This is a genomic window from Streptomyces sp. NPDC053367, from assembly GCF_044545925.1.
Lineage (GTDB): Bacteria > Actinomycetota > Actinomycetes > Streptomycetales > Streptomycetaceae > Streptomyces.
The window spans coordinates 1,177,393-1,234,202 of sequence record NZ_JBITYN010000001.1 but is presented as its reverse complement, the minus strand read 5'-3'; the positions used below and the strand labels follow the sequence as shown (position 1 = coordinate 1,234,202).

Below are 56,810 nucleotides of genomic sequence, written 5' to 3'. Positions count from 1 at the left end.
TGTCGGGGGCCGGCCCGCGAACCCGCTCGACCGGTGCCCTCGTCACTCGGGTACCCAGCAGACGCGGCGCAGCCCCCATCGTCACCCGGCGGACCGGCCGGGCCGGCGGGCCACGCCGCGCGTCCCCTCGTACGGGCCCGCCCCGGAAATAACCGGAGACCGTCTCCTGTTGACGCCTGAAGGACCGGGCGGCAGCGCACCTTCCTGCCCGAAGGACCGGCAGCAGCACACCCTCATGCCTGAACGACAGGCGGCAGCACTCAGGAGGCACCCCGTGGCGGCAGACGAGATCCGAGGCACGACCCGGGGCACGGCCCCCGTACCCCTCTCCGTACTGGATCTCGCGACGGTCGGCTCCGGCCGCACCGCCACCGACGCCCTGCGCACCAGCGTGCGGCTCGCCCGGCTCGCCGAGTCCCGCGGCTTCCACCGCTACTGGGTCGCCGAGCACCACTCCATGCCCGGTGTGGCCTCGTCCTCCCCGGCCGTGATCCTCGCCCACCTCGCCGCCCACACCGACCGCATCCGGCTCGGCTCGGGCGGCGTGATGCTCCCCAACCACGCCCCGCTCGTCATCGCCGAGCAGTTCGGCACCCTGGAGGCCATGGCCCCCGGCCGCATCGACCTCGGGCTCGGCCGCGCCCCCGGCACCGACGGCGCCACGGCCGCCGCCCTGCGCCGCTCCGACACCCTGGACGAGGGTGCCGACGACTTCCCGCAGCAGCTGTCCGAGCTGATCCGGTTCCTGGACGACGACTTCCCCGACGGCCACCCCTACCGCCGCGTCCACGCCGTCCCCGGGCCCGTCCAGGCGACCTCGCCGGGTGGCGTGCAGTCCCCGCACCGGCCGCCGGTCTGGCTGCTCGGCTCCTCCGGGTTCAGCGCCCGGCTGGCGGGCCTGCTCGGACTGCCGTTCGCCTTCGCCCACCACTTCTCGGCGCGCAACACCGTCCCGGCGCTGGACCTGTACCGGGAGTCCTTCAAGCCGTCCGCCGTGCTCGACGAGCCGTACGCGCTGATCGGCGTGTCCGCGCTCGCCGCCGACGAGGAGAAGGAAGCCCGCCGCCAGGTCAGGGCCGCCGCGCTGAGCATGGTCCGGCTGCGCACCGGCCGGCCGGGCCTGGTGCCGAGCCCGGAGGAGGCGGAGGCCCACCAGTTCAGCCCCCTGGAGGAGGAGTTCGTCGACTCCTGGAACGCCAACGTCGTCCACGGCACCCCCGACGAGGTCCGCTCGGGCCTGGACGACCTGCACAAGCGCACCGGCGCCGACGAGCTGATGATCACCGCCAACGCCCACAGCGGCGAGTTCCGGCTGCGCTCCTACGAACTGATCGCCGACGCCTACGATTTGCCGACGGCGTAGGAGGCCGCCGCGGTCCGCAGACCGGAGATACGATCCGGCGCGACGGGCCGCGAGTAGAGCCAGCCCTGCCCGGTGTCGCAGCCGATCCGCCGCAGCCGCTCGGCCTGCGCGGGCGTCTCCACGCACTCGGCGGTGACGGTCAGCCCGAGCCGGTGGGCGAGCTGGATCATCGCCTCCACGACGACCTCGTCGGCCGGGTTCGGCGGCGCGCCCTCCCCCTCGTACTGGAAGCCGCGGACGAAGGAGCCGTCCAGCTTCAGCACGTCCACCGGCAGCCGGGAGAGATAGGCGAGGTTGGAGTAGCCCGTGCCGAAGTCGTCGATGGCGATGCGCACGCCCATGGCACTCAGGGCCTGGAGCACCTGCAGGGGGCGGCCGGCCGAACCCATCACGGCCGACTCGGTCAGCTCGATCTGGAGGAGCCCGGGAGCCAGTCCCGTCTCGGCGAGCACCCGCTGCACGTCCGCCACCAGGTCGGAGTCCCACACCTGGCGCACGGCGACGTTGACGCTGACGAACAGGGGTTCCCCGGCGGGGTTTTCGAGCTGCCAGCGGCGGGCCTGGCGGCAGGCGGTGGCCAGCACCCACCGGCCGAGCGGCACGATCGCGCCGTCCTCCTCGGCCAGTCCGATGAACCGATTCGGCGTCAACATGCCGAACTGCGGGTGGTCCCAGCGCACCAGCGCCTCCACCCCGCGCAGCTGCCCGTCCGCCATGCCCACCAGCGGCTGGTACTCCAGCCGGAACTCGCCGCGTTCGATACCGGGCCGCAGGGTGGAGGCCAGGGCCTGGCGGGTCATGCGGTGGGCGTTGCGCTCCGGGTCGAACAGCGTCCAGCGGTCCTTGCCGTCGGCCTTCGCCCAGTAGAGCGTGGTGTCGGCGGCCTGCATCAGCCCGGTGGCGGTGGTGTCGGCGGCGAGCCGCTCCACCACACCGACGGACGCGGTCACCGAGATCCGCCGCCCGGACAGGTCGAAGGGCCGGCGCAGGGCGCGCAGCACGGACTCGGCGAGATCGGCGAGCTGTTCGGTGCCGGTGGAGTCCTCCACGAGCAGCGCGAACTCGTCGCCGCCGAGCCGTGCGACCAGCGGCACTCCGGCGCGGGCGTAACCGGCCTCGTCGGCGCACCGGGTGAGCCGTTCGGCGACGGCGGCGAGCAGCCGGTCGCCCACCCGATGGCCGAGGGTGTCGTTGATCGCCTTGAAGCCGTCCAGGTCCAGGTAGCACAGACCGATCCGGCCGGTGCTGCCGCGCTCCTCCGGCTCCGACTCCAGGGCGGCCGTCAGCCGTTCGAAGAACAGGGTGCGGTTGGGCAGCCGGGTCACCGGGTCGTGCATCTGCAGATGGTGCAGCCGCGCCTGGAGTTCACGGCGGGCGCTGATGTCGGCGACGGACAGCAGCACGCCCTCGAAGCCCTGGTCCAGCGGCGCCACGGTGATCTGCACCCACATCGCATGCCCGTCGGGATGCTTGACCCGGCGGGTGCAGCGCAGCCTGGCCCGCCGGCCGCGCAACACCTCGCGATAGGCGTGCCACGTACGGCCGTCGGAGGCCAGGTCGACCAGTTCGGCGGCGACCTGGCCGGCCGGCGGCCGCACGGCGGTGCCGAACAGCGCCGTGAAACCGTCGTTGGCGGTCACGATCAGTCCCTCGCGGTCGACGACGGCCATCGCCAGCGGCGCCGAGGCGAACGCGGACCGGAAGGAGGCCCCCGCGTCCATGGCCCGGTTGACCTCCGTGCCGGTACGACGAGACGCCTCGGGATCACTCTCTGTGACGGCCGGCCGGATGAGGTCTGCCGCGGGCGTCGGCCCTTCGGACGCTGCGCTCACCGCTCGCTCCCGCAGTGCACTCGATCTGCTGGGTCTCTGCTCGATCTCTGTCCGGGCAGGAAGTGTCAGGAAAGTGTGCCGATCATAGAGGCTGCCCTCCGGGCCTTCCAGCTGTTCTTCAGTGTCCCCCGTGCGCCGCGTGATGACCCGCCTTTCTGACGGATCGTTTCTGCCCGGGGCTGGACGGGTTTCTTCGCCGGCCGACCGATTGTGACGGACCGTGAGCGTTCGGGGGTGTCGGCGGTGTGTCGGCCGGGCGCTCACCCGTCCGGTGCAGGCGAACAGGGCATATGTCAATAAAGTCGCACAGGCTGGACGCGGTGTCCCCGTGTACCGCATCCGGAGGTTCCTGTGCCGCGTCGTCTTCCGCGCCCCCGACTGCGCAGCACCGCGGCCGTCCTCACGACGATGTCGGCGCTCGCCGCCACCTCCTTCATCGGCGCCCCCTCGGTCGCCGAACCCTTCTCGGCCTCCCCCTGCGCCCTCGCACGCACCGACGCCCACCACTCCGAGGGCGTCGACACCTGGAACGCCGCCTATCCGAGGCCGGTGCGCGAGCTGGACGCCGTCCTGGTGTTCCTGTCCTTCCCGGACGCCGAGCCGCGCACCACCCCGGAGCAGCTGACGGCCGATCACTTCCCCGAGACCAGCGCCTTCTTCGAACGCGCCTCCTACGGCCGCTTCACCCTGCGTCCCCGCCCGCTCGGGCAGTGGCTCACCATGCCCCGCCCCTCCACCGCGTACGCCATACAGCGCGACTGGAGCGCCGCCCACCGAGCCGCCTATCTGCGCGACGCTCTCGCCGTCGCCGACCCTCAGGTGGACTTCTCGGCCTACGACATCGTGTACTTCGTCGCCGACCCGGACGCGCCCGGTGTCGACTCCGACGCCACCAAGGTGGTGAACCTGGACGTGCCGCTGCGCGCCGACGGCACGGACATCCATCGGTTCGTCACCGTGTTCGAGCAGCATCCGCCGGACCGGCTCGTGCTCGCCCATGAGACCGGGCACGTCTTCGACCTGCCGGACCTCTACCACCGGCCGGCCGGGGGCTCGGGCGACTGGGACACCTACGTCGGCGACTGGGACCTGATGGGCAGCCAGTTCGGGCTCGCCCCGGACCTGTTCGGCTGGCACAAGTGGAAGCTGGGCTGGCTGGAGCCGCGCCAGGTGGTCTGCGTGCAGGACGGCGGGCCGACGTGGCTCACCCTGGAGCCGCTCGGCGCGGGCCCCGGTGTCCCGGCGGCCGGCGCCGCGGGTGCGCTCGCCTTCGGGCTGGGCCAGGGCACCAAGCTGGCCGTCGTGCGCACCGGGCCGGACAGCGTCCTCGCCTTCGAGGCGCGCGGCCCCGTCGGCAACGACGTCGGCACCTGCCGGTCGGGGGTCCTGGTGTACCGGGTGAGCAGCGACGCCGCCTCCGGGCACGGTCCGGTCGAGGTGATCGACGCCCACCCGGGGACCGAGGCCTGCTGGGACACCTCCGTCTATCCGCCCCTCGCGGACGCGCCCGTCGACGTCGGCGAGAGTTTCACCGTGCCCGGCGAGGGCGTGCGCGTGGAGGTGGAGGGGCGGACCCCGGCTGGGGCGTGGACGGTGAAGATCGCCCCGGCGTGAGATCCCGTACGGAGGACTCGGCGGGGTGTGCCTCACGCAGAACCCTGCGGGATGTTCCCTGCGGAGAACCCTGCGGGACATCCCCTGCGGAGAACCCTGGGGGCATCCTCTACGGAGAAACAGATGAGCGCCCTCGGAGAACCGAGGGCGCTCACCCAGGTCAGCGACCTTTTCGCTGTGCGCCGCCAGGGACTCGAACCCCGGACCCGCTGATTAAGAGTCAGCTGCTCTAACCAACTGAGCTAGCGGCGCCTGCTGACGTCGTAGACCTTAGCACCCTGATCCGCGGGAGGAAAAATCGATATGCGCACCGCCGCGCGGGCCGCCCGCACGGCCGCCCAGAGCAGTACTTCCGGTCCCGGCAGCCAGGGCTGACGGGTGTCCGGGGCGACGAGCCAGCGGGACTCGGGAGAGCCCTCGCCGGTGCCGCCTCCGGGCGCGGGGACGGTCACGGCGTCACCGGTGCCGTGGCACAGCAGGGGCGGGATCGCCGCCGTACGGCCGTCGGCGCCGTGGGAGCCGAACTCCTCCCACTCCAGCAGCGACGGCAGCCGCTGGGCCGTGCCCGGCGCGGCGAACAACAGCATGCGACCGCGATAGGCGGCCACCGGGCCGGAGCCCGGACCGTCGTCCCACAGCCGGTCCAGCATCCGCCGGCCGAAAACCGCCGGCGCGCTCACCACGTCGAAGACCGAGCCGCAGGGCAGCACCACCGGGGCGTCCGGGCGCTCCTCCCAGAACGCGAGCGTGTTGCGCGGATACGTTCCTGCCGAGGCGAGCCAGGCGGCTCCGTCCGGGGTGACTCCCGCGATGCCCTGGCCCTCGTCGAACAGGCCGGAGGTCGCGAACAGGCCGGAGGTCGGTTCGTTCCGATAGCTGCTCATGTCCACCAGATGTACCGGGTGTGAGCGCTCCGTTTCGCTGGGTTGCCGGAAACCGGGACAGGGGTGGAGGGGGAGGAGTATCGTGCCCGCCCGCCTGGCATATGCCGGACGGGCGGGCCGGGTCCGACGGCCGGACCGGCAGGGCGTGCGTGCGAGACCCCGCGGCGTCGGCACGAGCCGGACGCCAGGGCCTGGGTTCGCCATGATCAAGCGCCCACGCGTGTCAACAACGCTCGTGATCAATACACCTAGACCGGGTCGGCGTGACCCGCGCCGTTCTCGCCGCGCAGCAGGCCCTGGCCGAACTCCACCATCTTCTTGGCATAGTCCTCGGTCCACTCGGCCCGCTGCGCGATGTCCGCGGCCGTGAGCCGGTCGAAGCGCCGCGGATCGGCCAGCTGCGCCGCCGCGATCGCCTGGAACTCCATCGCCCGGTCGGCCGCCGCACGGAAGGCCTGTGTCAGCTCCGTCGCCCGCGCGAGCAGCGCCCGGGGGTCGTCGATCGACTCCAGGTCGAAGAAGTGCTCCGGGTCCCCGGCGGCCTCGGCGGGCTCGAAGAGCAGGGGCGCGGGGCGTAGCCGCGGCTCGTTCGGGCGCGGCGTGTGCTCCGCCATGTCATGTCCTCCTCGTACGTGTCCGATGGCGCGCCTGCGGGCGGACCACCCTCCATTGTCGCGCGGGGCGCAAGAGGGCCCCTGGGCGAGGACTTCACTCCCGCTCGGCGTTCCGCCCTGGGACATGCAGTCGGTCAGGGGCGCCAGCTCACCCGGTGTTCTGCCAGGCGGGCCAGGACCGCGTGGTTCGCCTCCCAGCCGTCCGGGAACTTCACGACCGTGCCCAGCTGGACCGGCTCCGTGGACGGGTAGTCGTCCAGCAGCTCCGTGACGCCCGCGCGGCAGATGACGATGCAGGCGTGGCGGTGGCGGGAGGCCAGGACGCACAGGCGGCCGGTCTCCAGGTGGAAGGCGGTGGCGTCGGGGCGGCCGGACAGCGGGTGGAGGACGACCGTGACGTCGAACTCGCGGCCCTGGAGACGGTTGGCCGTGTCGACCGTGACGTCCGCCGCGCCCAGCTCCGCCAGCGCCGCGCGGATCGCTGCCGCCTGGTCGCGGTGGGCCGTGCCGACCGCGATCCGGTCGGCCGTCAGCGCGGTGGGGTCCGCCGAGCGCTCCGAGAGCGCAGCGCCGCCCCGGTCCAGCAGCCGCCGTACCACCGCCGCGACCGCCCGTACGGCCTCCGGGTCCGTGCGGGGGGTGTGCCGTGCGGGCAGCTCCAGCAGGCCCCAGCCGGACTCCGCGGCCTCGTCGATCACCCGGTCGGGGCCCGAGCCGTCCGAGCGCACCGCGAAGGTGAGCCGCCGGTCGCCGTGGCCGGTGCCGCTGCGGAACGGCGTGTACGGGTAGAACGCGTCCGACACCAGGGGCGCCGCCGAGGCGGGCAGCCGCCAGGACACGGGCAGGCGGTGCTGCGGCAGGCCCGGGTTGTGCGCCAGCAGGGTCGTCACGGCCGAGGCGGACGGGTCGTACGACAGGCCCGCCCACTGCTCGCTGCCCACGATCGCGAACGGGTCCAGCTGCCCGGGGTCGCCCACGAACAGCGCCCGCTCGAACAGGCCGGCCACCGCCAGCAGCCCGTCCGAGCGCATCTGGTACGCCTCGTCGACGATCGCGTGCCGCCAGGGCTCGTCCACCTTCACATGCGCCCACTTGGCGGCCGTGGAGATCACCACCGGAAGCCCGGCCAGGTCCGCCGCCTTCGCCGACTTGCGTACGTTCGGCAGGTCGTCCAGCGCCTTGTCGTACGGGTCGGAGTCACTGCTGTGCAGACGGCCCACCGGCAGCTCGGGGCTCTTCTCGGCCAGCCGCAGCACCAGGTCGTCGACCTGGGCGTTGGTCTGCGCGACCACCATCAGCGGGCGGCCCGCGTCCGCCAGCTCCAGCGCCGCCCGCACCACCAGCGTGGACTTGCCGGCACCGGGCGGGGAGTCCACGACGACACCGCGGTCGGTGCCGTGCAGCGTGTCGTGCAGGATCGCCTCGGTGGCCCGGGCCGCGGCGGCGCCGGGGTCGAAAGCGGTCTGCGTGGTCACAGCAGGTCCTCCTCGGTGACGGGGTCGGCCGCGGGTGCCGGCGGCTCCTCGCCGGGCGGGCCGCCGTGGGTCCACGGGGTGTTCTCCGGGTCGGGCAGCTTCGCGCCGCCGCGCTGCTCGTGCTCGAAGGCGGTGAAGCAGAGCACATCGCCCTTCTCCGGCACCGAACCGGGCTCCGGCTCCTTGCCCCGGCCCATCTTGTCGAGGATGCGCAGCACCACGAACACGCCCTCGCCGCTGTCCTCGTACTCGACGCACTCCGCGGTCTGCGGCTTGCCGCCCAGCGAGCGGTACACCCGCGCCCGCTCGGCCAGGTGCGGGCGGTCGTCGGTGCGGACCGTGACCAGCGGGCGGGGGCTCGGCCGCTTGCCCTCGGAGTACGCCATCACCACGTCGACGACCTCCCCGGCGAACGCCTCCCCGGCCAGTCGCCGCCCGGCCATCACCAGCGGGTCGTCGAGCGCCTCCTGCGCCTCCAGGCGGGCCTGCTCGCGCTCGCGCGCGGCCAGCTTGTTCGCGGCCGTCACCGCGTCGTCGCGGCGCGGCTGCGGGGGCTCGCCCGCCAGGACACGGTCGCGGTGCCCGGTGAACGACCAGCGGTCGCGCGTCCACCGCTCCTCGACGTGCGCCGCTTCGGGCAGGGCCCGCAGCAGGTCCAGGCCCCGCCAGATCGCGTCCCAGGTGGGCCGGGTCCGGCTCAGGACGAGCTCGCGGAGGTGCTGTTCCGCAGCGGTCAGCTCGCCGAGGCGGTCGTCCGCCTGGAGGCCGTCCTCGGCGGCGGCGAGCGCCGACCGCGCCCTGTCGTAGCGCTCGATCGCCGGCGCGAGCAGCTTGTTGTCGAAGGCCGGGTCGGTGGCCGGGCCCGCCGGCGGCCACTCCAGCTGTCCCTCGGCGTCCCGCGCCAGCTCGGCCCGCAGCGCGGCCTCGGCGCCGGTCGAGCCCGCGGGCGGGTCGATCCAGGCGAGCAGCGCCCCCAGGTGCTGGTCCTCCAGGGTGGACTGGCCGGTCGCCCAGTGCCGGGCCAGCACATCGGTCAGGGCCAGCAGCAGCGAGGAGCCCGGCACCCGCGCCCGCTCCCCGAAGTGGGTGAGCCAGCGCCCCAGCAGCGGCACGCGCGGCGGTGCCGGATACGGGGTCTCCGGGTCCTGCTCGGCCGTACGCCGGAAGCGCATCGAGCGCCCCAGCAGCCGCACGTACTCCACGGCGGCCCGGCTCGGCACGATCAGCTGCGGCGCGTCCGCGCACAGGTCGACCTCGACCTTGACCCGCTTGCCGGTCTCCGGGTCGGTCTCGGTGCGCTCGGCGGCCTCGACGGTGTCGGCGTAGGACTCGACGTACGGCAGGACGACGGCCGCCAGGTCGGCGAGGAACGCGGACCTCAGGTCGCGGTCGCGCGGCTGCGGCACGACCAGCAGCCGGGGCGCCTCCCGGTCGGTCCCCACCAGCGCGCCCAGCGGGGCGCCCGCCTCACCGGCGGTGGTCAGCGGCACGCACACCAGAGGCCGCTCGGACAGATGCCGGTGCCGCACCGTGGCCAACGGCTGCGCGATCCCGGTCTCGACGGCCTCGAGGCGGGCGAGCGTGGCGGTCAGCGACATACGGCGGCCTCCCGTCCCAGGGCCTCGGCGCGCAGCCGGGCCGCGCGGCGCAGGGCCGCGACCGCCGGGTCCGCGGGGTCGCCGGCCTCGCCGCGGGCGGCCGCGAGGACGTCGGTGACGGTGGTCAGGGCGCCCAGTTCGGCCCGGACCGGCCGGCCCAGCGCGGTCACCACGTCGGCGGCGCGGGCCCGGTCGCGGCAGTGGAAGGCCAGCTCGCAGGCGGACAGGCACTCCGGCGCGTAGGCCGCGGGCACCGAGGCGACGGCCGCCGCCAGCTCCTCGGCCGGCAGCTCGGGGGAGAAGCACACCCCCTCCGGCAGGGCGTCCGCGATCTCCTCCAGGTGGGTGAGCCGGGCCAGCTGGCGGCGGGTGACCGCCCGCTGCTTGCGGACGTCGACGGCGGACGCGGTCGGCTGGTTGGAGAAGTCCTTGGGGCACACCAGCACGATGCGGTGGTGCACGCGCGGGGGCGTCTCCAGCCGCGCGGCGACCTCCTCCAGCGCCAGCACGTACACCGCGGCCTGCCGGGCGGCGGCGCCCACCTTCGCCGGGTCCGCGGAGCCGTCCAGCATCGGGAAGGACTTGATCTCCACCACCGACCAGGACCCGTCGGGATGCACCACGACCGCGTCCGGCTCCAGGAAGGCCGGCGAGCCCGCGACGTCCAGCGCGAGCATCGGATGGTCCAGCAGCGTCCAGGTGCCCGGCGCGGCGGCGGCCTCGCGCAGCGCCAGCGCGGTGCGCGCCGTACGGCCCTCGGGGCCGGTCGCCGACAGGTCGGGCACCGACGCCTCGTGCGGCGGCTCGGTGCCCGGGGCCAGCGCGCGGTGCACCAGGCGCAGCAGCTCGGCGCCGCCGTCCGCCTTGACCTTCGCCTCGAAGGCGTTGCCGCGGGTGAGCGCGAACTGGGACTGGCCGAAGGCCGAGGGGGAGCCCAGCGCGCTCGCCAGCGCCGCCTTGTTCACTCCCGCCCCGTCGAGGATCGCGCGCCGCCGGCACCCGGGGTTGGCGGCCAGCGCCGCGAGGGCGCGCGCGTCCAGCGCCCTCGCCGCCACCTCGGGTCCGCGCAGCTCAGCGAGCCGCTGCCGGAGCCCCGTCGCCCGTGTCCGCGGGGGAGGCGTCCGGCCCGGCTCCCGTGGGGAGGGCGGACTCACGCTGCCGTGGAAATCGCTCACCCGCCGAAGTCTGGCACCCGCCACTGACAATCGAGGCCCGTGGGCCCTTCGAGACCTGCGGGGAACGCACCGGCGACGCCTCCGGGGAACGCCCGGACCGCAGGGCGAACGAGCCGCGGACGCGGTCCGCGGCCCGCAGCATCAGCGGCGTCAGCAGCAGGCCCACGCCCATCACGGCGGCGCCCGCGGCCGCGTCGAGGAAGTAGTGGTTGGCGGTGCCCATCACCACGATCGTGGTCACCAGCGGGTAGACCACACCGGCCGTCTTCGCCAGGCGCGTCCCGCCGAACCGCCACAGCATCACCCCGCACCACAGCGCCCAGCCCACGTGCAGGCTCGGCATCGCCGCGTACTGGTTCGTGAGGTTGCCCATCCCGCGCGGCGCGCTCGCCTCGCCGCCCCACCAGCCGTACGCGCTGTACTGGGCCATGGTGTCCACGAAGCCGTGGCCCGCGTCGAGCAGCCGGGGCGGGCAGGTCGGCAGCAGCGTGAACCCGATCAGGCCGAGGAAGGTCGACGTCATCAGCCAGGTCCGGGCCGCCCGGTAGCGCACCGCCCGCGAGCGGAACAGCCACACCAGCAGCGCCGGGGTGATCAGGTAGTGCAGCGAGGCGTACCAGAAGTCGGCCGGCACGCCCAGCCAGGCCTCCTGGGTGAAGAGTCGGTTGAGCGGGTGCTCGGCGTTGAGGTGGAGGGACTTCTCGATGCGCAGGATCGCGAGGCCGTGGTCGACGGCCGTCGTGACGTCGTCGCGGGCGAGCAGCCGGCCCGCCGAGTAGCAGGCGTACACCAGCAGGATCAGGGGCAGCTCGGTCCACCAGCGCAGCCGCGGCGGTGCCGCCTGTGCGCGCAACGTCTCGGACTGCGGCATCCGATCGCCTCCCCCTGTACTCCTCGCGCGGCGCCGGACGGCCCGGTCGGCCACTTTACGCCGTACGCCACGCCTGCGCGGGGCTCCGGCCCTGATAGACGCAGCGCCCGCCCGAGGGGTTGCCCACCCCGCCCGCCGGGCTGCCTCCGACCGGGGTGAGCGATGATGGAGGGGCTCAGTCCCGGCTTCCCGTTCATCCCGGAAAGGTCCCCCATGGCACCGCGCATCCTGCTGGCCCGGCACGGACAGACCGAGTGGTCGCTGTCCGGAAAGCACACCGGCCGGACGGACGTACCGCTGCTGGAGGAGGGCCGCCGCGGCGCCAAGCTGCTCGGCGAGCGCCTGCACCGGGCCCCCTTCGACAGGCTGTCCGGCGTCGAGGTGCGCACCAGCCCGCTCTCCCGCGCGCGGGAGACCTGCGAGCTCGCCGGGTTCGGTGACCGGGCGGCCACCTGGGACACGCTCATGGAGTTCCACTACGGCGCCTACGAGGGCATGACCCCCGCCGAGATACAGGCGATACGCCCGGGCTGGCTGATCTGGCGCGACGGCGTCCCCGACGGTGAGACGCTCGCCGAGGTGAGCGCCCGCGCGGACGAGGTCGTCGCCTGGGCGCGGGAGGCCGACCGGGACGTCCTCGTCTTCGCCCACGGGCACATCCTGCGCACCATCGGCGCGCGCTGGCTGGGCCTGCCGATCGACTTCGCCGCCCGTCTCCGCCTCAACCCGACGTCCCTGTCGGTGCTGGGCTGGGCCTACGGCGAGCCGGCCGTCGAGAGCTGGAACGACCTGGGGCACCTGGCCGGCTGACGCGCGCCCGAGGTTCGCAGGCCCGGGCTCTCGTCCCTCGCCCCTCGTCCCTCTTCCCTCGTCCCTCTTCTCTGCGCTCACTCTCATCTCTCACGCACACGCGTGTGTCATGCCGTACGCGGCATGGAGGCGTGTCTCTCCAGGAACTGCGACACCCCGGACGCCCGCCGGTGCGGCAGCAGCACGCGCGCGGTGCCCGCGAGCATCGTCTGGATGCGAGAGGACTGCACCTCGCCCAGCAGGTCGAGCACCCGCAGCCCGGCCGCGGCCGCCTCGTCGGGGCGGCCCCCGCGCGCGAGGTCGTCCGCCAGCTCGGCGGTGTAGAGGGCGATGTTGCGGGTGAAGTGCGGGTCCTGCAGATGCGCGGCCCGTGCCGCGTGCCGGGCCGCGCGCGACCAGTCGCCCAGCGCGGACCAGACCTGCGCCTCCAGGCCCTCCAGTTCGGCCTCTCCGTAGAAGCTCATCCACTCGGGGTCGGCGTCCGAGGGCCCCCGCTCGTAGAGGGCCTGCGCCCGCGCGAGGACCTGTTCGCAGCCGGTGCGGTCGGCGAGCCCCGCCCAGCCGCCGGCCTCGCGCAGCGCCAGCAGCGACATCAGCCGGGGCGAGCCGAGGGGCCGGGCGATGCGCTGGGCGGCCTGCGCGGCCCGCACCGCCTCGCGCGGGCGTCCTGCGTCCCGCGCGAGGAACGCGGTGTTGCAGAAGGCGTGCGCCTCCAGCGCCGCGTCCCCGTTCATCCGCGCGGTCGCGAGTGCCTCCGCGTAGTGCGAGCGCGCGTCGTCGAAGCGGCCCGAGTCGTGCGCCAGCCAGCCCACCGAGATCGCGAGCTCGCCGGCGCCGGAGTGCAGCCGGTCGGCGGTCGTCTGCCGGGTCGTCCCGGCGTCCAGCAGCGCGTACGCGGCGCGCAGCGGGGCCGCGGCGCGCCGGTAGAGGCCGTCGGCGCCGTGCCGGTCGTCGAGCAGCCGGATCCTGCGGACGGCTTCCTCCAGGGCACCCGCCTCGGCCGTGCCGACGCGGTGGCCGGGGCGGGGCGCGGCCGTGGCGTCGAGGGCGAGACCGAAGGGTCCCAGTGAGGCGGCGGCCACCGTTGCGCCTCCGCCGGTCATGAATGCGCGACGCAGCACGTCGCTCTCCTCGTAGTCGTCGTACGTCTCGTAGGGGTCCTGCGGGTCATACGGATCGTGGGCCCCCCGAGTCTCACTCGTGGCGTGTGCGGGGCCCCCGAAGCCGGCGGGGCCGTCGGCCGGGACGGCGGGGCGCGCGGCGCGGCCGCGGACCGCCGAGCGCGGCGTGAAGCCCAGGTCGGTGAGCGTGCGGCCGGGGAACATGTGCAGGAACACCCGTTCATACGCGTAGTTGGGGCAGCGGATCTCGCCCGCCTCCACCCGGCCGATGTAGCGCGCGTCACAGCTGACCTGCTCGCCGATCTCGCGGGCGGCCCGCCGTACCTCCGCGGCGAACTCGGCCGGGGAACGCCGGCCGCGCAGCCGGCGGAAGGCGAGGTTCGGCCGGGGTGGCCGATGGGGCTGGGACGAGGTCACCGTGGACGACGTCATGGCCGGGTTCCTCTCGTGCGAACCGTCGAACCATGCCGGAAGGCGGGCGACTTGACGGATGCGGCCGTTGGCGGCCCGTTGTCGGATCTGTCCGCTGTGACGCCCGGATTCCGGCGGGGAAGAACGTACCTGCTGCGAATGGGCCGCCACGCGGTGTTTGGCTACAAACCGGATATCTCATCCAGGATCTGCCATGAACTGCCATCCTTTGCGGCTGACTTCCGCCGTAGCCGTTGACGCGGCCCCGCGTTGAACCCTGTGGACCGGGAGCCGCCCGACTCCCGACCCGCACGAACGAGGAGGTTCGTAGTGGAGGCCGGGATGCAAGCCACAACGCCGTCGCCCGCGTGGGACCTCGTCACCGTGCCGGCGCGGCAGGGGCTCGAGGCGGTCGACATCCTGCGGCGGGGCGCCGCCGCCGACGGGGTCGGACCGGTGCTGCACGACGACGGCTGCGGGACGCTGGGCTTCCTCGTGCCGTCCGGCACGGCGGCGGCCTGGGACGTGCCGGGCAGCACCTGCGTGGAGACCGAGGGACGGGGCATGAGCCTGGTCGTCCCCGAGCCGCCCGTGGAGGGTTCCGACTGGCTCCTGCCGCCCGGGGAGGCGGATCTGGCCACCGACCCGGCCGTGCTGCGGGCCGCGCTGGGGGAGGCGGCCCGGCTGATCGAGGCCGCGGACAGCTGCCGGTGAGGTTCCCGGCGCGCCCCTCGGGGCCGTGTGCTGGGACAATCGTTCCATGGGAAAGTCCAGGAGTCCCCGGCGTGCGCGGGGTGCCGCCGAGTCCGTCGTCGAGGCTGTCGACGGCGGGCTCGCCGAGCTCATACCCGACCGGGACCGGGCGCGGGCCTGGACCCTGCTGATCGACGGGGCGCCGCAGTCGCACGTCGACCTGGACGATCCCGGGTTCCTGTCCTTCGAGTACCAGCGCCGCCTCGGGCACGTCGTCGATCTCGCCGCGCCCGCCGGGCGGCCCGTCCAGGCGGTGCACCTCGGCGGCGGTGCCCTCACCCTGGCCCGCTATGTGGCCGCGACCCGGCCCCGCTCCACCCAGCAGGTCGTGGAGTTCGACGCACGGCTGGTGCAACTGGTGCGGCGGGAGCTGCCGTTGGACCCGGGGGCGCGGATCCGGGTGCGTTCGGTGGACGCCCGTGAGGGGCTCGCGAAGGTGCCGGACGGCTGGGCCGACCTCGTCGTCACCGACGTCTTCAGCGGGGCCCGCACTCCCGCGCACCTGACCTCCACCGAGTTCCTCGACGAGGTCCGCCGGGCGCTGAAGCCGGGCGGACTGTACGCCGCCAACCTCGCCGACGGGCCGCCCCTCACGCATCTGCGGGGCCAGATCGCCACGGCCGCGGCCCGGTTCGCCGAGCTGGCGCTGATCGCCGACCCGACCGTCCTGCGGGGCCGCCGCTTCGGCAACGCCGTGCTGGTCGCGGGCGACCGCCCGCTGCCGCTCGCCGAGCTGACCCGCCGTACGGCCTCCGACCCGCACCCGGGCCGGGTGGAGCACGGGCGGCCGCTCACCGACTTCGCGGGGGGCGCCGTACCGGTGACGGACGCGGCGGCGGTGGCCTCGCCCGCACCACCGGCGTCGGTGTTCCGCTGACCTGTCCGGCAGCGGCGCGGGGGCGTCGGCGGCCGGTGCGGCCCGGGTTCAGTAGGTGCCGACCTCGACCCTCGGCGGGCCGTCGTGCCACGTGCAGAACACCGACACCCGGTCCGCGCCGGAGCTGAACTCCACCCGGATCCACGCCTGCGTCTTCCACACCTGCATCGACCAGCCCGTCTCGGGCGTCGCCGTCACCAGCGTCGCGTAGGAGTCGCGCAGATCGAACACGGCCCGCCCGCCCTCGGTCGCGTAGCTCTTGACCTCGCCGGCGGACGCGGGGGCCGTGGCCGACGTCGGGGAGGGCGGCGCTGTGCTCGGCTTCGGGGACTCCGTCGCGGACGCCGATGCCGACGGAGTCGCCGGCGCCGACGCCGCCGGCGATGCCGGGGGGCTGGGCGACGGGGCCGGCCGGTGGGTGCTCGCCGAGGTGGCGAGCGGCTTCGACTCCTGTGTCGTCGCGTCCGCCGTGACCGGCAGGGCGCGGGGCGGGTCGTACGCCGTGGAGTCCAGGACCGTGCGCACACCCCACCACGACAGCGTGACCGCCGCGCCCGTGGCGAGCGACCAGGCCAGTGTGTGTACGAGTCCTCTGCGCATCACCGCATACTGCCTCACCGGCCTCGCCGTGTGCACAGAAGGAGAGTTGTCCACAGGCTCCGGTCCGGCCGGCCGGCATGGCGTACGGTGCGGCGCATGGCAAGTGTGCTCGTGGTCGAGGACGACCAGTTCGTACGCTCGGCGCTCATCCGGCATCTGACCGACGCGGCCCACCTGGTGCGCAGCGTCGGCACCGCGCTGGAGGCGCTGCGCGAGGTCGCCCATCACCGTTTCGACGTGGTCATCCTGGACCTCGGCCTGCCCGACCTGGACGGGTCCGAGGCGCTGAAGATGCTGCGCGGCATCACCGACGTACCGGTGATCATCGCCACCGCGCGGGACGACGAGACGGAGGTCGTGCGGCTGCTCAACGCGGGCGCGGACGACTATCTGACCAAGCCGTTCTCGGTCGAGCACCTCTCCGCCCGCATCGCCGCCGTCCTGCGCCGCTCCCGCGCCGCCTCCGGCGAGGCCGCGCCCCCGTCGGTGCTGCGGGTGGGCGGGCTGACCGTGGACCCGCTGCGCCGCCAGGCCGAGCTGGACGGCGTCCGGCTCGACCTCACCCGCCGCGAGTTCGACCTCCTCGCCTTCCTCGCGGCCCGCCCCGGTGTCGTCGTGCCGCGCCGCGAGCTGCTCGCCGAGGTGTGGCAGCAGTCGTACGGCGACGACCAGACCATCGACGTCCATCTGTCCTGGCTGCGCCGCAAGCTGGGCGAGACGGCCGCCGACCCGCGCTATCTGCACACTCTCAGGGGCGTCGGGGTCAAGCTCGAACCGCCGGGGTCCGTGCGATGAGGTGGGCACTGGTCAAGGTCTCGCTCGCGGTCACCGTCATGGTCGTGGTGGCCTTCGCCGTGCCCCTGGGTCTCGTGATCCGTGAGATCGCCCGCGACCGGGCCTTCTCCAACGCCGAGCGGGACGCGGCGGAGATCGCCCCCGCGCTGTCCATCACCACCGACCGCGAGCAGCTGGAGCGGTTCGTCGCCTCCGCCGGCTCGGACTCCTCGGGCACCGCCCTGCACATACCCGGGGCCGAGGGCGCCCCGGCCGTGGAGATCGGCCGCCGGCGGGCCGCAGCCGAGGACGTCGAGGCCACCCGCAGGATGGGCCGCGCCTCCACCGCCGAGGCACCCGGCGGCTCGGTCCTGCTGCAGCCGGTCGCGCTCAGCTCCGGCCAGATCGCGGTGGTCGAGGTGTACGTCCCCGACTCGGCCGTCGGCAAGGGCGTCGGCACCGCCTGGGCCGTGCTCGCCGGGGTCGGACTGGCCCTGGTCGTCGGCTCGGTGGCGGTCGCCGACCGGCTCGGGGTGCGCATGGTGCAGCCCGCCCAGCGGCTCGTCGAGGGCGCCCGCGAGCTGGGCGAGGGCAAGCTCGGCGCCCGGGTGCCGGAGGAGGGGCCGACCGAACTGCGGCTCGCGGCGGTCGCGTTCAACTCCATGGCCGACCAGGTCGTGCAGCTCCTCGCCAACGAGCGGGAGCTCGCCGCCGATCTGTCCCACCGGCTGCGCACCCCGCTGACCGTGCTGCGGCTCAACGCCGCCTCGCTGGGCGACGGGCCGGCCGCCGAGCAGACCCGGGCCGCGGTGGCCCAGCTGGAGCGGGAGGTCGACACCATCATCCGTACGGCCCGGGAGGCCAAGCCCCAGACCGCCGCCGCCGGGCCCGGCGCGGGCTGCGACGCCGCCGAAGTGGTGCGCGAGCGCATGGAGTTCTGGTCGGCGCTCGCCGAGGACGAGGGCCGCAAGTGGCGGGTGGCCGGTGTGGACCGGCCGGTGCGGATACCCGTGGCCCGCGCCGACCTGGCCGCCGCGCTCGACGCCCTGCTCGGCAACGTCTTCCGGCACACCCCCGAGGGCACGGCCTTCGCGGTCGACGTCCACAACGGCGAGGACGCGGTGATCGTCCTGGTCTCCGACGCGGGCCCCGGCATACCCGACCCGGCCGCGGCGATGGCCCGCGGCCGCGGCTCCGGCACCGACGGCTCGACCGGTCTCGGCCTGGACATCGTCCGCCGCCTGGCCGAGTCCACGGGCGGCGACGTACGCATCGGCGCCTCCGTCCTGGGCGGCACGGAGATCCGCGTGTGGATACAGCTCGACGCACGGGCGGCCGAGCCCCGGCGGCGGGGGCACCGCGGCGCGGTACGCCGCCGCGGAGTCGGCCTGCCCCGCGGGCCGCGCCGCGCGCGGGCCGAGAGACCGGAGAGGGCGTGACGGCCGGGACGGGTGCGTGTGACCGCCGGTCGAGGGGGCGGACTGGTCTCGACCTTTAACCGGCCCCGATGCCTTCCTTAAGCCAGTCCTAAGATCCCGAACTGCCGCCCGGATCAGGCGGATTGCCCGATTCCGGGTCGCTAGCGTGCTGCCTCACCTCACCCCCGAGGAAGCTCCGAACGGCAGAAGGCAGGCACGCGATGAGTACGCACCGGCGCAGGATCGGCGGCAGGACCAAGGCGATCGGCGGGCTGGTCGCCGCGGCGGTGGTGGGCGGCGGGGCGTTCCTGTTCACCGGCACCGCGCAGGCCGCGGGCGTCGGGGCCGCGTACACCAGGACCAGCGACTGGTCGACCGGCTATACCGCGCAGTACGTCGTGACGAACAACAGCGGCGGTCAGAAGACCGACTGGAAGCTGGAGTTCGACCTGCCGGCCGGGACCAGGCTGGGCTCGCTGTGGAACGCGGAGTCGAGTGTCGCCGGACAGCACATCACCGTGACGCCGCCCAAGTGGGACACGGACGGACTGAGCGCCGGCGAATCCGTCACCGTCGGGTTCGTCGTCAACGGCACGGCGGACCCCACGGGCTGTCGGGTCGACGGCGGGACCTGTTCCACCGACGGCGGCGCCACCCCCGAGCCGACCGGCCGCCCGACCCAGTCCCCGACCCCCACACCGACCCGGACTCCCACACCGACCGCGACGCCCTCGCAGACGGCGACCCCGACCGCGACCCCCACGGCGTCCCCCTCGGAGAGCGGCGGCACCGGCACGCCCGCCGCCGCGGGCTTCGCGCCCTACGTCGACACCAGCCTCTACCCCGCCTTCGACCTGTTGGCGAACGCCCAGGCGACCGGCGTGAAGCAGTACAACCTCGCCTTCGTCACCGACGGCGGCGGCTGCACCCCCAAGTGGGGTGGCGTCACCGACCTGGCGAGCGACGCGGTCGCCGCGCAGATCGGCTCCCTGCGCGCCAAGGGCGGCGACGTCCGGGTCTCCTTCGGCGGCGCCGCGGGCAGCGAGCTGGCCACCGCCTGCTCCTCCGCGGACGCCCTCGCGGCGGCCTACGGCAAGGTCGTCGACACCTACAAGCTCACCAAGGTCGACTTCGACGTCGAGGGCGGCGCGCTGCCGAACACGTCCGCCAACACCCGCCGCGCCCAGGCGATAGCCAGGCTCCAGCAGCAGCACCCGGGCCTGGACGTCTCCTTCACCCTGCCGGTCATGCCCGAGGGCCTCACCCAGGACGGCGTGAACCTGCTGGCGGACGCGAAGAAGAACAACGTCAGGATCAGCGCGGTCAACATCATGGCCATGGACTACGGCCCCGCCTACAGCGGCGACATGGGCACCTACGCCGAGCAGGCCGCCACCGCGACCCAGGCGCAGATCAAGGGCGTCCTCGGCCTCTCCGACGCGGCCGCCTGGAAGACCGTCGCCGTCACACCGATGATCGGTGTCAACGACGTCACCTCCGAGATCTTCAAGGTCGACGACGCCACCCAGCTGGTGAACTTCGCCCGTTCCAAGGGCCTCGGCTGGCTCTCCATGTGGTCCGCCACCCGCGACCAGCAGTGCGCGGGAGGCGTCAAGAACTTCGCCGACCCCACCTGCAGCTCGATCCTCCAGGACAAGCACGCCTTCACCAAGGCGTTCGCGGCCTACAACTGACCACCACCGAACACGGGGGCGTGCGCCCCGGCCGGTCTTCCCCCCATCCGGCCGGGGCGCGTGGGCGTCCGCAGGGGTACGGCCGCCTTGTAGCATCGGGGAATCGCAGCTGGGCGAGGGGGAGCCGTGATCGAACTGTCCGACCTGATCCGTGAGGTGCGCCGACAGCTCACCGCCGCCGCGGCCGACGGCGCAGACGAGACGGTGCGGTTCGAGGTCGGACCGGTCGAGATCGAGGCGAGCGTCGCCGTCACCCACGAGGCCGGCGCCGACGCCAAAGTCCGGCTGTGGGTCGTCGACACGGGAGCCAACGGCAAGTACACCCAGGCCCAGACCCAGCGGGTCACCGTCACCCTGACCCCCGGCACCGTGGCCGCCCCGGACGCCCCACCGCGGCCGGTGCTGATCGCGGGCGGCGAGGTTGACGGCGAACGCTGACCGGGGCGTGCGGCCGGAACGGGCCGCAGAGATCATCGCGGCGACGGCGGACGGCCGCACGCGCCGTCGGGGCTCCGGCTATCTGGTCGCACCCGGCCGCGTCCTGACCGCTGCCCATGTGGTCGAGGGAACCGACAACGCCCAGGTCCGCTTCGACGCCGACCGGCCGGGCGAGCGCACGGCCGAGGCCACCGTCACCTGGCGGCACGCGGGCATCGACGTAGCGGTCCTCACCCTTCCCGGCGCCCCTGACACACCGGCGGTCCCCTTCGGCCGCGTCGGCGAGCAGGACACCGTGCTGCGCTGCACCGCGCTCGGCTTCCCCCGCTTCAAACTGCGCACGGACGCCGACGGTTCACGCTTCCGCGACGCCGAACACATCCACGCCGCGTGCGCCGCCCTCTCCAACCGTCGTGAGGGCACCCTCGACCTTGCCGTGTCCGCCCCGCCCGTCGACGACCCGGAGCCCGGGCGCGACCCGTGGGAGGGCATGTCGGGCGCGGCGGTCTTCTCCGGCGGCCACCTGATCGGTCTCGTCACCAGCCACCACCGCACCGACGGCCCGGGCCGGATCACCGCGACCCGCGTGGATCGCTGGGCGGAGCACATCGGCGACAGCGCACTCAGCGCCCTGCAGGAGCACGCGGGCGTCCGCCTCACCGCCCTGCCCGACGTCGTACGACCTGACGGCCCCGACCACGTCCGGCGGATGCACCGCGCGCGGCTGGAGGACGACTTCGCCCCCAAGCAGCTCGACGGCCGGCAGGCCGAGCTCAGGGAACTCACCGCGTTCTGCGGCGGCAGCGCACCGTACCTGTGGATCCAGGGACGCCCCTGGGCGGGCAAGACAGCCCTCGTCGCGTGGTTCGCGCTGCACCCGCCGCGCGGCGTGGTGCCCGTCTGGTTCTTCGTCACCGCCCGCGACGCCCGCCAGTCCGACGCCGAAGCCTGCACCGGCGCGCTCGTCGAGCAGCTGGCCGCTGTCGCGGGCCGCGAACCCTCACGCACCGGCACACACGCCGCCCGGGACGGTGAACGCAGGCTTCTCCTGCGCGAGGCTGCCGAACGCGTCGGGCACGACGGCAAGACGCTGCTGCTCCTCGTCGACGGCCTCGACGAGGACGAGTTCCTGACACCCGGCGCCCCCGGCCCGAGCATCGCCTCGCTGCTTCCCGAACGCCTGCCGCCGAACGTCCGCGTCCTCGTCACCAGCCGCCCCGGCCCCGGACTCCCCGCCGACGTGCGGGGCACGCACCCGCTGCGGCACTGCCGGGTGATGCCCCTGTCCTCCACCATGGCCGCCCGGCACCTGGAGGCCGACGCCCGGTTCGAGCTCGACCGGATCCTCGCGGGCGACGACGACCTCCAGCGCGACCTGGTCGGCCTCCTCACCGCCGCCCGCGGCACCCTCCGCCGCGACGACCTGCGCGCCCTCACCGGCGCACCCGGCCACGCCGTCGGCCGGCGCCTCGGCAGCACCTTCGGCCGCATCCTGCGCGAACGCGGCGCCGGCGGCGACGACAGCGACGGTGACGCCACCCTCTACGTGTCCCCACGCGGCTACCTCTTCGCCCACGAGACCCTGCTGGCCGCCGCCCAGGACGCCCTCGGTGCGGACCTGACGGTGTACTGGGAGCGGCTGCACGCGTGGGCGAAGGCGTACGAGGAGCGCGGCTGGCCCGCGGACACGCCGCCCTACCTCCTCCAGCCGTACGGCCGTCTGCTCGCACTCCTTCACGACACCGGCCGCGCCACCACCCTGGCCACCGATCCCCGGCGACGGGACCGGCTCCGGGAAGCCACCGGCAGCGATGCGGCCTGCCTCGCCGAGATCACGGCCGCACGGGACGTCGTACGACGGACGTCCCCGCACGACCTGGCGGCGCTCGCGGCCCTCGCGATGACGGAGGACCTGGTGGCCCGCCGCAACGCGGCGCTGCACCCCGACATCCCTGCCGTCCACGCACGGCTGGGGCGGGTCCGGCAGTCGATCGGTCTCGCGCACAGCGTGCTGAGGCCGCTGGAACGGGCTTGGGCGCTGTCCGCCGTGGCGCTGGTGCTCGCCGAGGCCGGCGACGAGCGGGCCATCGGGCCGGCCGAGGAAGCCGTACGGCTGTGCCGGCTGGCCGTCGTCGAGGAAGGCGTCCACCTCGATGTGCAGGTGCCCGCCGCACAGGGACGCCTGGCCACGGTGCTCGCCCTGCTGGGCCGGGAGGACGAGGCCACGAAGCTGATCGCCGAGCTGTCCGGGTTCGACTTCCTCGCGGACGTCGGGGTGCTGATCGAGGCACTCCTTTCGACGGCGGCCGCGCTCGGCGGTCCCTCGGCGGCCGGCCTGGTGAGACAGGCGGAGGACGCCGCCGGGACCCTGATGGAGCTGTCCGAGCGCCTGCGGGCTCTCGCCTCCGTCGCCGCGTGCTGGACAGCCCTCGGCGAGCCGGGGGAGGCGGCTCGCGTCCTCGACTCGGTGGTCATGCTGGTCCACTTCGACCATGAGGGCTCGGTGCACGGCTGTCTGAGCGCCGCCGAGGCGCTGCGCCCGACCCGGCCGCGCGAGGCCGACCACCTGACCAGGACGGCCTACGCACGGGCCACGGAGCGTCTGGGGCCGCCCGACTCGCTGGAGGACGGGTACGAGTGGTACACGGCGGCGGATCTGGCGCTCGCGCTGGCGGTGGACAGCCCGGCCGAGGCACAGAGCTGCGCGGAGTCGGTCGAGAACACGGCGGGGTTCCGGCCCGGGAGCCACTGGCGAGAGGTCTGGCGGGCCGTCGCCGAGGGCCACGCCCGCCGGGGCCGGGTGAGGCGGGCATGGGCCGCGGCCGAGAAGGCCTGGCCGGCCGATGACGCAGAGGAACTGACGGGCCGCTGGCCGGCGCACCTGTGCGGGCTGCTCGTACGGACCGCGGGTGCCGACGAGGTGGAGGCGTTCCTCCTGACGCAGGACGTCTCCCGACGACCGGTCACGCAGGTGCTCGCCGCGCTCGCCGCGCGGGTGGCGCAGCAGCAGCCCGAGCGTGCGCACCGGCTGCTGCGCGCAGTGGAGCAGGCGCAGGCCTCCGCGCGCGTTCCGCAACTCCGCCACGACCGGGTCACCGCCCTGGCCGTCGCACTGGCCTCCGTGGGACGGACCGACGACGTCGAACGGCTTCTCGCCCTGCCCGCCCCCGGCGGCACACGCCTCCACCGCCTCGCCCTCGTGGCCTCAGCCATGGCGCGAACCGACCGCCCTGGTGCGCTGTCGCTCGCCGAACGGGCGGCCGCGGAGATGGCCTCCGACCCCGACGGCGCACCCTTGATGCTGCCGACCGTCGTCTCGGCACTGGCCCGAACCGGAGCGACCGGACGCGTCCTGGAACTGGTCGGTCCCGGGCGGCAGGGAACAGCTGTGGAACGTGCCCGGCCGGCGGCCGTGGCCGGCCTGCAGCCGCACGACCCGGCCTCGGCCGGACTCCTCGCCGATCTGGTGCCGGCGGACAGCGGCCGGCCCGAGGTGCTCGCCGAACTGCTCGCCGCGCTGGGGCCCGACGACGCACGCGGTGCCGCACTTCGCAGCCGCCTGGAAGGCGGACTCCGCAAGCCCACCTTCCACGACGAACTGCTGATCGCGCTCGTCACCTGCAACGGCGACCGGGCGCGGATCCGGCGCAGCTACAGCCGGGCCGTCGCCCGGCACAGCGAGTGGTGGCCCGTCCGGCCGGGCACCGTCGAGGCCCTCGTGCTGGCCGTGGCAGGCGACCTGGACGAGGCTCGTGCGGTCGCCGCCCGCAGCAGTGCGCGCGAGGAGGAACGAGCCGAGGCCCACTCCCGTCTCGCCGCGTACGTCGCCCGAGTCCCCGGCCCCCCGGTGGACCTGGCGTTCACCGGTCTCTCCCTCGACAACCTGCCGGCCGTCCAGCAGATCGCCTCCACCCTCCTCCCGCCGCCCGACGGCCCCGACCTCCCCTTGGCCCGCACCCTGCTGGCAGAAGCGCTCGGAGGACCGGCGGGCGTTCACCACGCCCTGCCGGTCCTCGCCGCCCTCGACCCGGACGCCGTCACCCGGGTCCGGGGCATCGTCTTCGCCCACCTCGGCCTGGTCGGCCCACGGTGAGGAACGGGGCGCGGCACCCGGGGAGGAGGGTGCCGCGCCCCGCTGCCGTCAGAGCGTCTCCACCTCGGGCAGCACGCCGGACTTGGCCGCCCGCCCGTACCAGAGGGCGCTGGACTTCGGGGTGCGGGCGAGGGTGGCGTAGTCGACGTAGACCGCGCCGAAGCGCTTGCCGTAGCCGTAGGCCCACTCGAAGTTGTCCATCAGGGACCACAGGTAGTAGCCGCGCACGTCGGCGCCGTCGGTGATGGCGCGGCGTACGGCGGCCAGGTGGCTGTGCAGATAGGCGATGCGCTCGGGGTCGTGGACGCGGCCGTCGCCGTCGGGCTTGTCGTCGTAGGCCGCGCCGTTCTCCGTGATGTACAGCGGGACACCCGGGGCCTCACGGCTGAAGCGCATGATCAGCTCGTGCAGACCGGTCGGGTCGATGGTCCAGCCCATCTCGGTGCGCTCGCCGGGCGTCTGGTGGAACGCCACGTCCTCCGAACCCGGCCAGGGGGAGTGGTCGCTGACGCCGTGGCCGTCGGAGCGCGGGCCCCTCGGGGCGCGCTCCGGGCCCGAGACGAGGGCCGGTGTGTAGTAGTTGATGCCGAGCGCGTCCAGCGGCTGGTGCGCGGTGCGCAGGTCGCCGTCCTGGACGAAGGACCAGTCGGTGACCTTCGCGGTCGCCGACAGCAGCGTCTCCGGGTAGGCGCCGCGCAGCATCGGGCCGTGGAAGACGCCGTTGGCCAGGTCGTCGATGCGGCGCACGGCGGCCAGGTCCGCCGGGTCCTCCGACAGCGGGCGTACGACGGAGGAGTTGAGGCTCACCGCGACGGAGTTGCGGCTCGGCATCACCGAACGCAGCGCCACCGTGCCGAGGCCGTGCGCCAGGTTGAGGTGGTGCGCCGCCCGCAGCGCGGCCGCGCCGTCGGTGCGGCCCGGGGCGTGCACGCCCGAGCCGTAGCCCAGGAAGGCGCTGCACCAGGGCTCGTTCAGGGTGATCCACTGCTCCACGCGGTCACCGAGGGCCTCGCCGACGATCTGCGCGTACTCGGCGAACCGGTACGCCGTGTCGCGCGCGGGCCAGCCGCCCGCGTCCTCCAGCTCCTGCGGCAGGTCCCAGTGGTAGAGCGTGACCGCCGGCTTGATGCCCTTCGCCAGGAGCTCGTCGACCAGCGAGCGGTAGAAGTCCAGGCCGCGCTGCACCGCCGGGCCCCGGCCGGTGGGCTGCACCCGCGACCAGGAGATCGAGAAGCGGTACGCGTTCAGGCCCAGGTCGGCCATCAGCGCCACGTCGTCGCGGTAGCGGTGGTAGTGGTCGACAGCGATGTCACCGGTGTCGCCGCCGGCCGTCTTGCCCGGGGTATGGCTGAAGGTGTCCCAGATCGAGGGCGTGCGGCCGTCCTCCCGCACCGCCCCCTCGATCTGGTACGCGGATGTCGCCGCGCCCCAGAGGAAGGCGGGAGGAAAGGTCACCGGGGTCACCGGCGATTCGGACTCAAGCATGGAAGCGCTCCCATCGAGGGTCGTCGAGACCATAGGAGGAACAGGGGGAAGAGGGGGGGTGGAGAACAGGGCCTGGGCGGCGGTGACCTGGCCCTGAAGGAGTGGACGTCGTGCGGGGCGCCGCCCTGGGATGCTGCCCGCGGGGACGTCGTCGAGACCTCCCCGCGGAGCGCGAGCCGGCTCCGGGAGGCGGCACGAGGGGCCACCGGGACGCCCTCGCGCCGAGGCGCCCCGGCTCCGGCCGGGCCGCACGCGGGCACTTCGGCCCCGGTCGCCCCGCGGGCGGCCCCGTGCCGAGCCGCCCCGTGCCGAGACGGCTCGGCCCCGGCCGGGGCAGCTGCGCGCCGAGGTGGTGCCCCGGCGCCGGCCCCGGCAGGGGTGCGCGGTCGGGTCAGCCCTTCACCGCGCCCTGCATGATGCCGCCCACGATCTGCTTGCCGAAGATCGCGAAGACCAGCAGCAGCGGCAGCGTGCCGAGCAGCGCGCCCGCCATGATCAGGGACTGGTCGGGGGTGTAGCCACGGCCCAGCCCGGCCACGGCGACCTGGACGGTCGGGTTGCCGGTCTGGGTGAGCACCAGGAACGGCCACAGGAAGTCGTTCCAGGTCTGCACGAACATCAGCATGCCCAGGACCGCCATCGCCGGGCGGGCCGCCGGGAACACCACGTGCCAGATCACCCGCCAGCTGCTCGCGCCGTCCACCCGGGCCGCCTCGATGATCTCGTCCGGCAGCGCCTGGAGCAGGTACTGCCGCATGAAGAACACGCCGAAGGCGCTCACGATCGAGGGCAGGATCACCGCCTGGAGCTGGTCGGTCCAGTCCAGCTTGGCGACCATCATGTACAGCGGGATCACGCTGAGCTGCGGCGGCACCATCATCGTGCCGATCACGATGAGCATCAGCGCGTTGCGGCCCTTGAACCGCAGCTTGGCGAAGGCGAACCCGGCGATCGTCGACAGGAACACGATCGTCCCCGCCGAGATCCCCGCCACCAGCGTGGTGTTCAGGAACGCCTCGCCCAGATTGGCGTCGGTCCAGGCCAGTTCGAGGTTGTCGAAGAGGTTGGAGCCGAACCAGAACGGCGGCGGGGTCTGCGCCAGCCGGTTGTTGTCGCGTGACGCGGCGATCGCGGTCCACACCAGCGGGAACAGCGAGACGATCGTGAACAGCGCGAGGATGACGTAGGCGACGGGCCCGGCGTGCAGCGTGCCGCCGGCCCGCGCGGCACGGAGCCCGCGCTTGCGTGCCTTGGGCGGCGGGGTGAGTGTCGTCGTCACGGCCGGTTCTCCTTAACTACTGGCGCGCAGCCGGCGCGAGATGACGTAGTTGACGATCCCGATCACGATGAGGATCAGGAACATCGTCCAGGCGATGGCGGAGGCGCGGCCCAGGTGCTGGTTGACCCATCCCTGCTCGTACAGGTACAGGCCGAGCGTCTGGAACTGGTGCTGACTTCCGCCGGAGGCGCCCTTGTTGGCGTCGAACAGCAGCGGCTCGCCGAAGACCTGCGAGGCGCCGATCGTCGACACCACGACCGTGAACAGGATCGTCGGCCGCAGCGAGGGCAGCGTGACGTGCACGAACTGCTTCCAGCGGCTGGCACCGTCCAGGGCCGCCGACTCGTACAGGTCCTGCGGGATGGCCTGCATCGCCGCCAGGTAGATCAGCGCGTTGTAGCCGGTCCAGCGCCAGATGACGATCGTCGACACCGCGATCTGCGAGGGCCACTTCTCGTTCTGCCAGTCGATGTTGTCGATCCCGACGGCCCCCAGCGCCCAGTTGATCATGCCGTAGTCGCGGCCGAACAGCAGCACGAAGACCAGCGAGGCGGCGGCGATCGAGGTGGCGTACGGGGCCAGCATCACGACCCGGTAGAAGGTCGAGGCGCGCAGCTTGTAGTTGAGGATGTGCGCGATGCCGAGGGCGATCAGCAACTGCGGGACGGTGGAGATGATCCCGATGGTGAGGGTGTTCTTCGCCGCGTTCCAGAAGAACTCGTCGTCGAAGATCCGGGTGTAGTTGCGCAGGCCCACCCAGTTCATGTCCGTCGGCGCGGTCAGCTCCACCTGGTGCAGCGAGGCCCAGCCGGTGTACACCAGCGGGAACAGGCCGAACGCCAGGAAGAGCAGGAAGAACGGCGAGACGAAGACGTACGGGCTCCAGCGCATGTCGCGCTGCCAGCGCCGGGACAGCTTGTCCCTGCGGCGCCGCTCCTGCTCGGTCGCCGGGCCGGGCTGCGGGCGGCCCGGGGCCGCGCCCCCCTCCAGGGAGGGGGACGCGGCGGCGGTGTCGTGCCCCGTGCTCATACGGGTCACTGGTCCAGGTTGTTGTCGATGGTCTTCACGGCCGTCTCCCAGGCTTCCTTGGGCGACTTGCCCTGGGCGACGAGGATGACGCCGTTGTCGGTCAGGCCCTGCTGGATGATCTGGTCCTTCGGGCCGATGACCTGGACCGGGCCGTTCTTCGCCGCCTCGGCGAAGATCGTGCCGATCGGGGCGTCACCGGTCATGTCGTTCTTGGCGCCGGTGACCTCGGGCGAGGTGTACGCGCTCGGGGTGCTGGGGAAGCTGCCCTGCACGGCGAACAGCTTGGCCTGCTGCTCGGGCGCGGTCAGCCAGGCGGCGAGCTTGGCGGCCTCCTCGGCGTTCTTGCCGGACTTGGGCACCGTCAGGAACGAGCCGCCCCAGTTGCCGGACTTGGGCGCCTGGGCGACGTCCCACTTGCCCTTGGCCTCCGGCTTGGACTTGCCCTTGATGTAGCCGAGCATCCACGGCGGGCAGGACATCGCCGCGAACTTGCTGTTGGCGATGGTCTGGTCCCAGGCCGGCTGGAACTGCGTCTGGTTGCCGACCAGTCCGTCCTCGGCGGCCTCCGCGGTGAGGTCGAACGCCGCCTTCACGGCCGGGTTCGTCTTGTAGACGACCTCGCCGGAGGAGTCGTAGAACTTCTCCTCCTCACTGCTGAGGATGGCGTTGATCAGACCGCCGGGGGAGTCCAGGAAGGTGGTGCCGTTCGGCGCCTTCTTCTGGTAGTCGCGGCCGACCTCGACGAACTTCTTCCAGTCGCCGGCCCACAGCTTGGCGACCTCCTCGCGGTCGGTGGGCAGACCGGCGGCCTTGAACAGGTCGGTGCGGTAGCAGATGGCCATCGGGCCGACGTCGGTGCCGAGGCCGACGGTCTGGCCGTCGGGGGTGGTGGCCTGCTGCCACTTCCACTCGAGGTAGTCGCTCTTCTTGCCGTACTTCGACAGGTCGAGCAGCTTCGAGGACTGGGTCTGGACGATCTCGGCGATGTTGCCGACTTCGACGCCCTGGATGTCCATCAGGCCGCTGTTGCTGGTGAGGTGGCTGAGGAGCGGCGGGTAGTAGTTCTCGTTCCGCTCGACCACGTTCTCCTTGATCGTGATGTCGGGGTTGAGCTTCATGTACTCGTCGTACAGGCCGGCCTCCTTGAAGCCGAACGTGCCGAAGAGTCCCAGGGTGATCGTGGTCTTGCCCTTGCCTCCGTCGCCGCCGTCCGATGTGCCCGACCCGTTGTCGCCGTCGTCGGCACAGCCTGCCAGCAGTGCGGCGCCCAGCGACGCGACAGCCGCGAGGGCTACCGCCCTGCGGCGGGTACCGATACGTGCTCGCATTGCGTCCTCCTGTTGCCCTGACGTGCCGACCCCCCGGCCTGATTGTGGTGCTCGGGCCCCTTGTGACGTGCTGCGGCTCGGGCGGGGAACGTGCGGGATGTGTATGACTCAGGTAGCGTGGGAGCGCTCCCACAAGTGATGTGTTGAAGGTTCGCGGCTGCGGGCGAGGGTGTCAAGGGAGTCGACGCGGTCAGATGCGTTCGGTTATCGGGCTGTTAACTGGGACATGGGCGGGGCGGCGGCGCTTGGCGAGAAACGGACGGGTCGGCTCGGTGGGAACACGCCGGTGGGCTGGGCGGGCAACCGGGTCCGGGGGCCGGGCTCGGTCGTGAAGACCGGGGCAGGTGACCGGGACGTGGCCGCGCGGGGTGCGGGGTGCGGAGCGCAGGTCGGACGGCCCGGGGTGTGCGGCCGGCTCGGGGCTGGGGGCTCGGGGCTTGCGCCTGCGGCTCGGGCGGGCCGGTCCGGGAGCCGGGTTCGTGTGGCCCGGGACCACGGCCTGCGCAGCCCGCAGCCGCCGGCTTGTGCGGACGGGGGCCCTGGCCGTACGGCCCGAGGGCTTGGGTTCGGTCCGGCCGGGAGCGGCTCTGGCGCGCTTGAACCGCGCGGCCCGAGGGCTCTGGTCCGGCCGACGGGGAGCCCTGGCCCGTACGGCCGGAGCCGTGGCTCGGGGCTGCCGGAAGCCTCGTCCTCCTGGAGGCCGGTGCGTGTTTCGGCGCGGCCCGGAGCCATGGCTCGTGCGGTCGGGTCCCCGTTCTGGTACGACCGGAAGACGGCCTCCGAGCCGAAGTCCGACGAGAGGGCCGGGTCGGCTCTCCGAGACGGTCGGCCGACTCTCCCGAGGGGTTCGGGTCGGCTCTCCCGAGGGGTCCGGGTCGTCACCCCGAGACGGTCGGGGCCAGCTCCCCTAAGGGGGTTCCGGTCGGCTCCCCGAGGGGTCCGGGTCGGCACCCCGAGACGGTCGGGCCGGCTCCCCCAAGGGGTCCGGGTCCGCCCCCGAGGGGTCCGGGTCGGCTCCGGCGAGAGGGTCGGACCGACCTCGGGGAGGGGTTCGAACCGACCTCGGGGAGGGGTTCGAACCGACCTCGGGGAGGGGCTCGGACCGACCTCGGGGAGGGGTTCGGACCGACCTCGGGGAGGGGTTCGGGTCGGCCTTCGGGAGGGGGTGGGAGAGCGGAAGCGGAATGTGGGGCGGTGGGTGTGTGCTGCGGGACTGTTAGATTCCAGGCCGATGCGTTGTGACGGGAGGGCGGACCCCATGGCAAGCCACGGAGCACGAGGCCGCAGTGGCGGCAGGCCGACCCTCGAAGAGGTCGCCGCGCGGGCCGGAGTGGGCCGGGGCACGGTCTCCCGGGTGATCAACGGCTCGCCACGGGTCAGTGACGCGACCCGCGCGGCCGTCGAGGCGGCCGTCGCGGAGCTGGGCTATGTCCCGAACACCGCGGCCAGGGCCCTCGCGGCCAACCGCACGGACGCGATCGCGCTCGTGGTGCCCGAGCCGGAGACCCGGTTCTTCGCCGAGCCCTACTTCTCGGACATGCTCAAGGGCGTCGGCGCGGAGCTGTCCGACACCGAGATGCAGCTGCTGCTGATCTTCGCCGGCAGCGACCGGGAGCGGCAGCGGCTCGCGCAGTACCTGGCCGCGCACCGCGTGGACGGCGTCCTGCTGGTGTCGGTGCACGCCGACGACCCGCTGCCGGACCTGCTGTCCCAGCTGGAGATCCCCGCGGTGATCAGCGGTCCGCGCTCGGCGGGGGAGACGCTGCCGTCGGTCGACTCCGACAACTACGGCGGCGCCCGCTCGGCGGTCGAGCATCTGCTCTCCCGCGGCCGGCGCCGTATCGCCCACATCACCGGCCGTATGGACGTCTACGGCGCCCAGCGGCGCAGCGACGGCTACCGGGACGCCCTGAGCGACGCGGGCCACGAGGTGGACGAGCGGCTGATCGAGCGGGGCGACTTCACCGAGGAGAGCGGGACGCGGGCCATGGCGGCGCTGCTGGAGCGCTGCCCGGACGTGGACGCGGTCTTCGCCGCGTCCGACGTGACGGCGGCGGGCGCCCGGCAGACGCTGCGCGCGGCCGGCCGCCGCATCCCCGACGACGTGGCGCTCGTCGGCTACGACGACTCCGCCATCGCCCGGCACATGGAGCCTCCGCTGACCAGCGTCCGCCAGCCCATCGAGGAGATGGGCCGCCGGATGATCGACCTGCTCCTCAGCGAGATCGCCGACCGCCGTCCGGCGGTGTCCCGCGGGCTGGAGCGCAGGCAGGTGGTCCTGCCGGCGCAGCTGGTGCCGCGGGCGTCCTCCTGAGGCGGGTGGATCGCGGCCTGCGTCTCCCCCGGGGGCGCAGGGCGCGCCTGGGCCGGAAAACGCATCAGGCGGTGACCTTCTCGCGAAGGTCACCGCCTGATTGCTCAGGGTGAGTGACGGGACTCGAACCCGCGGCATCCTGGACCACAACCAGGTGCTCTACCAGCTGAGCTACACCCACCATGACCGGTGTTCGAGGAGTGTTTTCCCCGACCGGCCGAGAAGAAGTCTACAGGGTCGGAAGGGGTGCTCGCGCACAGGTTTTCGCGCGGCCCCCGGGGGTGCCCTACTGCGCGGGCAGGACGTGCTTGGCGGCGATGGCTTTCGCGGTGTCGGAGTCCGGGCCGGGCTGCGGCACGAAGACGGCCTCGCGGTAGTAGCGCAGTTCGGCGATCGACTCGCGGATGTCGGCGAGGGCGCGGTGGTTGCCGTTCTTCTCCGGGCTGTTGAAGTAGGCCCGCGGGTACCAGCGCCGGGCCAGCTCCTTGATGGAGGAGACGTCGACGATCCGGTAGTGGAGGTAGTCCTCCAGCGTGGGCATGTCCCGCAGCAGGAAGCCGCGGTCGGTGCCGACCGAGTTGCCGCACAGCGGGGCCTTGCCGGGCTCCTTGACGTGCTCCTTCACATACGCCAGGACCTGCTTCTCGGCGTCCTCGAGTGTCGTGCCGTGGGGGAGCTCCGCGAGCAGGCCGGACGCGGTGTGCATCTGGCGCACCACTTCCGGCATGGTCTCCAGCGCGGAGTCCGGCGGACGGATGACGATGTCCACGCCCTCGCCGAGCACGTTGAGTTCGGAGTCGGTGACGAGGGCGGCCACCTCGATGAGAGCGTCGTCGGACAGCGAGAGGCCGGTCATCTCGCAGTCGATCCACACCATGCGGTCGTTCATGTGTCTCACCTTACGGGCCGGGATTGCGGGTGAGGAGAGACCCCGGCGACCGCACCCCTGCCGGGAGCCCCGAAAGGGCCCGGCGCCCTCATCGAGGAGGGCGCCGGGTGAAGGTGTGCTCGGTCACGTCCCGGTGCGCGGACCCGGCAGGCTGGCCAGGGGCATCGCCCCCGCGGTGGCCGTGCGGCGGGTCTGGAGCGGGACCGGGTTGTCCGGGTGGAGACCGGGCGGGGGGCCCGGCGGCGGGGGCAGCTGGGCGGACGGGCCGGCCGGGGCGGTGGCGTGGGTGCCCTCACCGCTGTCCGGGCGCTCGTTCTGCGGCCTGCGCGCACGGTACGCCGCCCGGTACGCGGCCGGGGACGAGCCGAGCTGGCGCCGGAAGTGTCCGCGCAGCGCGACGGGGGAGCGGAAGCCGCAGCGGCCCGCCACCTCGTCGACGGAGTAGTCGGACGTCTCCAGCAGGCGCTGGGCCTGCAGCACCCGCTGGGTGATCAGCCACTGCAGCGGCGCCGAGCCCGTCAGCGAGCGGAAGCGGCGGTCGAACGTACGACGGCTCATGTACGCCCGCGCGGCCAGGGTCTCCACGTCGAACTGCTCGTGAAGGTGTTCCAGCGCCCAGGCGACGACCTCGGCGAGCGGGTCGGCGCCGATCTCCTCCGGTAAAGACCGGTCGAGGTAGCGCTCCTGGCCGCCCGACCGGCGCGGTGGCACGACCAGCCGGCGGGCCAGCGCCCCCGCGGCCTCGTTGCCGTGGTCCGTCCGCACGATGTGCAGACAGAGGTCGATCCCGGCCGCCGTACCGGCCGACGTCAGCACGTCGCCGTCGTCGACGAACAGCTCACGCGGATCGACGTGCACCGACGGATAGCGCTTGGCCAGCGTCGGCGCGTACATCCAGTGGGTGGTCGCGGGCCGGCCGTCGAGCAGTCCGGCGGCCGCGAGCACGAACGCTCCGGTGCACAGTCCTACGATGCGGGCTCCCTCTTCGTGCGCCCGGCGCAGTGCGTCGAGTGCTTCCGCCGGCGGCGGGGAGGTGATCGACCGCCAGGCCGGCACGACGACCGTGCCCGCCCGCGAGATCGCCTCCAGGCCGTGCGGCGCGGTGAGTTCCAGGCCCCCGGTGGTCCGCAGGGGGCCGTCCTCGCCCGCGCACACCAGCAGTCGGTAGCGCGGTACGCCGGCGTCCTGGCGGTCGATTCCGAACACCGACAGCGGAATGGAACTCTCGAAGATGGGGCCGCCGCTGAACAGCAGCACCGCGACGATCTCCTTGCGGCGTCGCCCGGACAGTTTCCGGGCCGCGGCGTCCGCGATGGCAGTGGAGTCGTGGCTCATACTGCTAAGCCCCCCTCGGTGGTCGCGGCTCCTCGGTTGTGTCGCTCCTGCACGTTTCCCCTCGGTCCTGCACGAGTCCCCCGCCGTAAAGACAGTCAAGATCGAATCTACTGCGTCACGCCCTGCCTCGGTGACCAGTGTCGGCACCCGGCACATTGTCGACATGGCAACTTGGCGTAAAGCATTCGATCACGAAGGGTTGCACCAGCGGGCCGCAGAGGGAAGTCCGCCTCCTCGCGGTGGCCGATCCGCGTAGGGTGCGCGGACCGCCGGGGACCCTTTCCGTGCAGGTCGAACGGGGGGTGAGGGGTGTTCGGGAGGGGGGCACGGCGGGTTTGAGAAGTTGGCTGAAAACCGGTGGGCCGGGGTGCTAAAACCGGTCAGTCAACCGGTGAATTCTCGCCCGCGTGACGACCGCCCCGCGCCACCGGTCGCACGGCGCAGCGCTCGGAGCGGCGCAGCAGCACCCGGCACACGGCGGTGACCGCCGCGAGCCCCAGCGCGCTCCCGGCGGCGCCCCCGAGCGAGGTGCCGTACCAGACGAGTACCACCGGGACGAGGACGCAGCTGAAGGCCGCCCAGCGGACCACGTCGCCGGCCGACTCCGGTGCGGCGGCGCCTTGCGCGGGCCATCCCTCGGGCGGGTGCGGGGAGGTGCGGGGTGAGGACATGGCGTGCTCCCTGGGGGCGGAGGTTCACGGTGATCAACGCCCGTTCGACCGGTCGGTCACTGCCGGTGAAATTTACTTGAATCCTGACCGGACCGTCTGTACAGGACAGCAACCATTGCGTTCCGGGCGCCCCCTCGTGCATGCTCCCTGGAACCCCGTGCAGCTGCGCGGGATCTGGGCTAAGGAGGCGTGCCGCCGTACCCTTGGGGGTATGGGGTCGGGAAGATGTTTCCCGGACACAGCTCCGCCGCACACTGTCGTCCCACCCACTTAAGGATCACGACCCCGAGACAGCCATGGCCGGTCACGAATTCTTCGAACCCGCGGACCGCAAGCGGCCCGTCGCCGATCCCACGGCGGCCGAGCCCCTGGCGGCGGAAGAGCCACGCCATCCGTGCGACCCCGCTTTCAAGCACGGTGTGGTCGTCGGCTTCGACGGCTCGACCTCCAGCGAGCGTGCCCTCGCGTACGCCATCGGCATGGCCCGCCGCTCCGGGTCGGGCCTGATCATCGTCCACGTCGCCAACCGGCTGCCGACCACCGTGTGGGCGGGCTGTGAGCCGCCCGTCTTCGTGGACGTGCCGGACCACCGCACCGAGGTGCTCGGCCTCGAGCTGGCCTGTGCGGACTACCTGGCCGAGGTGCCGTGGATCCTCGTCGAGCGCGGCGGTGACATCTGCCACGAGCTCGAAGAGGTGGGGCGCGAGTACGAGGCCGACGCGATCGTCGTCGGCTCCACGCACGGCATCGTGGGGCGTATTTTCGGCTCCGTCGCCGGGCGGCTCGCCAAGCGCGCCAAGCGGCCGGTCGTCGTCATCCCCTAACTCGCCCTTCTCCCAGGTGAGATGCGGCGGTACTGCCCTCAACTCCCTTTGTGCAACGCGCGAATCTACTCACGCGTAGAGGTGTTTGTGCCCTTGTGAAGGGCATATATCGGTCACCGCACAACTGCACATGCATGAAGGGAGCCCGCCGTGGACAACGACGTCTCTGCGGGAGGCACCACCTCGACCGCCGGCCGACTCGCCCTGGGGATCACCCTGTTGGCCTTCGGCCTCGGATACACGGACGTGATCGACGGCGTGACGGCGGCCGACGCCGTATCCATCGCCCACTACATCGGCGGCGTCGCGCTGTTCGTCGCCGGTCTGTTCGCCCTCCGGGAGCGCGACGCGGCTTCCGGTACGGCATTCACCGTGCTCGGTGCGCTGTGGTTCACCTGGGCCGTGACCGACGCGGGTTCCGCGAACGCGGCGGGGCTGTTCTATCTGCTGTTCGCGCTGGTCGTGCTGTCGCTCGCGGCGGCGGACGGCGATCAGCTCACTCGTGGCACGTACGGGCTGTTCCTGGTCGGGCTGGTGCTCATGGCCGTCGCCGCGTTCGCCGACAGCGGGGGGCTCGCCAAGGCCGGCGGGTGGTTCGCGGTCGCCGCGGGGGCCGTCGCCTGGTACGCCGCCACCGCGGCTCTCGCTCACTGGCCGACCGTGCTGCCGAGGCGCGCTGCTCGCCGGGGGGTGACGGCCGCCGGCTGAGTGGCGCCTTGGGCGGGGCGTCGGGCCCGGCCCCGCACATGACGGACCCCCACGTGTCCGGTGGCGTACGTGGGGGTCCGTTCTGTTCGTCTCGCCTGTTTCGGAGCGTCGTGGTTGCTCGCGCCCACGCGGCGGTAGCCGCAGATCGACACGGCCCCGCGCCCCTGGAAGGCGACTACTCCACCGTGACCGACTTGGCCAGGTTGCGCGGCTTGTCGATGTCCCGGCCGAGGGCCAGGGCCGTGTGGTAGGCGAGGAGCTGGAGGGGGATGCCCATGAGGATGGGGTCGAGCTCGTCCTCGTTCTTGGGCACGAGGATGGTCTCGTCGGCCTTCTCCTGCGGCTGGTGGGCGACGGCCATGATCTTGCCGCTGCGGGCCTTGATCTCCTCCATGGCGGCGCGGTTCTTCTCCAGCAGGTCGTCGTCGGGGACGATCGCGACCGTGGGGAGGGCCGGCTCGATGAGGGCCAGCGGGCCGTGCTTGAGCTCGGAGGCGGGGTAGGCCTCGGCGTGGATGTACGAGACCTCCTTGAGCTTCAGGGAGGCCTCACGGGCGACCGGGTAGCCCCGGACACGGCCGATGAAGAGCATCGAGCGGGCGTCGGCGTACTGCTTGGCCAGCTGCTCGATCTCCGCCTCCTGCTCCATGATCTCGGCGATCTGGCCGGGGAGCTTGCGCAGGCCCTCGATGATCCGCTTGCCGTCGCGGACGGACAGGTCGCGGGTGCGGCCGAGGTGCAGGGCGAGCAGGGCGAAGGCGACGCAGGTGTTGGTGAAGCACTTGGTCGACACCACGCAGACCTCGGGGCCGGCGTGCACGTAGATGCCGCCGTCGGCCTCGCGGGCGATCGCCGAGCCGACGACGTTGACGATGCCGAGGACCCGGGCGCCCTTGCGCTTCAGCTCCTGGACGGCCGCGAGGACGTCGTAGGTCTCACCGGACTGGGAGACGGCGATGTAGAGGGTGTCGGGGTCCACGACCGCGTTGCGGTAGCGGAACTCGGAGGCCGGCTCGGCGTCGGCGGGGATACGGGCGAGCTCCTCGATCATCTGGGCGCCGATCATGCCCGCGTGGTACGAGGTGCCGCAGCCGAGGATCTTCACGCGGCGGATGCGGCGGGCCTCCCGGGCGTCCAGGTTGAGGCCGCCGAGGTGCACGGTGGAGAAGCGGTCGTCGATACGGCCGCGCAGGACGCGGTCGACCGCCTCGGCCTGCTCGTGGATCTCCTTGTGCATGTACGTGTCGTGGCCGCCCATGTCGTAGGAGGCGGCCTCCCACTCCACGGTCGTGGGCTCGGCCGTCGTGCGGGTGCCCTCGGTGGTGTAGGTGCGGAAGTCGTCGGCCTTCAGCGTGGCCATCTCGCCGTCGTCCAGGGTGACGATCTGGCGGGTGTGGGCGACCAGGGCGGCGATGTCCGAGGCGACGAACATCTCCTTCTCGCCGATGCCGAGGACGACCGGCGAGCCGTTGCGGGCGACGACGATGCGGTCCGGGAAGTCGGCGTGCATCACGGCGATGCCGTAGGTGCCCTCGATGACGCGCAGCGTCTCGCGGACCCGGTCCTCCAGCTTCTCGGCCGTCGAGCGGGCGATGAGGTGGACGAGGACCTCGGTGTCGGTCTCGGAGAGGAACTCGACGCCGTCCGCCTCCAGCTTGCGGCGCAGGTCGGAGGCGTTGTCGATGATGCCGTTGTGGACGACGGCGACCTTCTGCTCGGCGTCCATGTGCGGGTGGGCGTTCACGTCGGACGGGGCGCCGTGGGTGGCCCAGCGGGTGTGGGCGATACCGGTCGTGCCCTTGAAGCGCGCCGGGACCTTGGCCTCCAGGTCGCGCACGCGGCCCTTGGCCTTGACCATCTTCAGGGCCGGCGTCTTAGGGGAGGAGACGACGACGCCCGCCGAGTCGTAGCCGCGGTACTCCAGGCGCTGCAGGCCCTCCAGGAGCAGGGGAGCGACGTCACGCTTGCCGATGTATCCGACGATTCCGCACATACAGGGTTGTTCCGTTTCCTGGCCGACTCAGCCGTAGACGATCCGGCGCAGCTGCCGGAGCGAGAGCTCCGGCGGGGCCACCGCCCGGTATTTGAGGTCCGCCTCGATCCGTTCGAAGATCTCCGCGTTCAGCAGGCCCTGGGCCTGCAGCTCGCGGTGGCGGCGACGGACGAACTCGGTGGTCGTCTCGTCGAAGTAGGCGAGCACGTCCTGGATCACCCTCAGCGCCTCGCCCCGGTTCAGGGGCGTCGACCGCGTCAGATGATCAACCAGTTCGTCGTGCACCCGTAGATCCTGGAGGAGTCGACAACGTTACGCAACAATCTTGCCCGATTTCGGGCAGGCGGTCAGCGGGAAGGGGCCGCTTTGTCACATTCGCTTGAGGATCGCCTGTTTCGCCAGGGTGAACTCCTCGTCCGTCAGGACGCCGGTGCGGTGCAGGTCGCCCAGCTCGCGCAGCCGTCGCAGCAGGGCGTCGTGATCGTCCTCGGGGGCCGCCGGGGGCGGGGGCGGGGCGGACGGCAGGTCGTCGGCCGGTGCGGCCGGGTGCGGGAGGCGGGCCTGGACGGCGGCCGCCACCAGGGCCATCAGCGGGTCCTTCTTGAAGCCCCACAGCTCGACCGCGTGCGGGTCGTACTTCGGCGGCGCCTTGGTGGGGGAGTGCTTCACCGTGAAGCGCAGATGGCCGTTCTCCAGGCCGGCCGCCGGCAGCCACTCGACCGCCGCGATGTCGGAGACCGCGATCGTGCGGGCGCCCGCCGAGGCCTTGGCGTCCTCCGTCTTCCAGTTCCACTCCAGGCGCACGTACTCGCCGTCGAACGAGGCCGTGCCGTCCCCGGCGGACGCGGACAGCGGGACGGCCGGCCCGGGCAGCAGATAGTGGTCCAGGGGGACGGGCGGCACGTCCTCCAGCAGCAGGGCGGCCCGGACCTCGTCCGCGAAGTACTCGGCGACGCCGTAGCGGTCGGGGTCGACGAGCAGCTGGTACGGGTCGTGGGGCTCGGCGAGCCGGCCGCCCGTCGCCTGCAGGAGGGGGTCGGCGCCCTCGCGCAGCCGCAGCCTCAGCCGCCCGGACCTCTTCCCCTGCTCGAACGAGATTCCCGCCGACGCCCGCAGCGGCACGACCAGTTCACCCAGCTCGCGGCGCAGAAGCCCGACGCTCTTGTCCCGTCCCGGTGTCAGCCGCAGCGCGTCGCCGTCGAAGACCCACGTGCCGTCTCTCTGGATGATTTCCGCCACTGTTCCATCGTGCCATCCCGCGAAACGGCGGCGGGCGCCTCCGGAGGAACCGTCTCCGGGGGCGCCCGCTCGTCCTCGGGGACGTCAGAACCCGGCGATCGGGTTCCGCAGGGTGCCGATCAGCTGGAGGGCCGCCGACGGGTCCGCCAGGTCCACCATCTGCTTGTTGTCGCGCAGCTGGAGGCGGTTGAGGCAGGACAGCGTGAACTCGGGGGCGAACATGTCGTACTGGCGGAACTTGTCGGCCAGTTCGGGTGTCGCCTCCTGGTAGGCGCGGGTGACCTCGGCGACCGTGCGCCAGAAGTCGTCCTCCTCCAGGACGCCCTCGGCGGCGAGGTTCGCGGCGAGGAAGCGGAAGAAGCAGTCGAAGACGTCCGTGAAGACGGAGAGGAGCTTCTGGTCCTCGGGGACCTCCACCCGGATGCGGGTCACCTCGGGCGGCAGCACCGCGTCCGGGTCCATGACGACGATCTCCTCGGCGATGTCCTTGTAGATCGCCCGCTCGACCGCCCCGTCCTTCAGGACCAGGATCGTGTTCTCGCCGTGCGGCATGTACGCGAGGTCGTAGGCGTAGAAGCTGTGCAGCAGCGGCACGTAGTACGCCCGCAGATAGCGGCGCAGCCATTCCTGCGGTGCGAGGCCCGAGCGCTCGATCAGCGCGGCCGCGAAGCCGTGGCCCTCGTGGTCGACGTGGAGGAGCGAGGCCATCGTGGCGAGGGACTCGCCGTCCTGGAGGGAGCCGACCGGGCTCTCCCGCCACAGCGCGGCCAGCATCTTGCGGTAGGGCGAGTAGCGGTCGGTGGCCCGCTCGTACTCCAGGTGCCGGTAACCGACGGCCGCGCGCTCCCGGATGATCGTGAGGCCGGCCGACTTCAGCACGGGGTCGTTGTCGATCAGCTGGGCCAGCCAGTCGTTGATCGCCGGGGTGGCCTCCATGTAGGCGGCCGACAGCCCGCGCATGAAGCCCATGTTGATGACGGACAGGGCCGTCTTGACGTAGTGCTTCTCGGGGTGCGAGGTGTTGAAGAAGGTCCGGATGGACTGCTGGGCCAGGTACTCGTCCTCGCCCTCGCCCAGGCACACCAGGTGCCGGCGGGCGACCTCCGCGGCGAAGGTGACCGTGAGCTTGTTCCACCACTGCCAGGGGTGGACGGGGATGAGGAGGTAGTCGGCCGGGTCCAGGCCCAGGTCCGTGAGCTGCTTGTCGAACCGCTCGACGGCCGCCTCGCCCAGCTCCTGCCGTACGAACGTCTCGTACTCGATGCCGGCGCCGGCCGTGAACGCGGCGCGGGAGCGGTGGGCGGCCAGCCACACCAGGCGGACCGGGCTCGCGGTCTCGGGGGCGTACGACAGGTACTCGTGGACGCCGAAGCCGAGGCGGCCGTTGTTGGCGACGAAGCAGGGGTGGCCCTCGGTCATCCCCTGCTCGATGGCCTGGAAGCCGCTGTCGAGGAGCTCGGCGACCGGGATCTGCGGCTTGGTGAGCTTGTAGCAGGTGCCGGAGAGGGTGGAGGAGATCTCCTCCAGGTAGACGGGCAGGATCTCGGCGCTCAGCCCCAGGGCGTCCCTGAACTCGATGAAGAAGTCCAGTGTCGCGAGAGGCAGTTCGGCCCCGTCCCGGTGCCGGGATATGGAGTCGGCGTCGATCTGCCAGTGGTCCAGGGCCCGGCGTACGGCGGTGAAGCGGTAGCCGGTGAGGCCGTCGTCGCTGCGGACGACGTACGACTCGCCCTCCGGCTCGGGCGTGAGCAGCCGCTCGTGGGCGAACTCGGCGAGCGCCTTGCGGATCAGCAGGCGGTTGGCCTGCTCCCAGCGTTCGGGGGTGAGGTGGGCGACGGCGTCGGCGAGGGTCACGCGGCCACCGCCTTCTCGAACTGCTCGCGGGTGCAGAAGCTGAGCAGGGCCCTCTTCTCCGGCTTCTGGATCTCGCGCTCGGGCACGAAGCCGACGGCCGCGTTCAGCGCGTGCACCGCCTTGTTGTCCACGTCCGGCTCCACGACGACCCGCCGGACGGCCGGGTCCTCGAAGAGGCGGGCCATCACCGCGGTGATCACGGCCCTGGTGAAGCCGTGCACGGGCCTGTCGGTCGGCGGGGTGAGGAAGTGCATGCCGATGTCCCCGGGCTGCGGCTCGTACAGCCCGACCAGCTCCCGCCGGGCCGGGTCGTAGTGCTCCATCAGGAACGCGGGCACGCCGTCCTTCAGGCCGAGCAGCGCGTGGTGGTGCTCGTCGGCCGCGATCTCCATGTAGGCGCGCTCGACGTCCTCCAGCTTCGCGTCCTGCATCATCCAGAACGCGGCCTTGGGGTGGGTGACCCAGGTGTGCAGGAGCTCGGCGTCCTTCAGGGGGTCGAGGGGGCGGAACGTGAAGGTCGTGGTGGTGCTCATACGGCGAACTCCTGGAAGGCGATCGACTTCTCGACCGGGTAGTACTCGGAGCCGAGCAGCTCCCTGATGATGCAGCTGTTGCGGTACGCGCCCATGCCCAGGTCGGGGCTGGTGATGCTGTGGGCGTGGACGCCGGCGTTCTGCAGGAAGACTCCGCGGCCGGTGACGTCGATGGAGTAGTTGCGGGCCACGTCGAAGTTGCCGTGGGAGTCGCGCACCAGCCGGTCGTGGACGGGGCCGAGGAACTCGGGCTCGGCGTAGGCGTAGCCGGTGGCCAGCACCAGGCCCTCGCTCCGGAGCTCGTAGTCCTTCTCCTGCTCCTCCTGGCGGAAGGAGAGGGTGTACGTGCCGTTCCCGTACCGCGCGGCGTTCAGCGAGGAGTTGGTGAGCAGCCGGGTGGGGACGGGGCCGCCGAGGTTCTTCTGGTAGAGCAGGTCGAAGATCTCGTTGATCAGGTCGCCGTCGATGCCCTTGAACAGGCCCTTCTGCTGCTGGGTGAGGCGATAGCGGGTCGTCTCGGGCAGCGCGCGGAAGTAGTCGATGTACTCCGGGGACGTCATCTCCAGCGTGAGCTTGGTGTACTCCAGCGGGAAGAACCGCGGGGAGCGGGTGACCCAGTTCAGCTGGTAGCCGTGGACGTCGATCTCGGCGAGCAGGTCGTAGTAGATCTCGGCGGCGGACTGGCCGGAGCCGACGATCGTGATGGACCGCTTCTTCTGCAGCTCCGCCTTGTTCTGCACATAGCGGGAGTTGTGGAAGAAGTCGCCGCCCAGGCCGTCGACGGCCTTCGGGTAGTGCGGGGAGGTGCCGGTGCCGAGGACGAGCCGGCGGCCCCGGTAGGTCTCGCCGGCCTCCGTCCGTACGACGTACAGCTCGTCCTCGTACGTCACCTCGGTGACGGTCGTGCCGAAGCGGACGCTGCTCAGCTTGTTCGCGGCCCAGCGGCAGTAGTCGTCGTACTCGACGCGCAGCGGGTAGAAGTTCTCGCGGATGTAGAACGAGTACAGCCGGCCCTTCTCCTTCAGGTAGTTCAGGAAGGAGTACGGCGAGGTCGGGTCCGCCAGGGTGACGAGGTCGGACATGAACGGCGTCTGGAGGTGGGCGCCGTCGAGGAACATGCCGGCGTGCCACTCGAAGTCCGGCTTGGACTCCAGGAAGACGCCGTCCAGTTCGGCGATGGGCTCGGTGAGGCAGGCCAGGCCGAGGTTGAAGGGGCCGAGCCCGATGCCCACGAAGTCGTAGGCCGTGGTCGTGGACTCGGTGGCTTCAGGAAGCGCGGTCAAGGGATTCTCCCAGGTACTGCTCGGCGTGGCCGGCGATCAGGTCGAGGACGGCGGCGATGTCGGACGCCTGCGTCTCGGGGTTGAGCAGGGTGAACTTCAGGTAGTGGCGGCCGGCGACCTTGGTGCCCGCGACGATCGCGTCACCGGAGGCGAACAGGGCCTTGCGGGCGTAGAGGTTGGCGCGGTCGATCTCGGCCGGGTCGGTGACGGCGGCGGGGATGTAGCGGAAGACCAGGGTGGACAGCGACGGTTCGACGACCACGTCGTAGCGCGGGTCGGCCGCCAGCAGCCGCCAGCCCTCCTCGGCCAGGTCGCACACCTCGTCGAAGAGCTGTCCGACGCCGTCGGCGCCCATCACCCGCAGGGTCATCCACAGCTTGAGCGCGTCGAAGCGGCGGGTGGTCTGCAGGGACTTGTCGACCTGGTTGGGGATGCGCTCGGCCGCGGCGCGGCGCGGGTTGAGGTAGTCCGCGTGGTACGTGGCGTGGCGCAGGGTGGCCGCGTCGCGCACCAGGATCGCGGAGGAACTCACCGGCTGGAAGAAGGACTTGTGGTAGTCGACGGTGACCGAGTCGGCGCGCTCGATCCCGTCCAGGAGGGCGCGGCGCTTCAGCGAGACCAGCAGACCGCAGCCGTAGGCGGCGTCGACGTGCAGCCAGGTGCCGAACTGCTCGCACAGCTCGGCGATCTCCGGCAGCGGGTCGATGGAGCCGAAGTCGGTGGTGCCCGCGGTGGCGACGACGGCCATGGGGACGAGGCCGGCGTCCGTGCAGCGCTGGAGCTCGCGGGCGAGGGCGACGGTCTGCATGCGCTTGTCGTGGTCGACCGGGACGGAGACGACCGCGTCCTGGCCGAGGCCCAGCAGCTTCGCGGACTTCTTCACGCTGAAGTGGCTGACCTCGGAGGCGAAGATCCGCAGGGAGCCGAGGTCGTCGGTCTTGGCCTCCTCCCGGGCGAGCAGCAGCGCCTGGAGGTTGGACTGGCTGCCGCCGGAGGTGAAGACACCGTCTGCGTTCTCGCCGAGGCCGATGCGCTCGGCGGTCCAGTGGATCAGCTTGCGCTCGATGAGGGTGCCGCCCGCCGACTGGTCCCAGGTGTCCAGGGAGGAGTTGACGGCGGACAGGACCGCCTCGCCCAGCACGGCCGGGATGACCACCGGGCAGTTGAGGTGGGCGAGGTAGCGGGGGTGGTGGAAGTAGACGGCGTCCCGGAGGTAGACGTCCTCCAGCTCGTCCAGGACGGCCGCGGTGTCGTGCAGCGGGCTGGACAGGTCGATGCGCTCGATGCGGGGGGCGAGGGTGTCGACCGCCACGCCGGTGAACGGGCGGTCTGCGGTGGCGAGTTTGGCCGCCACCCGCTCGACTCCTTCGGTCACGGAACGGCGGTAGTGCTCCGCGGTCGTGTCATTGAGCAGGTGCGAGCGCATGCGGGGGGCCTCCGGGTGGGGACGGACCGAGGAAGGCGAAGAGGGGCGGAACCCTGGCTTCGAACTTAGGTTAGCCTAACCTCAGTTGAATCCGCCATGGTCCGCCCCTCAAGTGACAGCGGTCACTCCGGTTGCCGTCGCCTTACGGGTGACGGCAGTTCAGTCCTCCGGCAGCTCGCGCAACTGCTCCTCCGTCAGACCGCGCCGCCAGTACCCGACGAACGTGACCTGCCGGCGCTCGATCCCGCGCTCGCCCACGAAGTGCCGGCGCAGCGTCTTCACACAGCCGGACTCGCCCGCGATCCACACGTACGGCTTCGCGGCGGGCGGCAGTTCGGCCTGCTTGATCGCGCCGAGGGCCATGGGGGACCCCTCGGCGCAGCTCTCGTCGCGCACCAGCCAGGTCACCTCGGCGTCGGCCGGGGTGCTGACCTGCTGGACGTCCCCGGCGTCCGAGACCTCCACCCAGGCGCGCACCGGCGTCCCGGCCGGCAGTGCCTCCACGCAGGCCAGCAGGGCGGGCAGCGCCGTCTCGTCGCCCCACATCAGCACCAGGTCGGTGCCCTCGGGCGGCCGGAACCTGATCGCGCGGTTGTCGGTGACGGCGGGCCCGATCAGCTGCACCCTGTCCCCGGCCTTCGCCCGCGCGGCCCACCGTGAGGCGGGCCCGGCCGGTACGGCCGCATCCGGTCCGACGCCGTGCAGCACGAAGTCGATGTCGATCTCGTCCGGCTCCCGGCGCAGTGCCCGCAGGGTGTACGACCGCATCACCGCCCGTACGCCGTCGGGCTGTTCACGCCACGCCTGCCACCAGTTCTCCCCCTCCTCGACCGGCACGCCGGGCTCTGTCCGGCCCTCGGCCGGGATGAACAGTGACAGCGACTGGTCACGTCCGCCGGAGTGGAAGTGGGCGAGGTCGTCCCCGGCGAAGGTGACACGGACGAGGGAGGGGCCGAGCCGCCGCGTCCGCACCACATGGAGGGAGAAGAACCGAAAGGCAAGAGTGTCGGGCGTACTCATGGAGGCTCCTGGGGTGATGTGCCCTTGAGGGGCGCGGGGAACTGCGCGACCGGCCACAGTCGGCCCGCAGCTCCTCACGGCGAGAGGCGATCAGGCTCAGGCGACCTTCTTGGCCTTCTCCAGCGCCTCCGCAAGGTCCTCCACCAGCGCCACACACTTGGCGTACGACAGGATCGGCTCGGGCGACCGCGCGATGACCTGCCCCGCCTTCACCGCGGGCAGCTTCTTCCAGGTGCCCTCGGTGATGTCGGCGGGCTGGATCGTCGAGGACCGGTCGTCCATCATGATGATGTCGGCGTCGTACTTGTCGACGTTCTCCCAGCTGAGCGACTCGTACCAGCCGCCGCCCTGCGCCTTCGCCTTCTCCGGCGGCTCGACGAAGTTCACGCCCAGCGCCTTGAAGTACTCCAGGTCCAGAGACAGGTTGGAGCCGGAGACGTAGAACAGGTCCTGGCTGGCGGAGCCGGCCATCACCTTGATGTTCGGCTTGGCCTTGGCGGCGGCCCGCAGTCGCGCGGAGGCCTCCTCGAACCGCTTCTTCGCGTCGGTCACCTTCGCGGAAGCGGCGTCGGCGCCGAGCGACTCGGCGAGCTCCAGCATCCGCGCGAGGGAGACGTCGAGCTTGCGGTCGTACGCGGAGATGGCCACGCTCGGGGCGAGCTGGGCGATCTTGTCCTTGGACTCCTCGGGGACGTACCAGAGGGTGCCCGCGGAGTCGAAGGTGGTGGTGATGAGCACCTCGGGGGCGAGGGCCGCGTACTGCTCGACGTTGAACTGACCCCAGACGTTGCCGAGGACCTTCACCTTGGTGATGTCCATGTCGCCGGCCTGGACGTCGGGCTTGCCGTCCTGCGTCTTGGTGGGGCCGAAGACGCCCTTGACCGAGATGCCGTAGTCGAAGAGGGCGGCGGCGACACCGGTGAACGCGACGATGTTCTCCGGCACCTTGTCCAGCTTCACGGTCGTGCCGCGGTCGTCCTTGAACGTCCAGGGGCCGGACGCCTTGCCGGAGGCCTCGGTGTCCGCACCACCGCTTTTCGCGTCGTCGTCGCCGCAGGCCGCGAGGACGGCGCCGAGGCCGAGGGCGCCGCCGGCGGCGAGGATGCCGCGGCGGGTGAGGTGGGTGGCACGGGCATGGGACATGGCTGGCTGCTTTCGAACAGGGCGGAGGCCCGCCGGACAATTCGAAGGTAGGTTAGCCTAACCTCAGCCGGTGTCCAGAGGGCGGGGCGGTGTGATCACCGCCATGAGTGCCCGCGCCCTGGATGTAGTCCCCCGCAGCGTTGTTCACACGGCTGCGGGTCACTACACCCGGTCCTCCGCCACGAGTCAGGATGTGCTGGGCGGAGTCGAAGTCGGGCCGCTCGGCCGGGGCGCCGCCCCCGCCCGGGCCGCTCCCGGAGGAGCAGCCGAGCAGGGCGGCGGCCAGGGCCAGGCAGACGGGTGCCAGGCGTCGCACGCGGATCAGAACTTGTAGCAGTCGCCGTCGTAACAAGGTGAGGCGCGGCGACCGCTAGCCGGCCAGGCCCAGCTCCCGCGCGATCAGCATGCGCTGCACCTCGCTCGTGCCCTCGCCGATCTCCAGGATCTTGGAGTCGCGCCACATACGGGCGACCGGGTACTCGTTCATGAAGCCGTAGCCGCCGTGGATCTGGGTGGCGTCCCGGGCGTTGTCGACGGCGATCGTCGACGAGTACAGCTTGGCGAGCGCGGCCTCCTTCTTGAAGGGGGCGCCGGAGACCAGCCGGACGGCCGCGTCGCGCCAGGCGAGACGGGCGGTGTGGGCCTTCATCTCCATGTCGGCGATCTTGAACTGGATGGCCTGGTTGGCGCCGATCGGACGGCCGAAGGCGTGACGTTCCTGCGCGTACTTCACCGACTCGTCCACACAGCCCTGCGCCAGGCCCGTCGCCAGGGCGGCGATGGCGACGCGGCCCTCGTCGAGGATGCGCAGGAACTGGGCGTACCCGCGGCCCTCCTCGCCGAGCAGGTTCGCCGCGGGGACGCGCACGTCGACGAAGGACAGCTCACGGGTGTCCGAGGCGTTCCAGCCGACCTTCGAGTACGGCGCCGCGACCGTGAAGCCCGGGGTGCCCGAGGGGACGATGATCGCGGAGATCTGCGGCCTGCCGTCCGGCTTGCGGCCGGTGACCGCGGTGACCGTCACCAGGCCGGTGATGTCGGTGCCGGAGTTGGTGATGAAGCACTTGGTGCCGTTGATGACCCATTCGTTCGTCTCCGGGTCGAGGCGGGCCGTCGTCCGGGTCGCCCCGGCGTCGCTGCCGCCGTCCGGCTCGGTCAGCCCGAACGCGCCCAGGATCTCGCCCGAGCACAGCCGCGGCAGCCACTCGCGCTTCTGCTCGTCCGTGCCGAACAGATGGATCGGCATCGCGCCCAGCGAGACACCCGCCTCCAGCGTGATCGCGACGGAGGAGTCGACCCGCGCCAGCTCCTCCAGGGCCACGCCGAGGGCGAGGTAGTCGCCGCCCATGCCGCCGTACTCCTCGTCGAACGGCAGCCCGAACAGGCCCATGCGGCCCATCTCGCGCACGATCTCGTAAGGGAACTCGTGCCGCTCGTAGTGGTCACCGATCTTCGGTGCCACCACGTCGTGCGCGAACTCCTCCACCGTGCGGCGCAGTTCTTCCAGTTCGGGGGTGAGACGGTAGTCCATGGTGTGTCACTGCTCCTGGTGGGAGAGGGCTCGTACGGTGCGGGAAGGGCTGGGTCGGCCCAACTGGCCGGCCATCCACGCGCTCGTGGCGACGAGACGGCCGAGGTCTACGCCGGTGTCGATGCCGAGGCCCCGCAGCATCCACACCAGGTCTTCGGTGGCGAGGTTCCCGGTGGCGGACTTGGCGTACGGGCAGCCGCCGAGCCCGCCCGCGGAGGCGTCCACCGTGGTGACGCCGTGCCGGAGGGCCGCGTAGGTGTTGGCGAGCGCCTGCCCGTAGGTGTCGTGGAAGTGGACGGCGATCCGGTCCGTGCCCACCCCGGCGGTGTTCAGCGCGGTGAGCAGCGCGGTGACCTGGCCGGGGGTCGCCACGCCGATGGTGTCGCCGAGGCTGAGCTCGTCGCAGCCCATGTCGATGAGCGCCCGGCACACCCGGACGACCTGCTCCGCGGGGACCGGGCCCTCCCAGGGGTCGCCGAAGCACATGGAGAGGTAGCCGCGGACGTGGCCGCCCTCCGCCCTGGCCCGCGCGACGACCGGCTCGAACATGGCGAGGGCCTCGTCGACCGTGCGGTTGAGGTTGGCCTTGGCGAAGGACTCGGTGGCGCTGGCGAACACGGCGACCCGGCGCGCACCGAGGGCCAGCGCACGCTCCAGGCCCCGCTCGTTGGGCACCAGGACGGGCAGCTCCACCCCGTCCAGGTCACGCACGAGCGGGAACAGCTGCTCGGCGTCGGCCAGTTGGGGCACCCACTTGGGGTGGACGAAGCTCGTCGCCTCGATCGTGGTCAGGCCCGCGTCGGCCAGCCTGCGGACGAACGCCGCCTTGACCTCGGTCGGTACGGTCGCCTTCTCGTTCTGCAGGCCGTCGCGTGCGCCCACCTCGTGGATGCGCACCCGGGCGGGCAGGCCCGGCGCCGGGACGACCATCGGAAGCTCCGTCATCACTCCGCCTCCTCGTGCGGTGCGATGACCGCGAGCACCTGGTCCATGGCGACCGTCGTACCGGGGGTGACGTCCAGCCCGGTGACGGTGCCGGCGTGCGGGGCGCAGATGACGTGCTCCATCTTCATCGCCTCCACCACCAGCAGGCTCTGGCCCGCCGTCACCTCGTCGCCGACGGCGACCTTCACGACGGTGACCGTGCCGGGCATGGGCGCGGTCAGCGAGTCGCTGCCCGCGTGGGCGGCCCGGTCCAGGGACGCGGCGACCGGGTCGTGGTCGCGTACGTGCCAGGCGTCGCCGTCGCGGCCGAGCCAGTCGGCGGCGCGGTGGAAGGTGTGCCGGACGCCGTCCAGGGTGACCGAGACGGAGTCGGCCGTGACCGTGTGGGTGCCGCGCGGGGTGTGCTCCACCGGCTCGCTCACCCGCAGCGGGAACGCCACCGGCTTCGGGTCGCCGCCCAGCCGCCAGCCGCTCGGCACCGAGAACGGGTCGGTCCAGCCCTCTCCGGCGGGCCGCAGCGCGTCCAGCCGTACGGCCGCCGCCGCCTCGTACACCTCCTCGGGGACGCCGGTGACCACCAGGTCGTCGACCGCCCGCTCCACCAGGCCGGTGTCCATGTCGCCCGAGACGACGTCCGGGTGGGCCAGCAGCCTGCGCAGGAACCCGGCGTTGGTCTGCACGCCCAGCGTGACCGTCTCCGCGAGGGCCGCCCGCAGCCTGCGCAGGGCCGTCGCGCGGTCGGGGCCGTAGGCGATCACCTTGGACAGCATCGGGTCGTAGAGGCTGCCGACCTCGGTGCCCTCGGTGAGGCCGGAGTCGGTGCGGACGCCGTCGCCCTGCGGTTCGCGCAAGCTCAGGACGGTCCCGCCGGAGGGCAGGAACCCGCGCGCGGGGTCCTCCGCGCAGATACGGGCCTCCACGGCGTGCCCGGTCAGGCGTACGTCGTCCTGCCCGAAGGCGAGCGGCTCGCCGGCCGCCACCCGCAGCTGCCACTCCACCAGGTCCAGGCCCGTGATCAGCTCGGTGACCGGGTGCTCCACCTGGAGGCGGGTGTTCATCTCCATGAAGTAGTACGCCGACGGGTCGACGCCCGGCACGATGAACTCCACCGTGCCCGCGCCCCGGTAGCCGCAGGAGCGGGCCGCCTGCACGGCCGCCTCGCCCATCGCCGCGCGGGTGGCCTCGTCGAGCAGGACGGACGGCGCCTCCTCGATGATCTTCTGGTGGCGGCGCTGCAGCGAGCACTCGCGCTCGCCGAGGTGGACCACATTGCCGTGGCCGTCCGCCAGCACCTGGATCTCGATGTGCCGGGGCCGGTCGATCCACCGCTCCACGAGCAGGGTGTCGTCGCCGAAGGAGGCGCGGGCCTCGCGGCGGGCGGCCGCGATCTCGTCCTCCAGCAGGGTGAGGTCCCGCACCAGGCGCATGCCCTTGCCGCCGCCGCCCGCGCTGGGCTTGAGCAGCACGGGCGCGCCGAGATCCCGGGCGGCCTCGGCCAGGTCGGGGTCGCGGCCGCCGGGCACCACGGGCACCCCGGCCGCCTGCACGGTCTCCTTGGCGCGGATCTTGTCGCCCATCAGGGCGATGGCGTCCGCGGGCGGCCCGATGAACACGAGCCCGGCCTCTGCGCAGGCGCGTGCGAAGCCCGCGTTCTCCGCGAGGAAGCCGTATCCCGGGTGGACGGCCTGCGCGCCGGTGCGGGCGGCGGCCTCCAGGAGCCGCTCGACGGACAGATAGCTCTCGGCGGCCGGGGCCGGGCCGATCCGTACGGCGGTGTCGGCCTCCCGCACATGCCGCGCGTCGGAGTCGGCGTCGGAGAAGACGGCCACCGAGCGCACGCCCAGCTTGCGCAGGGTGCGGATGACGCGGACGGCGATCTCGCCGCGGTTGGCGACAAGGACGGTGTCGAACATGATCCTCACATCCGGAAGACGCCGAACTGGGGGTCACCCAGCGGGGCGTTGGCGCAGGCGGTCAGGGCCAGACCCAGCACCTGCCGGGTCTCCATCGGGTCGATGACCCCGTCGTCCCAGAGGCGGGCGGTCGCGTAGTAGGCGTTCCCCTGGCGCTCGTACTGCTCGCGCACGGGCGCCTTGAACGCCTCTTCCTCCTCCACGGGCCAGCTCTCCCCGCGGGCCTCCAGCTGGTCGCGCTTGACCGTCGCGAGGACCGAGGCGGCCTGCTCGCCGCCCATGACGGAGATCTTGGCGTTGGGCCACATCCACAGGAAGCGGGGGGAGTAGGCGCGGCCGCACATGGAGTAGTTGCCGGCACCGTACGAGCCGCCGACGACGACGGTCAGCTTCGGCACGCGTGTGCAGGCGACGGCGGTGACCATCTTGGCGCCGTGCTTGGCGATGCCGCCGGCCTCGTAGTCCCGGCCGACCATGAAGCCGGAGATGTTCTGCAGGAACAGCAGCGGGATGCCGCGCTGGTCGCACAGCTCGATGAAGTGGGCGCCCTTCTGGGCGGACTCGGCGAACAGGATGCCGTTGTTGGCGACGATCCCGACCGGGTGGCCGTGGATCCGGGCGAAGCCGGTGACCAGGGTCTGGCCGAACTCGGACTTGAACTCCTGGAAGCGGGAGCCGTCCGTGATGCGGGCGATGATCTCGCGGGCGTCGTAGGGCGTGCGGGAGTCCACCGGGACGGCGCCGTACAGCCCCGCCGGGTCCACCTTGGGCTCGACCGCCGGGCGCACCTCCCAGGGCAGGGACCCGCGCGTGGGCAGCGTGGAGACGATGTTGCGGACGATCCTGAGGGCGTGCGCGTCGTCCTCCGCGAGGTGGTCGGTGACGCCGGAGACCCGGGAGTGCACCTCGCCGCCGCCGAGCTCCTCCGCGGTGACGACCTCGCCGGTGGCCGCCTTCACCAGGGGCGGGCCGCCCAGGAAGATCGTGCCCTGGTTGCGGACGATCACGGCCTCGTCGCTCATGGCGGGGACGTACGCCCCGCCCGCGGTGCAGGAGCCGAGCACGGCCGCGATCTGCGGGATGCCGGCCCCCGACATCCGGGCCTGGTTGTAGAAGATCCGCCCGAAGTGCTCCCGGTCCGGGAACACCTCGTCCTGCATGGGCAGGAAGGCGCCGCCGGAGTCGACCAGGTACACGCACGGCAGGCGGTTCTCCAGGGCCACCTCCTGGGCGCGCAGGTGCTTCTTCACGGTCATCGGGTAGTACGTGCCGCCCTTGACGGTGGCGTCGTTGGCGACGACCACGCACTCGCGGCCGGCGACGCGCCCGATGCCGGCGATCACCCCGGCGGCCGGGGCCTGTCCGTCGTACATCCCGTCGGCCGCGAGGGGAGCGAGCTCCAGGAAGGGCGAACCGGGGTCGAGCAGGGTGTCCACGCGGTCGCGTGGCAGCAGCTTGCCGCGCGCGGTGTGGCGCGCCCGTGCCTTCTCGCCGCCGCCGAGGCGGGCCGCGGCCAGCTTGGCGTGCAGCTCCTCGACGAGCGCCCGGTGGGCCTCCTCGTTGGCCCGAAAGGCCTCCGACGCGGGATCGGCCGCGCTCTGAAGCTCCGGTGCCTCATCCATCCTTGCGGGTCCCCTCACCTTGTTAATGAGCGTTAACGCATTTCCTCCAGGTTAACGAGCGCTAACCTCCCTGTCTAGAATTGGTTCCATGGCCACCAGAACCGACGCCCCCACCCGCCGCGAGCAGATCCTCAAGGAGGCCGCGCGGCTGTTCGCCGAACGCGGCTTCCACGGCGTCGGTGTGGACGAGATAGGGGCCGCGGTCGGCATCAGCGGGCCGGGCCTCTACCGCCACTTCCCGGGCAAGGACGCGATGCTCGCCGAGCTGCTCGTCGGTATCAGCGGCCGTCTGCTGACCGGCGCCAAGAGGCGGGTGGCGGAGGCGGACGGTGTCCCGGCGACCAGGCTCCTGGACTCCCTCATCGAGGGACACATCGACTTCGCCCTCGACGACCGCCCCCTGATCACCCTGCACGACCGTGAGCTGGACCGCCTCCGGGACAGCGACCGCAAGCTGGTCCGCCAGTTCCAGCGGCAGTACGTCGAGCTCTGGGTCGAGGTCGTCCGCACGGTCTACCCCGACCTCGCCGAACCGGCCGCCCGCTCGGCCGTCCACTCCGTCTTCGGCCTCCTCAACTCCACCCCCCACCTGGGCCGGGGCGGCTCCCTCCCGGGCCGCGACGCGACGGCGGAGCTGTTGCACCGGATGGCGCGGGGGGCGTTCGCGGCGGCGGAGGGCTGAGCCGCGCCGAAGCGCCGGTCTGCGGCGACAGGGTGCCGTTCGGGCCCTGGACGGTCGAGACGACCGAGTTCCGCCGGTACGCCGGACCCGGCGAGTGACGAGCGTTACGGCCCTCCGGCTCTGGACGCCGTTGACTACTCGCCGGTACCTTGGGTCTCTGAGCAAGCGCTTAGACATGTGACCGTGCTGGAGGTGGCGGCGTGCGCCGTACGGTGTTCAACGAGGATCACGAGGCGTTCCGGGAGACCCTTCGCGCCTTCATCGAGGCCGAGGTCGTACCGGTGTACGACGAGTGGTTCGCGGCCGGCCAGGCGCCGCGCGAGTTCTACTACAAGCTCGGTGAGCTGGGCGTCTTCGGCATCAGCGTGCCGGAGGAGTACGGCGGCGCGGGCATCGACAGCCACAAGTTCGAGGCCGTCCTGTACGAGGAGACGGCCCGCGCGGGCGTCCAGTTCGGCGGCTCCGGCGTGCACGTGCTGCTCGCCCTGCCCTACCTCAAGATGCTGGCGACGGACGAGCAGAAGAAGCGCTACCTGCCGAAGTTCGTCTCCGGCGAGGAGATGTGGGCCATCGCGATGACCGAGCCGGGCACCGGCTCCGACCTCGCGGGCATGAAGTCCACCGCCAAGCTCTCCGAGGACGGCACCCACTACGTCCTCAACGGCGCCAAGACCTTCATCACCGGCGGCGTCCACGCCGACCGCGTGATCGTGTGCGCCCGCACCGCGGCGCCCACCGCCGAGGACCGCCGCCACGGCATCTCGCTGTTCGCCGTGGACACCAAGTCCGAGGGCTACTCGATCGGCCGCAAGCTGGACAAGCTGGGCCTGCGCACCTCCGACACCGCCGAGCTGGCGTTCGTCGACGTCAAGGTGCCGGTCGAGGACCTGCTGGGCGAGGAGAACAAGGGCTTCTACTACCTCGGCCACAACCTCGCCTCCGAGCGCTGGGGCATCGCCTTCGGCGCCTACGCCCAGGCCAAGGCCGCCGTCCGCTTCGCCAAGCAGTACGTGCAGGAGCGCACCGTCTTCGGCAAGCCGGTCGCCCACTTCCAGAACACCAAGTTCGAGCTGGCCGCCTGCCAGGCCGAGGTGGACGCCGCCGAGGCCGTCGCCGACCGCGCGACCGAGGCCCTGGACGCCGGCGAGCTCACCCCCGCCGAGGCCGCCTCCGCGAAGCTGTTCTGCACCGAGGTCGCCCACCGCGTCATCGACCGCTGCCTCCAGCTGCACGGCGGCTACGGCTACATGAACGAGTACCCGATCGCCCGCCTGTACGCGGACAACCGTGTCAACCGCATCTACGGCGGCACCAGCGAGATCATGAAGACGATCATCGCCAAGGACATGGGCCTGTAAGGACACGGGTGAGTCAGGCACTCCAGGATCTCCTCGATCTGCTCGACCTCGAGCAGATCGAGGAGAACATCTTCCGCGGCCAGTCCCGCTCCGCCGTCGTCCCCCGGGTCTTCGGCGGGCAGGTCGCGGCCCAGGCGCTGGTCGCCGCCGGGCGCACGGTCCCGGCCGAGCGGCTCCCCCACTCGCTCCACGCGTACTTCCTGCGCATGGGCGACCCGGGCGCGCCCATCGTCTACGACGTCGAGCGCATCCGCGACGGCCGCTCCTTCACCACCCGCCGGGTGGTCGCGGTCCAGCACGGCCGGCCGATCTTCTCGCTGTCCGCGTCCTTCCAGACCTACGAGGAGGGCCTGGACCACCAGGCGGCCATGCCGGCCGCACCCGACCCGGCGACGCTGCCGACCTCCAACGACCGGCTGCGCGGCTACGAGCACCTCGACCCCCGGGTCGTGGAGCACTTCCTCGCCGCCCGCGAGGCGATCGACCTGCGCTACGTCGACGAGCCGCCGTACGGCCGGTTCGGTGAACCGCGCGAACCGCACTCCCAGGTCTGGTTCCGCACCAACGGCAAGCTCGCCGACGACCCCCTGCTCCACGTGGTCCTCGCCACCTACGTCTCCGACATGACCCTGCTCGACTCGGTCCTGCTCGCGCACGGCCGGGGCGGCTGGGCCGTCGGCGACGTCGTCGGCGCCTCCCTGGACCACGCGATGTGGTTCCACCGCCCCTTCCGCGCGGACGAATGGCTCCTGTACGACCAGGAGTCCCCGTCCGCGTCCGGCGGGCGCGGCCTCGGGCAGGCCCGCATCTACACCCAGGACGGCCGCCTCGCCGTCTCGGTCATCCAGGAGGGCGTGGTCCGCGTCCCGCGCGGGCGGAGCGAGTAGCGCTTGGTTCGCCCGCGTGGCGATCTACCGTTCCCGTGTAGCCCACGGGGGAGGGACGACGGATCCGGGGAGGACGATGAGGTCCGGCGGGGCCTCTAGGCCAGCCCCGCCTCCGACAGCAGGTAGGCCGTCATGGGGTCGTAGTGGCGGGGGCTGACCACATGGTCGTCGAGGGGGACCGTCACCTGGACGGTGCCCTCGGCCTCGGCGACGAAGAGGGCCGGGTCGTTGCAGTCGGCGTAGCCGACCGAGTCGACGCCGTGCTGTCCCGCGTAGCCCGCCCAGCCGTGGTCGGCGACCACCAGGTCGGGCAGCGGGCGGCCCTCGCGCTCGAGGGCGGTGAGGATGGCCTTCATCGGCTCGCCCGAGTGGGTGTGCCAGAGGGTCGCGCCGTGCTCCAGGACCGCCACGTCGGCGAACTGCATGACGTAACCCTCGTCCGTCTGCAACCCGTCCGGGATGACGACGATCTCGCAGCCGGCCGCGCGCAGGGCGGCGGCGGTCGCGCGGTGCACGTCGAGCAGGCCGCCCGGGTGACCGGTCGCGAACAGCACCCGCTGCCCGCTGCCGGCGGCCTTGCGCAGCCGTGCCGCCAGCCGCTCCAGCGCGGCGACCGTCAGTTCCGGGTCGATGGTGTCCTGGCCGTACCGGTGCTCCGGGTCGTCGCTGACCCCGCAGCGCTCCGCCATCACCGCGAGCACGTCCTGCTCGTCGGTCCAGCGGTCGCCCAGCTCCAGCCCCAGCCAGTAGTGCCGGTTGCCGTTGGCCAGCTGACGGTAGTGCGAGAGGTTGTTCTCGCGCGGCGTGGCCACGTCCCCCGCGATACGGGTCCTGACGAGGTGTTCGACGAGTTCGGCGCGGCTGGGTGTCCCGGGTATCGGCATGATTCCCATTGTGAGGCAGACCTCCCCGCCGGTCCCTGTCGTCCCGAGCGCTGGGACGCGCGTCACGTCGCGCGGGGCGTCGGCGCACGCCCCCTGTGCCGCCTCACGCCGTGCGCCGCAGCGCGAACCACAGCTCCATGCGTACGTCCGGGTCGTCCAGGTCCGCCCCCAGCAGGGCCGCGCACCGCGCGACGCGCTGCCGCACGGTGTTGCGGTGCAC

General features: G+C 72.4%; 47 protein-coding genes and 2 tRNA genes (1 of these 49 running past the window's edge). 16 read left to right on the top strand and 33 right to left on the bottom strand.

Features of this window, described 5'->3' with window-relative positions; translation table 11 throughout:
* Nucleotides 1-235: 235 nt before the first annotated feature.
* Nucleotides 236-1,363 (top strand): LLM class flavin-dependent oxidoreductase, encoded by a 1,128-nt coding sequence (locus tag ACIGXJ_RS05620; RefSeq protein ID WP_399641871.1) that lies wholly within the window; start codon nt 236-238, stop codon nt 1,361-1,363.
* On the opposite strand, the gene ACIGXJ_RS05615 is transcribed toward ACIGXJ_RS05620, so the two are convergent.
* Complete coding sequence (locus tag ACIGXJ_RS05615; RefSeq protein ID WP_399641869.1) at nt 1,342-3,195, bottom strand: putative bifunctional diguanylate cyclase/phosphodiesterase; 1,854 nt, start codon at nt 3,193-3,195, stop codon at nt 1,342-1,344. The genes ACIGXJ_RS05620 and ACIGXJ_RS05615 overlap by 22 nt on opposite strands.
* 351 nt (nt 3,196-3,546) lie before the next feature.
* Here ACIGXJ_RS05615 and ACIGXJ_RS05610 point away from each other — a divergent pair, with 351 nt between their 5' ends.
* Entirely contained in the window at nt 3,547-4,809 is a 1,263-nt protein-coding gene (locus tag ACIGXJ_RS05610) for a M6 family metalloprotease domain-containing protein (protein WP_399641868.1), read from the top strand.
* A gap of 178 nt (nt 4,810-4,987) precedes the next feature.
* On the opposite strand, the gene ACIGXJ_RS05605 is transcribed toward ACIGXJ_RS05610, so the two are convergent.
* The 7 genes from ACIGXJ_RS05605 to ACIGXJ_RS05575 form a co-directional block, all read right to left on the bottom strand.
* Nucleotides 4,988-5,061, bottom strand: a tRNA-Lys gene (locus tag ACIGXJ_RS05605).
* Entirely contained in the window at nt 5,052-5,897 is an 846-nt protein-coding gene (locus tag ACIGXJ_RS05600) for a bifunctional DNA primase/polymerase (RefSeq protein WP_399641866.1), read from the bottom strand. The genes ACIGXJ_RS05605 and ACIGXJ_RS05600 overlap by 10 nt, the downstream gene beginning before the upstream one ends.
* 44 nt (nt 5,898-5,941) lie before the next feature.
* Nucleotides 5,942-6,307, bottom strand: coding sequence for a hypothetical protein (locus ACIGXJ_RS05595; RefSeq protein ID WP_399641864.1), 366 nt, complete (start codon nt 6,305-6,307; stop codon nt 5,942-5,944).
* A 134-nt stretch (nt 6,308-6,441) separates the two neighbouring features.
* Nucleotides 6,442-7,782: an AAA domain-containing protein gene (locus ACIGXJ_RS05590; protein WP_399641863.1), complete on the bottom strand. Its 1,341-nt coding sequence runs from the start codon at nt 7,780-7,782 to the stop codon at nt 6,442-6,444.
* Entirely contained in the window at nt 7,779-9,380 is a 1,602-nt protein-coding gene (locus ACIGXJ_RS05585) for a hypothetical protein (protein WP_399641860.1), read from the bottom strand. The genes ACIGXJ_RS05590 and ACIGXJ_RS05585 overlap by 4 nt, the downstream gene beginning before the upstream one ends.
* Complete coding sequence (locus ACIGXJ_RS05580; protein ID WP_399642150.1) at nt 9,371-10,534, bottom strand: hypothetical protein; 1,164 nt, start codon at nt 10,532-10,534, stop codon at nt 9,371-9,373. Before ACIGXJ_RS05580 ends, ACIGXJ_RS05585 begins: the two co-directional genes overlap by 10 nt.
* Complete coding sequence (locus tag ACIGXJ_RS05575; protein WP_399641859.1) at nt 10,452-11,426, bottom strand: phosphatase PAP2 family protein; 975 nt, start codon at nt 11,424-11,426, stop codon at nt 10,452-10,454. Before ACIGXJ_RS05575 ends, ACIGXJ_RS05580 begins: the two co-directional genes overlap by 83 nt.
* 213 nt (nt 11,427-11,639) lie before the next feature.
* Between ACIGXJ_RS05575 and ACIGXJ_RS05570 the strand changes: the two genes are divergently transcribed.
* Nucleotides 11,640-12,236: a histidine phosphatase family protein gene (locus ACIGXJ_RS05570; protein WP_399641857.1), complete on the top strand. Its 597-nt coding sequence runs from the start codon at nt 11,640-11,642 to the stop codon at nt 12,234-12,236.
* Between the two features lie 107 nt (nt 12,237-12,343).
* On the opposite strand, the gene ACIGXJ_RS05565 is transcribed toward ACIGXJ_RS05570, so the two are convergent.
* On the bottom strand, nt 12,344-13,789 hold the full coding sequence (locus ACIGXJ_RS05565; RefSeq protein WP_399641855.1) for a hypothetical protein: 1,446 nt from the start codon (nt 13,787-13,789) through the stop codon (nt 12,344-12,346).
* Between the two features lie 321 nt (nt 13,790-14,110).
* Here ACIGXJ_RS05565 and ACIGXJ_RS05560 point away from each other — a divergent pair, with 321 nt between their 5' ends.
* Together ACIGXJ_RS05560 and ACIGXJ_RS05555 are read left to right on the top strand one after the other, a co-directional pair.
* Complete coding sequence (locus ACIGXJ_RS05560; RefSeq protein WP_399641854.1) at nt 14,111-14,482, top strand: hypothetical protein; 372 nt, start codon at nt 14,111-14,113, stop codon at nt 14,480-14,482.
* A gap of 46 nt (nt 14,483-14,528) precedes the next feature.
* Nucleotides 14,529-15,398 (top strand): spermidine synthase, encoded by an 870-nt coding sequence (locus ACIGXJ_RS05555; RefSeq protein ID WP_399641852.1) that lies wholly within the window; start codon nt 14,529-14,531, stop codon nt 15,396-15,398.
* Between the two features lie 48 nt (nt 15,399-15,446).
* On the opposite strand, the gene ACIGXJ_RS05550 is transcribed toward ACIGXJ_RS05555, so the two are convergent.
* On the bottom strand, nt 15,447-15,998 hold the full coding sequence (locus ACIGXJ_RS05550; RefSeq protein WP_399641850.1) for a hypothetical protein: 552 nt from the start codon (nt 15,996-15,998) through the stop codon (nt 15,447-15,449).
* Nucleotides 15,999-16,094: 96 nt separating this feature from the next.
* Here ACIGXJ_RS05550 and ACIGXJ_RS05545 point away from each other — a divergent pair, with 96 nt between their 5' ends.
* From ACIGXJ_RS05545 to ACIGXJ_RS05525, 5 genes are all read left to right on the top strand, one after another.
* On the top strand, nt 16,095-16,793 hold the full coding sequence (locus ACIGXJ_RS05545; RefSeq protein ID WP_399641848.1) for a response regulator transcription factor: 699 nt from the start codon (nt 16,095-16,097) through the stop codon (nt 16,791-16,793).
* Nucleotides 16,790-18,211 (top strand): sensor histidine kinase, encoded by a 1,422-nt coding sequence (locus ACIGXJ_RS05540; RefSeq protein ID WP_399641847.1) that lies wholly within the window; start codon nt 16,790-16,792, stop codon nt 18,209-18,211. Before ACIGXJ_RS05545 ends, ACIGXJ_RS05540 begins: the two co-directional genes overlap by 4 nt.
* 200 nt (nt 18,212-18,411) lie before the next feature.
* Nucleotides 18,412-19,884 (top strand): cellulose binding domain-containing protein, encoded by a 1,473-nt coding sequence (locus tag ACIGXJ_RS05535; RefSeq protein WP_399641844.1) that lies wholly within the window; start codon nt 18,412-18,414, stop codon nt 19,882-19,884.
* Between the two features lie 126 nt (nt 19,885-20,010).
* Nucleotides 20,011-20,322, top strand: a complete 312-nt coding sequence (locus ACIGXJ_RS05530) for a trypco2 family protein (RefSeq protein ID WP_399641843.1) — start codon at nt 20,011-20,013, stop codon at nt 20,320-20,322.
* Nucleotides 20,306-24,415, top strand: a complete 4,110-nt coding sequence (locus tag ACIGXJ_RS05525) for a trypsin-like peptidase domain-containing protein (RefSeq protein WP_399641841.1) — start codon at nt 20,306-20,308, stop codon at nt 24,413-24,415. Before ACIGXJ_RS05530 ends, ACIGXJ_RS05525 begins: the two co-directional genes overlap by 17 nt.
* A 48-nt stretch (nt 24,416-24,463) precedes the next feature.
* Here the strand turns inward: ACIGXJ_RS05525 and ACIGXJ_RS05520 are convergent, their stop codons facing one another.
* The 4 genes from ACIGXJ_RS05520 to ACIGXJ_RS05505 form a co-directional block, all read right to left on the bottom strand.
* Complete coding sequence (locus tag ACIGXJ_RS05520; RefSeq protein WP_399641839.1) at nt 24,464-25,900, bottom strand: GH1 family beta-glucosidase; 1,437 nt, start codon at nt 25,898-25,900, stop codon at nt 24,464-24,466.
* 391 nt (nt 25,901-26,291) lie between these two features.
* Entirely contained in the window at nt 26,292-27,179 is an 888-nt protein-coding gene (locus ACIGXJ_RS05515; protein ID WP_399641837.1) for a carbohydrate ABC transporter permease, read from the bottom strand.
* A gap of 12 nt (nt 27,180-27,191) precedes the next feature.
* Nucleotides 27,192-28,208, bottom strand: a complete 1,017-nt coding sequence (locus tag ACIGXJ_RS05510) for a carbohydrate ABC transporter permease (RefSeq protein WP_399642149.1) — start codon at nt 28,206-28,208, stop codon at nt 27,192-27,194.
* 5 nt (nt 28,209-28,213) lie between these two features.
* Nucleotides 28,214-29,536, bottom strand: a complete 1,323-nt coding sequence (locus tag ACIGXJ_RS05505; RefSeq protein ID WP_399641835.1) for an extracellular solute-binding protein — start codon at nt 29,534-29,536, stop codon at nt 28,214-28,216.
* Nucleotides 29,537-30,794: 1,258 nt separating this feature from the next.
* Here ACIGXJ_RS05505 and ACIGXJ_RS05500 point away from each other — a divergent pair.
* On the top strand, nt 30,795-31,850 hold the full coding sequence (locus ACIGXJ_RS05500; RefSeq protein ID WP_399641834.1) for a LacI family DNA-binding transcriptional regulator: 1,056 nt from the start codon (nt 30,795-30,797) through the stop codon (nt 31,848-31,850).
* A 108-nt stretch (nt 31,851-31,958) separates the two neighbouring features.
* Here ACIGXJ_RS05500 and ACIGXJ_RS05495 read toward each other — a convergent pair.
* The 4 genes from ACIGXJ_RS05495 to ACIGXJ_RS05480 form a co-directional block, all read right to left on the bottom strand.
* Nucleotides 31,959-32,031 (bottom strand) — tRNA-His (locus ACIGXJ_RS05495).
* A gap of 105 nt (nt 32,032-32,136) precedes the next feature.
* The gene (gene orn / locus ACIGXJ_RS05490; protein WP_399641833.1) at nt 32,137-32,739 is read right to left on the bottom strand and encodes an oligoribonuclease; all 603 of its coding nucleotides are present in this window, start codon (nt 32,737-32,739) and stop codon (nt 32,137-32,139) included.
* A gap of 123 nt (nt 32,740-32,862) precedes the next feature.
* Nucleotides 32,863-34,074 carry a helix-turn-helix domain-containing protein gene (locus ACIGXJ_RS05485; protein ID WP_399641831.1) on the bottom strand — a complete coding sequence of 404 codons (1,212 nt, stop codon included), beginning with the start codon at nt 34,072-34,074 and terminating at the stop codon, nt 32,863-32,865.
* A gap of 380 nt (nt 34,075-34,454) precedes the next feature.
* Nucleotides 34,455-34,745 (bottom strand): hypothetical protein, encoded by a 291-nt coding sequence (locus tag ACIGXJ_RS05480; protein ID WP_399641829.1) that lies wholly within the window; start codon nt 34,743-34,745, stop codon nt 34,455-34,457.
* 296 nt (nt 34,746-35,041) lie between these two features.
* On the opposite strand from ACIGXJ_RS05480, the gene ACIGXJ_RS05475 reads away from it, so the two are divergent.
* A complete protein-coding gene (locus tag ACIGXJ_RS05475) occupies nt 35,042-35,569 on the top strand; it encodes a universal stress protein (RefSeq protein ID WP_399641828.1) in 528 nt (175 codons plus the stop codon).
* A gap of 150 nt (nt 35,570-35,719) precedes the next feature.
* On the top strand, nt 35,720-36,277 hold the full coding sequence (locus tag ACIGXJ_RS05470) for a GPR1/FUN34/YaaH family transporter (RefSeq protein WP_399641827.1): 558 nt from the start codon (nt 35,720-35,722) through the stop codon (nt 36,275-36,277).
* Nucleotides 36,278-36,452: 175 nt separating this feature from the next.
* Here the strand turns inward: ACIGXJ_RS05470 and glmS are convergent, their stop codons facing one another.
* The 13 genes from glmS to ACIGXJ_RS05405 form a co-directional block, all read right to left on the bottom strand.
* On the bottom strand, nt 36,453-38,270 hold the full coding sequence (gene glmS, locus ACIGXJ_RS05465) for a glutamine--fructose-6-phosphate transaminase (isomerizing) (RefSeq protein ID WP_399641825.1): 1,818 nt from the start codon (nt 38,268-38,270) through the stop codon (nt 36,453-36,455).
* Between the two features lie 27 nt (nt 38,271-38,297).
* A complete protein-coding gene (locus ACIGXJ_RS05460) occupies nt 38,298-38,555 on the bottom strand; it encodes a hypothetical protein (protein ID WP_399641824.1) in 258 nt (85 codons plus the stop codon).
* 84 nt (nt 38,556-38,639) lie between these two features.
* Nucleotides 38,640-39,509 (bottom strand): DUF4429 domain-containing protein, encoded by an 870-nt coding sequence (locus ACIGXJ_RS05455; RefSeq protein WP_399641823.1) that lies wholly within the window; start codon nt 39,507-39,509, stop codon nt 38,640-38,642.
* Nucleotides 39,510-39,593: 84 nt separating this feature from the next.
* Nucleotides 39,594-41,363, bottom strand: coding sequence for an IucA/IucC family protein (locus ACIGXJ_RS05450; protein WP_399641822.1), 1,770 nt, complete (start codon nt 41,361-41,363; stop codon nt 39,594-39,596).
* Entirely contained in the window at nt 41,360-41,896 is a 537-nt protein-coding gene (locus ACIGXJ_RS05445) for a GNAT family N-acetyltransferase (protein ID WP_399641820.1), read from the bottom strand. Before ACIGXJ_RS05445 ends, ACIGXJ_RS05450 begins: the two co-directional genes overlap by 4 nt.
* Nucleotides 41,893-43,179: a lysine N(6)-hydroxylase/L-ornithine N(5)-oxygenase family protein gene (locus ACIGXJ_RS05440; protein WP_399641819.1), complete on the bottom strand. Its 1,287-nt coding sequence runs from the start codon at nt 43,177-43,179 to the stop codon at nt 41,893-41,895. Before ACIGXJ_RS05440 ends, ACIGXJ_RS05445 begins: the two co-directional genes overlap by 4 nt.
* The gene (gene desA / locus ACIGXJ_RS05435) at nt 43,163-44,605 is read right to left on the bottom strand and encodes a lysine decarboxylase DesA (protein WP_399641817.1); all 1,443 of its coding nucleotides are present in this window, start codon (nt 44,603-44,605) and stop codon (nt 43,163-43,165) included. The genes ACIGXJ_RS05440 and desA overlap by 17 nt, the downstream gene beginning before the upstream one ends.
* Before the next feature lie 159 nt (nt 44,606-44,764).
* Nucleotides 44,765-45,625 (bottom strand): siderophore-interacting protein, encoded by an 861-nt coding sequence (locus tag ACIGXJ_RS05430; protein WP_399641815.1) that lies wholly within the window; start codon nt 45,623-45,625, stop codon nt 44,765-44,767.
* 96 nt (nt 45,626-45,721) lie between these two features.
* Nucleotides 45,722-46,768 (bottom strand): ABC transporter substrate-binding protein, encoded by a 1,047-nt coding sequence (locus ACIGXJ_RS05425; RefSeq protein ID WP_399641813.1) that lies wholly within the window; start codon nt 46,766-46,768, stop codon nt 45,722-45,724.
* A gap of 370 nt (nt 46,769-47,138) precedes the next feature.
* A complete protein-coding gene (locus tag ACIGXJ_RS05420; RefSeq protein ID WP_399641812.1) occupies nt 47,139-48,299 on the bottom strand; it encodes an acyl-CoA dehydrogenase family protein in 1,161 nt (386 codons plus the stop codon).
* Between the two features lie 6 nt (nt 48,300-48,305).
* A complete protein-coding gene (locus ACIGXJ_RS05415; RefSeq protein WP_399641811.1) occupies nt 48,306-49,244 on the bottom strand; it encodes a hydroxymethylglutaryl-CoA lyase in 939 nt (312 codons plus the stop codon).
* On the bottom strand, nt 49,244-51,157 hold the full coding sequence (locus ACIGXJ_RS05410; protein ID WP_399641809.1) for an acetyl/propionyl/methylcrotonyl-CoA carboxylase subunit alpha: 1,914 nt from the start codon (nt 51,155-51,157) through the stop codon (nt 49,244-49,246). The genes ACIGXJ_RS05415 and ACIGXJ_RS05410 overlap by 1 nt, the downstream gene beginning before the upstream one ends.
* A 5-nt stretch (nt 51,158-51,162) precedes the next feature.
* Nucleotides 51,163-52,779, bottom strand: a complete 1,617-nt coding sequence (locus ACIGXJ_RS05405) for a carboxyl transferase domain-containing protein (protein ID WP_399641807.1) — start codon at nt 52,777-52,779, stop codon at nt 51,163-51,165.
* Nucleotides 52,780-52,867: 88 nt separating this feature from the next.
* Here ACIGXJ_RS05405 and ACIGXJ_RS05400 point away from each other — a divergent pair, with 88 nt between their 5' ends.
* From ACIGXJ_RS05400 to tesB, 3 genes are all read left to right on the top strand, one after another.
* On the top strand, nt 52,868-53,461 hold the full coding sequence (locus ACIGXJ_RS05400; protein WP_399641805.1) for a TetR/AcrR family transcriptional regulator: 594 nt from the start codon (nt 52,868-52,870) through the stop codon (nt 53,459-53,461).
* Between the two features lie 200 nt (nt 53,462-53,661).
* Nucleotides 53,662-54,819, top strand: a complete 1,158-nt coding sequence (locus ACIGXJ_RS05395; protein WP_399641803.1) for an acyl-CoA dehydrogenase family protein — start codon at nt 53,662-53,664, stop codon at nt 54,817-54,819.
* A gap of 8 nt (nt 54,820-54,827) precedes the next feature.
* Entirely contained in the window at nt 54,828-55,706 is an 879-nt protein-coding gene (tesB, locus tag ACIGXJ_RS05390; RefSeq protein WP_399641801.1) for an acyl-CoA thioesterase II, read from the top strand.
* A 95-nt stretch (nt 55,707-55,801) separates the two neighbouring features.
* On the opposite strand, the gene ACIGXJ_RS05385 is transcribed toward tesB, so the two are convergent.
* Both ACIGXJ_RS05385 and ACIGXJ_RS05380 read right to left on the bottom strand, forming a co-directional pair.
* Complete coding sequence (locus tag ACIGXJ_RS05385) at nt 55,802-56,590, bottom strand: phosphatase (protein WP_399641799.1); 789 nt, start codon at nt 56,588-56,590, stop codon at nt 55,802-55,804.
* Nucleotides 56,591-56,693: 103 nt separating this feature from the next.
* Nucleotides 56,694-56,810, bottom strand: the final stretch of a protein-coding gene (locus ACIGXJ_RS05380; RefSeq protein ID WP_399641797.1) for a PucR family transcriptional regulator ligand-binding domain-containing protein. The gene runs 1,359 nt beyond the window's last position; 117 of the gene's 1,476 nt are visible here — the last part of the coding sequence; its start codon lies beyond the right edge, outside the window — the gene reads right to left on this strand; the stop codon is at nt 56,694-56,696.

Excerpts from the sequence above, each read along its gene's own strand:
- ACIGXJ_RS05620 (WP_399641871.1), top strand. The coding sequence starts at position 236 with ATGCCTGAACGACAGGCGGCAGCACTCAGGAGGCACCCCGTGGCGGCA.
- ACIGXJ_RS05600 (WP_399641866.1), bottom strand. The coding sequence starts at position 5,897 with ATGGCGAACCCAGGCCCTGGCGTCCGGCTCGTGCCGACGCCGCGGGGT.
- ACIGXJ_RS05595 (WP_399641864.1), bottom strand. The coding sequence starts at position 6,307 with ATGGCGGAGCACACGCCGCGCCCGAACGAGCCGCGGCTACGCCCCGCG.
- ACIGXJ_RS05585 (WP_399641860.1), bottom strand. The coding sequence starts at position 9,380 with ATGTCGCTGACCGCCACGCTCGCCCGCCTCGAGGCCGTCGAGACCGGG.
- ACIGXJ_RS05575 (WP_399641859.1), bottom strand. The coding sequence starts at position 11,426 with ATGCCGCAGTCCGAGACGTTGCGCGCACAGGCGGCACCGCCGCGGCTG.
- ACIGXJ_RS05570 (WP_399641857.1), top strand. The coding sequence starts at position 11,640 with ATGGCACCGCGCATCCTGCTGGCCCGGCACGGACAGACCGAGTGGTCG.
- ACIGXJ_RS05565 (WP_399641855.1), bottom strand. The coding sequence starts at position 13,789 with ATGACGTCGTCCACGGTGACCTCGTCCCAGCCCCATCGGCCACCCCGG.
- ACIGXJ_RS05560 (WP_399641854.1), top strand. The coding sequence starts at position 14,111 with ATGCAAGCCACAACGCCGTCGCCCGCGTGGGACCTCGTCACCGTGCCG.
- ACIGXJ_RS05555 (WP_399641852.1), top strand. The coding sequence starts at position 14,529 with ATGGGAAAGTCCAGGAGTCCCCGGCGTGCGCGGGGTGCCGCCGAGTCC.
- ACIGXJ_RS05550 (WP_399641850.1), bottom strand. The coding sequence starts at position 15,998 with ATGCGCAGAGGACTCGTACACACACTGGCCTGGTCGCTCGCCACGGGC.
- ACIGXJ_RS05545 (WP_399641848.1), top strand. The coding sequence starts at position 16,095 with ATGGCAAGTGTGCTCGTGGTCGAGGACGACCAGTTCGTACGCTCGGCG.
- ACIGXJ_RS05540 (WP_399641847.1), top strand. The coding sequence starts at position 16,790 with ATGAGGTGGGCACTGGTCAAGGTCTCGCTCGCGGTCACCGTCATGGTC.
- ACIGXJ_RS05535 (WP_399641844.1), top strand. The coding sequence starts at position 18,412 with ATGAGTACGCACCGGCGCAGGATCGGCGGCAGGACCAAGGCGATCGGC.
- ACIGXJ_RS05520 (WP_399641839.1), bottom strand. The coding sequence starts at position 25,900 with ATGCTTGAGTCCGAATCGCCGGTGACCCCGGTGACCTTTCCTCCCGCC.
- ACIGXJ_RS05510 (WP_399642149.1), bottom strand. The coding sequence starts at position 28,208 with ATGAGCACGGGGCACGACACCGCCGCCGCGTCCCCCTCCCTGGAGGGG.
- ACIGXJ_RS05505 (WP_399641835.1), bottom strand. The coding sequence starts at position 29,536 with ATGCGAGCACGTATCGGTACCCGCCGCAGGGCGGTAGCCCTCGCGGCT.
- ACIGXJ_RS05500 (WP_399641834.1), top strand. The coding sequence starts at position 30,795 with ATGGCAAGCCACGGAGCACGAGGCCGCAGTGGCGGCAGGCCGACCCTC.
- orn (WP_399641833.1), bottom strand. The coding sequence starts at position 32,739 with ATGAACGACCGCATGGTGTGGATCGACTGCGAGATGACCGGCCTCTCG.
- ACIGXJ_RS05485 (WP_399641831.1), bottom strand. The coding sequence starts at position 34,074 with ATGAGCCACGACTCCACTGCCATCGCGGACGCCGCGGCCCGGAAACTG.
- ACIGXJ_RS05480 (WP_399641829.1), bottom strand. The coding sequence starts at position 34,745 with ATGTCCTCACCCCGCACCTCCCCGCACCCGCCCGAGGGATGGCCCGCG.
- ACIGXJ_RS05475 (WP_399641828.1), top strand. The coding sequence starts at position 35,042 with ATGGCCGGTCACGAATTCTTCGAACCCGCGGACCGCAAGCGGCCCGTC.
- glmS (WP_399641825.1), bottom strand. The coding sequence starts at position 38,270 with ATGTGCGGAATCGTCGGATACATCGGCAAGCGTGACGTCGCTCCCCTG.
- ACIGXJ_RS05445 (WP_399641820.1), bottom strand. The coding sequence starts at position 41,896 with ATGAGCACCACCACGACCTTCACGTTCCGCCCCCTCGACCCCCTGAAG.
- desA (WP_399641817.1), bottom strand. The coding sequence starts at position 44,605 with ATGCGCTCGCACCTGCTCAATGACACGACCGCGGAGCACTACCGCCGT.
- ACIGXJ_RS05430 (WP_399641815.1), bottom strand. The coding sequence starts at position 45,625 with ATGAGTACGCCCGACACTCTTGCCTTTCGGTTCTTCTCCCTCCATGTG.
- ACIGXJ_RS05425 (WP_399641813.1), bottom strand. The coding sequence starts at position 46,768 with ATGTCCCATGCCCGTGCCACCCACCTCACCCGCCGCGGCATCCTCGCC.
- ACIGXJ_RS05420 (WP_399641812.1), bottom strand. The coding sequence starts at position 48,299 with ATGGACTACCGTCTCACCCCCGAACTGGAAGAACTGCGCCGCACGGTG.
- ACIGXJ_RS05415 (WP_399641811.1), bottom strand. The coding sequence starts at position 49,244 with ATGACGGAGCTTCCGATGGTCGTCCCGGCGCCGGGCCTGCCCGCCCGG.
- ACIGXJ_RS05410 (WP_399641809.1), bottom strand. The coding sequence starts at position 51,157 with ATGTTCGACACCGTCCTTGTCGCCAACCGCGGCGAGATCGCCGTCCGC.
- ACIGXJ_RS05405 (WP_399641807.1), bottom strand. The coding sequence starts at position 52,779 with ATGGATGAGGCACCGGAGCTTCAGAGCGCGGCCGATCCCGCGTCGGAG.
- ACIGXJ_RS05400 (WP_399641805.1), top strand. The coding sequence starts at position 52,868 with ATGGCCACCAGAACCGACGCCCCCACCCGCCGCGAGCAGATCCTCAAG.
- ACIGXJ_RS05385 (WP_399641799.1), bottom strand. The coding sequence starts at position 56,590 with ATGCCGATACCCGGGACACCCAGCCGCGCCGAACTCGTCGAACACCTC.